General features: G+C 70.2%; 29 protein-coding genes and 1 pseudogene. 17 read left to right on the top strand and 13 right to left on the bottom strand.

From position 1 onward, the window contains the following. From A5712_RS31515 to A5712_RS24525, 14 genes and pseudogenes are all read left to right on the top strand, one after another. Positions 1 to 1,466: hypothetical protein (locus A5712_RS31515; protein WP_197519489.1), on the top strand; the 1,466-nt coding region annotated here is incomplete at its 5' end. Positions 1,467 to 1,600: 134 nt separating this feature from the next. Further along, positions 1,601 to 2,660: pseudogene (argC, locus tag A5712_RS24465) on the top strand (N-acetyl-gamma-glutamyl-phosphate reductase). Further along, entirely contained in the window at positions 2,657 to 3,871 is a 1,215-nt protein-coding gene (gene argJ, locus A5712_RS24470) for a bifunctional glutamate N-acetyltransferase/amino-acid acetyltransferase ArgJ (RefSeq protein WP_068111160.1), read from the top strand. The pseudogene argC and the gene argJ overlap by 4 nt, the downstream one beginning before the upstream one ends. After that, positions 3,868 to 4,755, top strand: a complete 888-nt coding sequence (argB, locus tag A5712_RS24475; protein WP_068111163.1) for an acetylglutamate kinase — start codon at positions 3,868 to 3,870, stop codon at positions 4,753 to 4,755. Before argJ ends, argB begins: the two co-directional genes overlap by 4 nt. Then, positions 4,752 to 5,942, top strand: a complete 1,191-nt coding sequence (locus A5712_RS24480) for an acetylornithine transaminase (RefSeq protein WP_068111166.1) — start codon at positions 4,752 to 4,754, stop codon at positions 5,940 to 5,942. Before argB ends, A5712_RS24480 begins: the two co-directional genes overlap by 4 nt. Then, the gene (gene argF, locus A5712_RS24485; RefSeq protein ID WP_068111169.1) at positions 5,939 to 6,865 is read left to right on the top strand and encodes an ornithine carbamoyltransferase; all 927 of its coding nucleotides are present in this window, start codon (positions 5,939 to 5,941) and stop codon (positions 6,863 to 6,865) included. Before A5712_RS24480 ends, argF begins: the two co-directional genes overlap by 4 nt. Beyond that, on the top strand, positions 6,862 to 7,356 hold the full coding sequence (locus tag A5712_RS24490) for an arginine repressor (RefSeq protein ID WP_068111172.1): 495 nt from the start codon (positions 6,862 to 6,864) through the stop codon (positions 7,354 to 7,356). The genes argF and A5712_RS24490 overlap by 4 nt, the downstream gene beginning before the upstream one ends. Positions 7,357 to 7,368: 12 nt before the next feature. Continuing rightward, on the top strand, positions 7,369 to 8,577 hold the full coding sequence (locus tag A5712_RS24495; protein ID WP_068111174.1) for an argininosuccinate synthase: 1,209 nt from the start codon (positions 7,369 to 7,371) through the stop codon (positions 8,575 to 8,577). Between the two features lie 103 nt (positions 8,578 to 8,680). Further along, on the top strand, positions 8,681 to 10,099 hold the full coding sequence (gene argH / locus A5712_RS24500; RefSeq protein ID WP_068111177.1) for an argininosuccinate lyase: 1,419 nt from the start codon (positions 8,681 to 8,683) through the stop codon (positions 10,097 to 10,099). Positions 10,100 to 10,591: 492 nt separating this feature from the next. After that, positions 10,592 to 11,653: a type III polyketide synthase gene (locus A5712_RS24505; protein ID WP_068111179.1), complete on the top strand. Its 1,062-nt coding sequence runs from the start codon at positions 10,592 to 10,594 to the stop codon at positions 11,651 to 11,653. Positions 11,654 to 11,786: 133 nt separating this feature from the next. Further along, positions 11,787 to 18,119, top strand: coding sequence for a type I polyketide synthase (locus A5712_RS24510; RefSeq protein WP_068111182.1), 6,333 nt, complete (start codon positions 11,787 to 11,789; stop codon positions 18,117 to 18,119). A gap of 15 nt (positions 18,120 to 18,134) precedes the next feature. Then, positions 18,135 to 24,467: a type I polyketide synthase gene (locus A5712_RS24515; protein ID WP_068111185.1), complete on the top strand. Its 6,333-nt coding sequence runs from the start codon at positions 18,135 to 18,137 to the stop codon at positions 24,465 to 24,467. 50 nt (positions 24,468 to 24,517) lie between these two features. Beyond that, on the top strand, positions 24,518 to 27,595 hold the full coding sequence (locus A5712_RS24520; RefSeq protein WP_156766752.1) for a type I polyketide synthase: 3,078 nt from the start codon (positions 24,518 to 24,520) through the stop codon (positions 27,593 to 27,595). Between the two features lie 181 nt (positions 27,596 to 27,776). Further along, positions 27,777 to 28,838 carry a type III polyketide synthase gene (locus A5712_RS24525; RefSeq protein ID WP_068111192.1) on the top strand — a complete coding sequence of 354 codons (1,062 nt, stop codon included), beginning with the start codon at positions 27,777 to 27,779 and terminating at the stop codon, positions 28,836 to 28,838. On the opposite strand, the gene A5712_RS24530 is transcribed toward A5712_RS24525, so the two are convergent. From A5712_RS24530 to A5712_RS24575, 10 genes are all read right to left on the bottom strand, one after another. Next, positions 28,835 to 30,160 (bottom strand): cytochrome P450, encoded by a 1,326-nt coding sequence (locus A5712_RS24530; protein WP_082973642.1) that lies wholly within the window; start codon positions 30,158 to 30,160, stop codon positions 28,835 to 28,837. The genes A5712_RS24525 and A5712_RS24530 overlap by 4 nt on opposite strands. Before the next feature lie 40 nt (positions 30,161 to 30,200). After that, entirely contained in the window at positions 30,201 to 31,973 is a 1,773-nt protein-coding gene (locus A5712_RS24535) for an ABC-F family ATP-binding cassette domain-containing protein (protein WP_068111199.1), read from the bottom strand. A gap of 7 nt (positions 31,974 to 31,980) precedes the next feature. Continuing rightward, the gene (locus A5712_RS24540; protein WP_068111202.1) at positions 31,981 to 32,691 is read right to left on the bottom strand and encodes a PAS and ANTAR domain-containing protein; all 711 of its coding nucleotides are present in this window, start codon (positions 32,689 to 32,691) and stop codon (positions 31,981 to 31,983) included. A gap of 93 nt (positions 32,692 to 32,784) precedes the next feature. Then, positions 32,785 to 33,888, bottom strand: a complete 1,104-nt coding sequence (locus tag A5712_RS24545; protein WP_068111207.1) for an enolase C-terminal domain-like protein — start codon at positions 33,886 to 33,888, stop codon at positions 32,785 to 32,787. A 9-nt stretch (positions 33,889 to 33,897) separates the two neighbouring features. Further along, a complete protein-coding gene (locus A5712_RS24550) occupies positions 33,898 to 34,350 on the bottom strand; it encodes a hypothetical protein (protein WP_068111210.1) in 453 nt (150 codons plus the stop codon). Then, a complete protein-coding gene (locus A5712_RS24555) occupies positions 34,347 to 35,348 on the bottom strand; it encodes an SDR family oxidoreductase (protein ID WP_068111213.1) in 1,002 nt (333 codons plus the stop codon). The genes A5712_RS24550 and A5712_RS24555 overlap by 4 nt, the downstream gene beginning before the upstream one ends. Positions 35,349 to 35,373: 25 nt before the next feature. Next, positions 35,374 to 37,167 (bottom strand): glycoside hydrolase family 15 protein, encoded by a 1,794-nt coding sequence (locus A5712_RS24560; protein WP_068111215.1) that lies wholly within the window; start codon positions 37,165 to 37,167, stop codon positions 35,374 to 35,376. Further along, positions 37,160 to 38,869: a GMC family oxidoreductase gene (locus A5712_RS24565; protein WP_068111218.1), complete on the bottom strand. Its 1,710-nt coding sequence runs from the start codon at positions 38,867 to 38,869 to the stop codon at positions 37,160 to 37,162. Before A5712_RS24565 ends, A5712_RS24560 begins: the two co-directional genes overlap by 8 nt. After that, a complete protein-coding gene (locus A5712_RS24570) occupies positions 38,869 to 39,612 on the bottom strand; it encodes a gluconate 2-dehydrogenase subunit 3 family protein (protein WP_068111222.1) in 744 nt (247 codons plus the stop codon). The genes A5712_RS24565 and A5712_RS24570 overlap by 1 nt, the downstream gene beginning before the upstream one ends. A 25-nt stretch (positions 39,613 to 39,637) precedes the next feature. Next, the gene (locus A5712_RS24575) at positions 39,638 to 40,123 is read right to left on the bottom strand and encodes a hypothetical protein (RefSeq protein ID WP_068111225.1); all 486 of its coding nucleotides are present in this window, start codon (positions 40,121 to 40,123) and stop codon (positions 39,638 to 39,640) included. A gap of 493 nt (positions 40,124 to 40,616) precedes the next feature. Here A5712_RS24575 and A5712_RS24580 point away from each other — a divergent pair, with 493 nt between their 5' ends. The 3 genes from A5712_RS24580 (at position 40,617) to A5712_RS24590 (ending at position 44,288) form a co-directional block, all read left to right on the top strand. Further along, positions 40,617 to 40,988, top strand: a complete 372-nt coding sequence (locus A5712_RS24580; RefSeq protein ID WP_231982229.1) for a hypothetical protein — start codon at positions 40,617 to 40,619, stop codon at positions 40,986 to 40,988. Positions 40,989 to 41,103: 115 nt separating this feature from the next. Then, positions 41,104 to 44,073, top strand: a complete 2,970-nt coding sequence (locus A5712_RS24585) for an acyl-CoA synthetase (RefSeq protein ID WP_068111232.1) — start codon at positions 41,104 to 41,106, stop codon at positions 44,071 to 44,073. Then, positions 44,073 to 44,288 carry a Trm112 family protein gene (locus A5712_RS24590; RefSeq protein WP_068111235.1) on the top strand — a complete coding sequence of 72 codons (216 nt, stop codon included), beginning with the start codon at positions 44,073 to 44,075 and terminating at the stop codon, positions 44,286 to 44,288. The genes A5712_RS24585 and A5712_RS24590 overlap by 1 nt, the downstream gene beginning before the upstream one ends. Here A5712_RS24590 and A5712_RS24595 read toward each other — a convergent pair. From A5712_RS24595 to A5712_RS24605, 3 genes are all read right to left on the bottom strand, one after another. After that, complete coding sequence (locus A5712_RS24595) at positions 44,254 to 44,877, bottom strand: TetR family transcriptional regulator (protein ID WP_068111239.1); 624 nt, start codon at positions 44,875 to 44,877, stop codon at positions 44,254 to 44,256. The two genes, A5712_RS24590 and A5712_RS24595, sit on opposite strands and share 35 nt — an antisense overlap. Before the next feature lies 1 nt (position 44,878). After that, a complete protein-coding gene (locus tag A5712_RS24600) occupies positions 44,879 to 45,697 on the bottom strand; it encodes an ABC transporter permease (RefSeq protein ID WP_156766754.1) in 819 nt (272 codons plus the stop codon). After that, a partial coding sequence (locus A5712_RS24605; RefSeq protein WP_068111241.1) for an ABC transporter ATP-binding protein occupies positions 45,631 to 46,187 on the bottom strand: 557 nt, incomplete at its 5' end. The genes A5712_RS24605 and A5712_RS24600, both read right to left, overlap by 67 nt.

Consider the following 46,187-nt stretch of genomic DNA (forward strand, 5'->3'; position numbering starts at 1 on the left):
TCAACCTGTCGCTGCCGGGCCTGCCGTCCTTCACGTTGCCGCCGTTCCCGGGGTTGCCGGCGATCACGCTGCCCAACCTGGGCGCGGACATCAGCGCGGCCTTGAACGCGGCGTTGAATTTGACGCTGCCGGGGCTGCCGCCGATCAACTTGACGCTGCCGGGGTTGCCGAGCTTCACGTTGCCGCCGTTCCCGGGGTTGCCGGCGATCACGCTGCCCAACATCGGCGCGGACATCAACGCCGCGTTGAACGCGGTGTTGTCCGGGGCGTTGACGTTGCCGCCGATCAACCTGTCGCTGCCGGGGCTGCCGTCCTTCACGTTGCCGCCGTTCCCGGGGTTGCCGGCGATCACGCTGCCCAACATCGGCGCCGACATCAACGCCGCGCTGAACGCGGTGTTGTCCGGGGCGCTGACGCTACCGCCGATCAACCTGTCGCTGCCGGGCCTGCCGTCCTTCACGTTGCCGCCGTTCCCGGGGTTGCCGGCGATCACGCTGCCCAACCTGGGCGCGGACATCAGCGCGGCGCTGAACGCGGCGTTGAATTTGACGCTGCCGGGGCTGCCGCCGATCAACTTGACGTTGCCGGGGTTGCCGAGCTTCACGTTGCCGCCGTTCCCGGGGTTGCCGGCGATCACGCTGCCCAACATCGGGGCGGACATCAACGCCGCGCTGAACGCGGTGTTGTCCGGGGCGCTGACGCTACCGCCGTTCACCTTCCCGGCCTTGCCGCCGATCACGCTGCCTAACCTGGGTGCGCTGGGTCTGGGATTGAGCGCGGCGCTGAACGGGATCGGTGGTTCGATCAGCGCGTCGCTGAATGGGCTGGGAGCGTCGCTGAACGCGATGTTGTCGGGAAGCCTGAACCTGGGCGCCAACCTCAACGCGTTCATCCAGACCGGTGAAACGCTGGCGGCTAACTTCGCCAGCAACATCGGAGCGGGCCTGAACGCGGCGATCCAGACCGGCGAGAACCTGGCCGCCAACTTCGCTGCCGCGTTGTCGACGCTGTCCATTCCCAACTTGGGACTGTCTATCAATGCGGCGCTGTCGGCTAACCTCGGGGCCGCGCTGAACGGCCTGCTACAGGCCACCGGATCCCTGACAGGCGGCCTCACCGGCGGCCTCGCGGGCCTGGTCCACGCGGGCGAAACCCTGGGCGGGAGCCTGGCAACGGGCTTGGCCGGGTTGGCCGGCACGGGTAACGCGTTGGCGAATATCTGGGAGAACACCGCGGCCGAGATCGGTGGCGCGCTCTTCGGTGGTTTCGCGGCGACCCTGGGTGTGGGCACTCCGGGCGTGCTCGGACTCGGCACCGCCCTGGCGGCCGGCCTGTCCGGCGCGGCCAACACGTTGGAGCAGACCGGCGGCTCGCTCGTCGTGTCCATCAACACCGCCCTGACCGACCTCGAGCTCTCGCTGCAGGCGGCCATCGACGCCAGCTTGGGCATCGGGATCGCCGCATAGCCCGGTGGCGCCCAGGAGAGTCGTGTAGGCCTCGCTCTTCCGAAGGGAAGCGACGCCTTGCCCGACGCGACCTCCTGGGCGCACACCGCCTCCGGTTCGACCCGGGGAATGGATTTGCAAACTACTGCATAACCATGCAGAATCGTCGAGATGGCCGACGTATTGAGGGTGGCGGTTGCCGGTGCCACCGGCTACGCAGGCGGAGAAATCCTACGGCTCCTGCTCGGGCACCCGGGCTACGCCGACGGCCGCCTCACGATCGGCGCGCTGACCGCGGCGGCAAGCGCCGGCAGCACACTGGGTGAGCACCATCCGCATCTGATCCCGTTGGCCCAGCGCGTGGTCGAGCCGACGGACGAAAGCGTCCTGAAAGACCACGACGTGGTGTTCTTGGGACTGCCACACGGCAATTCGGCCGCCCTGGCCGAACGGCTCGGCCCGGACACGCTGATCATCGACTGCGGCGCCGACTTCCGGCTCAGCGACGCTGCCGCCTGGGAACGGTTCTACGGAACAAACCACGCCGGCAGCTGGCCCTACGGGCTGCCGGAGCTGCCCGGCGGACGCGAGCGGCTGCGCGGCGCCCGTCGCATCGCGGTTCCCGGCTGCTACCCGACGGCGGCCCTGCTCGCGCTGGTGCCCGCGATGGCCGAGGACCTCATCGAGCCGGCGGTCACGGTCGTCGCCGTCAGCGGCACCTCCGGGGCCGGCCGCGCCGCCAAGACGGACCTGCTCGGCTCGGAGGTCATCGGTTCGGCGCGCGCCTACAACATCGCCGGGGCGCACCGGCACACCCCCGAAATCGCCCAGGGGCTACGGGCGGTCACGGATCGCGACGTTACCGTCTCGTTCACCCCGGTGTTGATCCCGACTTCCCGCGGCATCCTGGCCACCTGCACCGCGCGCACCCGAGCGCCGCTGTCACAGCTGCGGGCCGCCTATGAAAAGGCCTACGACGCCGAGCCTTTCGTCTACCTGATGCCCGACGGGCAGCTGCCCCGCACCGGGGCGGTGATCGGCAGCAACGCGACCCACATCGCCGTCGCGGTCGACGAGGCCGCGGAGACGTTCGTGGCGATCGCCGCGATCGACAACCTGGTCAAGGGCACGGGCGGCGCCGCGGTGCAGTCGATGAACCTGGCGCTGGGTTGGCCTGAGACCGAAGGCCTTTCGGTGGTGGGGGTGGCGCCGTGACGGAACTTGCCGCCACCGCGCGGTTGCTGCGGGAACAGGGTGTCACCGCCCCGGCCGGGTTCCGGGCGGCCGGAATCGCCGCCGGGATCAAGGCATCCGGGGCCCGCGACCTCGCGCTGGTCTTCAACGAGGGGCCCGACTATGCGGCCGCCGGAGTCTTCACCCGCAACAAGGTCAAGGCCGCGCCGGTGTTGTGGACCCAACAGGTGCTGACCACCGGACAGCTGCGGGCGGTGATCCTCAATTCCGGTGGCGCGAACGCCTGCACCGGTCCCGGCGGCTTCCAGGACACCCACGCCACCGCGGAAGCGGTCGCGGCGGCGCTGTCGGACTGGGGCACCGAGACCGGCGCCATCGAGGTCGGTGTCTGTTCCACCGGGCTGATCGGTGATCGGCTGCCGATGGATAAGGTGCTCGCCGGGGTGCGCGAGATCGTGCGCGAGATGGCCGGCGGGCTGACCGGCGGCGAGGACGCCGCCCAAGCCATCATGACCACCGACACCGTGCCCAAACAGGTTGCGCTGCACCATCCCAACAATTGGACGGTCGGCGGGATGGCCAAGGGCGCGGGCATGCTGGCCCCGTCGCTGGCCACCATGCTGTGCGTGCTCACCACCGATGCGGCCGCCGAACCGGAGGCGCTCGACCGGGCGCTGCGGCACGCCACCGCCCGCACCTTCGACCGGCTCGACATCGACGGCTGCTGCTCGACCAACGACACGGTGCTGCTGCTGGCCTCGGGCGCCAGCGAGGTCACCCCGTCCCAGGCCGACCTCGACGAGGCGGTGCTGCGGGTCTGCGACGACCTGTGCGCGCAGCTGCAGGCCGACGCCGAGGGCGTCACCAAACGCGTCACCGTCACCGTGACCGGTGCCGCCTCCGAGGACGACGCGCTGACGGCGGCACGGGCGATCGCCCGCGACAGCCTGGTCAAGACGGCGGTATTCGGGTCCGACCCGAACTGGGGCCGGGTGCTCGCGGCCGTCGGCATGGCGCCGGTCACCCTCGAACCGGACCGGATCAGGGTGTCATTCAACGGTTTTGCGGTGTGCGTCGACGGCGTAGGCGCGCCCGGCGCGCGCGAGGTCGACCTTTCCGGCGCCGACATCGACATCACCGTGGACCTCCGGGTCGGGGACGGGCGGGCCGCCGTGCGGACCACGGACCTGTCGCACGGGTACGTCGAAGAGAATTCGGCCTACAGCTCATGAGCCTCCGCGTCGAAGAATTGCCCACTCAGATCAAAGCGCAGGTGCTCGCCGAAGCCCTGCCCTGGCTCAAGCAGTTGCACGGCAAGATCGTCGTCATCAAGTACGGCGGCAACGCCATGACCGACGACGCGCTGCGCCACGCCTTCGCGGCCGACATGGCGTTCCTGCGCAACTGCGGCATCCACCCCGTCGTCGTGCATGGCGGCGGACCCCAAATCACCGCCATGCTGCGCCGCCTCGGCATCGAAGGCGACTTCAAGGGCGGCTTCCGGGTCACCACCCCCGAAGTGCTCGACGTGGCGCGGATGGTGTTGTTCGGGCAGGTGGGCCGCGAACTGGTGAACCTGATCAACGCGCACGGACCGTACGCCGTCGGCATCACCGGCGAGGACGCGCAACTGTTCACCGCGGTGCGGCGCAGCGTCACGGTCGACGGCGTGGCCACCGACATCGGGCTGGTGGGTGACGTTGAGCTGGTCAACACCGCCGCGGTGCTGGATCTGATTGCGGCACGCCGCATTCCGGTGGTCTCGACGCTGGCGCCCGACGCCGAGGGCGTCGTCCACAACATCAACGCCGACACCGCTGCGGCGGCGTTGGCCGAAGCCCTGGGAGCCGAAAAGCTGTTGATGCTCACCGATGTCGAAGGCCTGTACACCAGCTGGCCGGACCGCGAGTCGTTGGTCACCGAAATCGACACCGTCGCGCTGGCGCGACTGTTGCCCACGCTGGAGACCGGCATGATCCCCAAGGTCGAGGCGTGCTTGCGGGCCGTCACCGGGGGTGTGCCCAGCGCGCACGTCATCGACGGCCGGGTCGAACACTGCGTGCTGGTCGAGCTTTTCACCGATGCGGGCACCGGCACCAAAGTGGTGGCCTCGTGACTAACAGCGACGCGATGCGACAGCGGTGGGACGCCGTGATGATGCACAACTATGGCACCCCGCCGATCGCGCTCGCCAGCGGAGACGGCGCCCTCGTCACCGACGTGGACGGCAAGACCTACGTGGACCTGCTCGGCGGCATCGCGGTCAACGTCCTCGGTCATCGCCACCCGGCGGTCATCGAGGCCGTCACGCACCAGATGGCCACGCTGGGGCACACCTCCAACCTCTATGCCACCGAGCCGGGCATCGCGCTGGCCGAGGAGCTGGTCGCCTTGCTCGGCGCCGACGCGCCGGCGCGGGTGTTCTTTTGCAACTCCGGCACCGAGGCCAACGAGGTGGCGTTCAAGATGTCGCGGCTCACGGGCCGCACCAAACTGGTTGCCGCGCAAGAGGCCTTCCACGGCCGCACGATGGGATCCCTGGCGCTGACGGGCCAGCCGAGCAAGCAAGCGCCGTTCGAACCGCTGCCCGGTTACGTCACCCACGTGCCGTACGGCGACACCGACGCGCTGGCAGCCGCGGTCGGCGACGACACCGCCGCGGTGTTCCTCGAACCGATCATGGGGGAGAGCGGCGTCGTCGTCCCGCCCGAGGGCTACCTGGCCGCCGCGCGGGACATCACGGCACGCCACGGCGCCCTGCTGATCCTCGACGAGGTGCAGACCGGGATGGGCCGCACCGGAGCATTTTTCGCCCACCAGCACGACGGCATCACCCCCGACGTGGTGACCATGGCCAAGGGACTCGGCGGCGGCCTGCCCATCGGGGCGTGCCTGGCCGTCGGGCCGGCCGCCGAGCTGCTCACCCCCGGCCTGCACGGCAGCACCTTCGGTGGCAACCCGATCTGCACCGCGGCGGCGCTGGCGGTGCTGCGGGTGATCGCCACGGAGGATCTGGTCCGGCACGCCGAGGTGCTGGGCAAGTCCGTGCGCGACGGCATCGAACGGCTCGGGCACCCGCTGATCGACCACGTGCGTGGCCGCGGATTGCTTTGGGGCATCGTGCTTTCGGCGACGGCGGCCAAGGCAACCGAGGCCGCGGCGCGGGACGCCGGATTCCTGGTCAACGCGGCGGCTCCCGACGTCATCCGGCTGGCGCCGCCGCTGATCATCGCGGAGGACCAGATCGACGGCTTCATCGCCGCTTTGCCGGGCATCCTCGATACCGCCGAGGCGGCAACGTGATTCGGCACTTCCTGCGCGACGACGACCTGTCACCCGCCGAACAGGCCGAGGTGCTCGACCTGGCGGCCGAACTGAAGAAGGACCCGTTCGCCCGCCGCCCGCTCGACGGGCCGTGCGGGGTCGCGGTCATCTTCGACAAGAACTCGACCCGCACCCGGTTCTCCTTCGAGGTGGGCATCGCGCAGCTCGGCGGGCACGCCGTCGTCGTCGACGCCCGCAGCACCCAAATGGGCCGCGACGAGACGCTGGGTGACACCGCACAGGTGCTGTCCCGCTACGTCGACGCCATCGTCTGGCGGACGTTCGGGCAGGACCGGCTCGAGGCGATGGCGGCGTCCGCGTCGGTGCCCGTGATCAACGCGCTCTCCGACGACTTCCACCCGTGTCAGGTGCTGGCCGACCTGCAGACCATCGCCGAACGCAAGGGATCGCTGAAGGGCTTGCGGCTGACGTACTTTGGCGACGGCGCGAACAACATGGCGCACTCGCTGATCCTCGGTGGGGTCACCGCCGGCATCCACGTCACCGTCGCCGCCCCCGACGGATTCGCGCCCGACCCGGCCCTGGTGGCCGCGGCCGGGCGACGCGCCGAGGCCACCGGCGCGTCGGTCACGGTCACCGCCGACCCCGACGCGGCGGCCAAGGGCGCCGACGTCGTCGTCACCGACACCTGGACGTCGATGGGGCAGGAGAACGACGGGCTGGACCGGGTGGGGCCGTTTCGGCCGTTTCAGCTCAACGCGCGGCTCGTTGGGTTGGCCGACCCGGAAGCCGTTGTGCTGCATTGCCTTCCGGCCCACCGCGGCGAGGAGATCACCGACGAGGTGATGGACGGGCCGGCCAGCGCGGTGTGGGACGAGGCGGAAAACCGTCTGCACGCGCAGAAGGCGCTGCTGGTGTGGCTGCTGGAGCAATCACGATGACCCGCTCGAAGACCAGCCCCGAGACCACCCGCGCCGGCCGGCAGGCCCGCATCGTCGCGATCCTGTCGTCGGAGCCGATCAGCAGCCAAAGCGAACTGGCCGCCCGGCTGGCCGGCGAGGGCATCGAGGTCACCCAGGCCACGCTGTCGCGCGATCTCGAGGAGCTGGGCGCGGTCAAATTGCGCGGCGCCGACGGCGGCGTCGGCGTCTACATCGTTCCCGAGGACGGCAGCCCGGTGCGGGGGGTGGCCGGCGGCACCGACCGGATGTCGCGCCTGCTCGGCGAGTTGCTGGTGTCGACCGATGCGAGCGGTAACCTCGCGGTGCTGCGCACCCCACCGGGCGCGGCGCACTATCTGGCCAGCGCGATCGACCGCGCGGCCCTACCGTACGTAGTCGGCACCGTGGCCGGTGATGACACCATCCTGGTGGTTGCGCGCGAACCGATGACGGGCGCGGAACTCGCCGGGATGCTGGAGAACCTCAAGTAAGGAGACAGGTCCATGTGCAAAGGCGGGTCAGAACGCGTCATCCTGGCGTATTCCGGCGGGCTGGACACCTCGGTGGCGATCAGCTGGATCGGCAAGGAGACCGGCCGCGAGGTGGTTGCGGTCGCGATCGACCTCGGCCAGGGCGGCGAGGACATGGAAGTGGTCCGCCAGCGGGCCCTGGACTGCGGCGCGGTCGAGGCGGTCGTCGTGGACGCCCGCGACGAGTTCGCCGAGGGCTACTGCCTGCCGACGGTGCTCAACAACGCGCTGTACATGGACCGCTACCCGCTGGTGTCGGCGATCAGCCGGCCGCTGATCGTGAAGCACCTGGTCGCGGCGGCCCGTGAGCACGGCGGCACCATCGTCGCGCACGGCTGCACCGGCAAGGGCAACGACCAGGTCCGGTTCGAGGTCGGATTCGGTTCGCTGGCACCGGATTTGGAGGTGCTGGCGCCGGTCCGCGACTACGCCTGGACGCGGGAGAAGGCGATCGCGTTCGCCGAGGAGAACGCCATCCCGATCAACGTCACCAAGCGCTCGCCGTTCTCGATCGACCAGAACGTGTGGGGCCGCGCGGTCGAAACCGGTTTCCTGGAACACCTTTGGAACGCGCCCACCAAGGATGTCTACTCCTACACCGAGGACCCGACGCTGAACTGGAGCACGCCCGACGAGGTGATCGTCGGGTTCGAGCGCGGGGTGCCGGTGTCCATCGACGGCAAACGGGTGTCGATGCTGCAGGCCATCGAGGAACTCAATCGGCGCGCCGGCAGCCAGGGGGTCGGGCGCCTCGACGTCGTCGAGGACCGGCTGGTGGGGATCAAGAGCCGCGAGATCTACGAGGCGCCAGGCGCGATGGTGCTGATCACCGCGCACACCGAACTCGAACACGTGACGCTGGAACGCGAACTGGGCCGGTTCAAGCGCCACACCGACCAGCGCTGGGCCGAGCTGGTGTACGACGGGCTCTGGTACTCGCCGCTGAAGGACGCACTGGAGAGCTTCGTCGCCAAGACCCAGGAGCACGTGACCGGCGAGATCCGAATGGTGTTGCACGGCGGCCACATTGCGGTCAACGGCCGGCGCAGCGCCGAGTCGCTGTACGACTTCAACCTGGCCACTTACGACGAGGGCGACAGCTTCGACCAGTCGGCGGCGAAGGGCTTCGTCTACGTGCACGGGTTGTCGTCGAAGATCGCGTCCCGCCGGGACATGCAGTGACTTCTTCCTGGCCACCAGACGCAAAAGCCCCCGACACGCCGGGCGCAAAGGGGCTTTTGTGTCTGGTGGCCGGGCATGGCCCGGCGAACACCGCTGGACGAAGATGAGCACTCGCGAGGGGTCGCTGTGGGGCGGCCGGTTCGCCGACGGGCCGTCGGACGCGCTGGCCGCGCTGAGCAAGTCCACCCACTTCGACTGGGTATTGGCGCCTTACGACATCGTCGCCTCGCGGGCGCACACGGTGATCCTGTTCCGGGCGGGGCTCCTTGATGAGGAGCAGCGCGACGGGTTGCTGGCCGGCCTGGACAGCCTCGCCGAGGACGTGGCCGACGGCAGCTTCACGCCGTTGGTGACCGACGAGGACGTTCACGCCGCGCTGGAGCGCGGGCTGATCGAGCGGGTCGGGCCCGACCTCGGCGGCCGGTTGCGCGCCGGGCGGTCGCGAAACGACCAGGTGGCCACGCTCTTTCGGATGTGGCTGCGGGACGCGGCCCAGCGGGTGGCCGATGGGGCGCTCGAGGTCGTCGCCGCACTGGCCGCGCAGGCCGCCGCCCACCCGGACGCGATCATGCCCGGCAAGACCCACCTGCAGTCCGCCCAGCCGATCCTGCTGGCCCACCACCTGCTCGCGCACGCGCAGCCGTTGCTGCGCGACGTGGACCGGATCGTCGACTTCGACCGTCGCGCGGCGATCTCCCCGTACGGCTCGGGCGCGCTGGCCGGGTCGTCGCTGGGCCTGGACCCGGACGCGATCGCCGCGGAGCTGGGCTTCGCCGCCGCCGCCGAGAACTCCGTCGACGCGACCGCGGCCCGGGATTTCGCCGCCGAGGCCGCGTTCGTCTTCGCCATGATCGGCGTCGACCTGTCCCGGCTGGCCGAGGACATCATCATCTGGAGCTCGACGGAATTCGGCTACGTCACCCTGCACGATTCGTGGTCCACCGGCAGCTCGATCATGCCGCAGAAGAAGAACCCCGACATCGCCGAGCTGGCCCGCGGCAAGGCCGGGCGGCTGATCGGCAACCTGGCGGGCCTGCTGGCGACTCTGAAGGCGCAGCCGCTGGCCTACAACCGCGACTTGCAGGAAGACAAGGAGCCGGTGTTCGACGCGGTGGCGCAGCTGGAGCTGCTGCTGCCGGCGATGGCCGGACTGGTGGCCAGCCTGACATTCGACGTCGAACGGATGGCGGCCCTGGCCCCGGCGGGCTACACGCTGGCCACCGACATCGCGGAGTGGCTCGTTCGCCAGGGCGTTCCGTTCCGGTCCGCGCACGAAGCGGCCGGGGCGGCCGTGCGCACCGCCGAGGGACGCGGCGTCGGGCTCGACGAGCTGACCGACGACGAACTGGCCGCCATCAGCCCCGAGCTGACCCCGGAGGTTCGCGACGTGCTGACCATCGAGGGGTCGGTGGCCTCGCGGGATTCCAGGGGTGGCACCGCGCCCAACCGGGTCGCCGAACAGCTCGACGCCGTGCTGGCCAGGTGCGCCGAACTCAAGGACCGCCTACGCGCCGAGCGATAGCCGGGAACCGTCGAACGGGCGCGGTCCAATTCCGCAGCCGCTGCCGAAGAATTCGGACCATTGAATACAAATGCCATCGGCTTGTTTGCCCGGCAATACAGCCGGTCGGCTCGCAATGCCGATAAAGCTCTTTCAGGTCGAATGGAAGCCGTGCGTCGTTTTGCTCGTCCGGTTTGGTGGGTTTCGGTCGTTGTTTCCGGGGCTACTCATGGTGGCGGTGCCAGGCAGCCGGTATATTGACGCGGCGGCAAATTATTGCGGCGGGGAATTCGTTGGGACTTTCCCGAGTCGCTCGGCCGGCCTTGCGCCTCCGCGCCGCGCGCGGCGTCGTCGCCCACTTCATGTCGGCTCGTCGCTGAGCGCTCCAGCTAACGTCGCAGGTCCGCGGCACGTTTCTGCCTTGCTTATGAAACCCGGCTAAGCTTTCAGCTCGAAAAGCGATTCTGGCTGAACCTATCGGCCTAGTCACACGTCTCCAAAAGGGTGGGACCAATGAGCGTCATCGCAGGTGTTTTCGGCGCCCTGCCGCCGCACCGCTATTCGCAGCGGGAGCTGACCGAGTTCTTTATCAGCATCCCCGAGTTTGCCGAATACGAGGACCTCGTTCGTCAGCTGCACGCCAGCTCCAAGGTCAACGGCCGCCACCTGGTTTTGCCGCTGGAGAAATACCCGACGCTGACCGACTTCAGCGTGGCCAACCGGGTCTTCATCGAGCACGCGGTGGAGCTGGGCTGCGAGGCGCTGTCGGGCGCTCTCGAGGAGGCGGGGCTGCAGCCGCAGGACCTCGACGTGCTGATCACCACGACCGTCACCGGGATCGCGGTGCCGTCGCTGGACGCCCGCATCGCCGGGCGGCTCGGCCTGCGTCCCGACGTGCGCCGGGTTCCGCTGTTCGGACTGGGTTGCGTGGCCGGCGCCGCGGGGGTTGCCCGCATGAACGACTACCTGCGGGGCGCGCCGGACGGCGTCGCGGCCCTCGTCTCGGTGGAGCTTTGCTCGATGACGTACCCGGGCTACAAGCCGACGGTGGCCGGGCTGGTCGGCAGCGCGCTGTTCGCCGACGGGGCGGGCTCGGTGGTGGCCGTCGGGGAGCGCCGCGCCGAGCAGATCGGTGCGGTGGGTCCCGACATCGTCGACTCGCGCAGTCACCTCTACCCCGACTCGCTGCGCACGATGGGTTACGACGTCGGCGCCACCGGCTTCGAGCTGGTCTTGTCGAAGGATGTGGCCGGCGTCGTCGAGCAGTACCTGTACGACGACGTCACCGGGTTCCTCGGAGCGCACGGCCTGACGACGACGGACGTGGGCGCGTGGGTCAGCCATCCCGGCGGTCCCAAGGTCATCGAGGCGATCGTCAAGACCCTCGACCTGCCGCCGGAGGCGCTGGAGCTGACCTGGCGTTCGCTCGGCGAGATCGGCAACCTCTCGTCCGCGTCGGTGCTGCACGTGCTGCGCGACACCCTGGCCAAGCCGCCGCCCAGCGACAGCCCCGGGCTGATGATCGCGATGGGTCCCGGATTCTGTTCTGAGCTCGTGCTCCTGCGCTGGCATTGAGTCCACGAGTGGCGCGACCCCTGGCGCCCGCAGTTGACGAGATCGGCAGACGGCACGAGCGGCCGTTGAGAGAATATGGCGATGATCGTCGCGCGGCTTGGCGCCGATTGAGTAACCCGAGAGGTCGGGGCTCATGAGCAGCACTCACGAAGAGCTCGTGAGGGCCCTGCGCGCGTCCCTGAAACAAAACGAGCAGCTCAAGCGCGAGAACCGCGAATACCTGGCCCAGGCGACCGAGCCCGTGGCGATCGTCGGGATGGGTTGCCGCTATCCGGGCGGGGTGGATTCGCCCGAGGGTCTGTGGGCGATGGTCGCCGAGGGTCGCGACGTGGTGTCGGACTTCCCGGACGACCGGGGCTGGGACCTGGCGGACCTGTTCGACGCCGACGCCGACGCGGTCGGCAAGTCCTATTCGAGGCAGGGCGGGTTCCTCGCCGACGTCGCCGGTTTCGACGCCGCCTTCTTCGGGATCGCGCCCAGCGAGGCCCTGGCGATGGATCCGCAGCAGCGGTTGTTGCTGGAGATCTCGTGGGAGGCGCTGGAGCGGGCCGGGATCGACCCCCTGGGCTTGCGGGGTTCGGCGACCGGGGTGTTCGCCGGCGTCTTCCATGGTTCGTACGGCGGCGCGGGCCGGGTGCCCGGAGAGCTGGAGCGCTACGGGATGCGCGGCACGACGCTGAGCGTGGCGTCGGGCCGGGTGGCGTATGCGCTGGGGCTGGAGGGCCCGGCGGTGTCGGTGGACACCGCGTGTTCCTCGTCGTTGGTGGCGATGCACCTGGCGGCGCGGTCGCTGCGGTCGGGGGAGTGCGACCTCGCGCTGGTCGGCGGCGTGACCGTGATGGCCACCCCGGCGATGTTCGTCGACTTCAGCCGGCAGCGGGCGCTGTCGGTCGACGGTCGGTGCAAGGCCTACGCGGGCGCCGCCGACGGGACCGGGTTCTCCGAGGGCGCCGGGATGCTGGTGCTGGAGCGGCTGAGCGATGCCCGGCGGTTGGGCCATCCGGTGTTGGCGGTGCTGCGGGGTTCGGCGGTCAACCAGGACGGCGCCTCCAACGGTCTGGCGACACCGAACGGGCCGTCGCAGCAGCGGGTGATCCGCGCGGCGTTGGCCAGCGCGCGCCTCGAGGCGGCCGACGTCGACGTCGTGGAGGGGCACGGCACCGGCACGATGCTGGGGGATCCGATTGAGGCCCAGGCGATTTTGGCGACCTATGGCCAAGACCGCGTCGAACCGCTGTGGTTGGGCTCGATCAAATCGAACATGGGCCACACCTCGGCCGGCGCGGGCGTGGCCGGGGTGATCAAGATGGTCCAGGCGATGCGCCACGGGGTGATGCCCCAGACGCTGCACGTGGATGTGCCGTCGCCGCATGTGGATTGGTCGGCGGGGGCGGTGTCGTTGTTGACCGAGCCGCGGCCCTGGCCCGCGGGGGATCGTCCGCGCCGGGCGGGGGTGTCGTCGTTCGGGATCAGCGGGACCAACGCGCACGTCATCGTCGAGGAGGCACCCGCCGAGCCCGAACCGGTTGTGGCCCAACGCGACGAGCCGCCGTCGGTGCCGTGGGTGGTGTCGGCTCGCTCCGAGCCGGCGCTGGCCGAGCAGGCGGCCCGGCTGGCGGCCTGGGTCGGGCAGCGCGAGGGGCTGAGCGCCGCCGATGTCGGGTGGTCGCTGGCCAGCAGCCGCTCGACGTTCGAGCATCGTGCCGTCGTGGTCGGTCCCGACCGCGAGGCACTGCTCGCCGGCCTGGCCGGGGTGGCGTCCGGTTCGTCCGGCGCAGGCGCGGTGGTGGGCCGGGCCCGTGCGGCGGGCAAGACGGCGTTCGTGTTCCCCGGGCAGGGCTCGCAGTGGGCCGGCATGGGGGCCCAATTACTCGACGAGTCAACAGTATTCGCCGACCACATGCGCCGGTGCGACAAGGCGCTCGGCGAGCACGTCCAGTGGTCGTTGCTCGACGTCATCCGCGCGGCGCCGGGCGCACCGGGGCTGGACCGGGTGGACGTGGTGCAACCGGCGCTGTGGGCGGTCATGGTGTCGCTCGCCGAAATGTGGCGGTCGATGGGCGTCGCCCCCGACGCGGTGATCGGCCACTCGCAGGGCGAGATCGCCGCGGCGTGCGTGGCGGGAGCGCTCTCGCTCGAGGACGGCGCGCGGGTGGTGGCGTTGCGCAGCCTGCTCCTGCTGCAGTTGTCGGGCGAGGGGGGCATGGCCTCGCTGGCGTGCGGCCTACCGCAGGCACAGGAGTTGGCGGCGCGCTGGGGTGATCGGCTGAATATCGCCGCGGTGAACGGTGTTTCGGCGGTCGTCGTGTCCGGCGATGTGGAGGCGCTGGACGGGCTGATCCGGCGCTGCGAGGCCGACAACGTTCGGGCCCGCCGGATCGACGTCGACTACGCGTCACACTCGACGCAGGTGGACGCGATCCGCGAACCCCTGATTCAGGCGCTGGCGGACATCGAGCCACGGTCATCGTCGACTGCGTTCTACTCGACCGTCACCGGTGAGATCATGGACACGGCGGGCCTGGATGCCGAGTACTGGTTCCGAAACATCCGCGAGACGGTGGAATTCGAGCGAGCGGTGCGGGGCGCACGCGAGGCCGGGTACCGGATGTTCGTCGAATGCAGCCCGCACCCGGTGTTGATCGCCGGCATCGAAGAGACGGTCGGCGCGGCGAATTCCGTGGAAGACGCGGTCGTCGTCCCGTCGCTGGGCCGCGACGACGGCGGCCTCGACCGGTTCTGGCTCTCCCTGGGCCAGGCGCACGTGGCCGGGGCCGAGGTCGATTGGCGGGCGGCGTTTGCCGGGGGCGACGCGCGGCGTGTCGAGCTGCCGACGTATGCGTTTCAGCGACAGCGGTTTTGGTTGCCGGCCCAGTTCATGGGTTCGGGCGACATGGGTCGGTTGGGGTTGACCGCGGCCGAGCACGGCTTGTTGGGTGCGGTGGTGCAGCGACCCGATTCGGGCGGGGTGGTGCTGACGGGTCGGCTGTCCGCCGCCGCGCACCCCTGGCTGGCCGACCACCAGGTGACCAGGGTGACGCTGTTCCCGGGAACCGGGTTTGTGGAACTGGCCTCCCGGGCCGGTGACGAGGTCGGCTGCCCGGTGATCGAGGAGCTGACGTTGTCGGCCCCGTTGGTGCTGCCCGCGGACGGCTCGGCGCAGGTTCAGGTGGTCGTCGGCGGTGCGGACGCGGCGGGTTCGCGGCCGGTGGCGGTCTATTCCGCTGGCGCGCAGCCGGATTCGGAGTGGGCGTTGAACGCCGAGGGCCTGCTGGGGGTTCGGGCGGCCGCGCCGGGCGCGGATTTGTCAGCCTGGCCGCCGGTGGGCGCGGAGCCGGTCGACGTGGGCGACGCCTATCGGCGCCTGGCCGCGCGGGGATACGAATACGGCGCGGCCTTTCGGGGATTGCGGGCCATGTGGCGGCGCGGCGACGAGATCTTCGCCGAGGTCGCGGTTTCATCGGAGGCCGGGGTGACGGTTGACGGGTTCGGGATTCATCCCGCCTTGCTGGACGCCGCGCTGCACGCGCTGGGCCTGGCCGATGCGGATGCCCCGACGGTGTTGCCGTTTTCCTGGCAGCGGGTGAGCCTGCACGCGGCGGGGGCATCGCGGGCGCGGGTGCGGATCGCCCCGGCGGGCGCCGGGGCGGTGTCCATCGAGCTGGCCGATGCGATGGGCCTTCCCGTGTTGTCGGTAGGACGCCTCGACCTACGGCCGCTGTCGGCGGGACAGCTGTCGGCGGCGGTCCCAGGCGGCGGCGGGCTGCTCGAGGTCGCCTGGTCACCAACGCCATTGGGTGACAGCGGTGTTGGCGATGGCGTGGTGGTGTGGGAGCCGGGCGCGGGCTCGGATGTGGTGCGGGCAACGCACGAGGCCGTTCACGAGGCGTTGGGGGTGTTGCAGTCCTGGCTGGCCGGCGACGGGCACGGGGTGCTGGTGGTGCAGACCCGCGGCGCCGTCGCGCTGCCCCGTGAGGACGTCACGGATCTGGCCGGTGCTGCGGTGTGGGGGCTGGTCCGCTCCGCCCAGGCCGAGCATCCCGACCGGGTGGTGCTGGTCGATTCGGACGGGTCGCTGGACACGAGCACGGTAATCGGTTGCGGCGAACCACAATTGGCGATTCGGGCCGGGGTCGCGTATGCCGCCCGGCTGGCGCCGGTGCCGTCCGACGCGGCGTTGGCGCTGCCGCAGGGGAATTGGCGGTTGGACGTCGGCGGCGGTGGGACGCTGGAGGACCTGGTCGTGCGGACGAGCCCGCCGGTGGAACTGGCCGCCGGCCAGGTGCGCGTGACGGTGGCCGCCGTCGGGGTGAACTTCCGGGATGTGCTGGTGGCGTTGGGGATGTACCCCGGCGGCGGCCAGCTGGGCGCCGAGGGCGTCGGCGTGATCGCCGAAGTCGGCCCCGGCGTGTCCGGGCTGGCGGTCGGTGACCGCGTGATGGGGCTGCTCGGGGTCGTGGGCTCGGAAGCGGTGGTCGATGCGCGGTTGGTGACCACCGTCCCGGCGCAGTGGTCAATGCTCGAGGCCGCTGGCGTGCCGGTGGTGTTCTTGACGGCGTTGTACGGCCTGTCGGTGCTGGCCGGGCTGCGGGCCGGACAGCGGGTGCTGATCCACGCCGCCACAGGTGGGGTGGGCATGGCCGCGGTCCAGCTGGCGCGGCATTGGGGGGCCGAGGTCTTCGCCACCGCCAGCCGGGGCAAGTGGGAAACGCTGCGCGCGATGGGTTTCGACGACGACCACATCGGCGACTCGCGGACAACCGCGTTCGAGCAACAGTTCCTCGCGGCCACCGGTGGCCGCGGGGTGGACGTCGTGCTGGACTCGCTGGCCGGGGAATTCGTCGACGCCTCGTTGCGGTTGCTGGCCGACGGAGGGCACTTCGTCGAGATGGGCAAGACCGACCTGCGTGACCCCGACGAGGTCGCCGCGCAGCATCCGGGCGTGCGCTATCAGGCCTTCGATCTGACCGAGGTCAGCCCCGATCGCATCGCGGCCATGCTGGCCGAGCTGACGGATCTGTTCAAAGAGGGCGTCCTGAAGCCGCTGCCGACAAGGGCTTTCGACGTGCGCCGCGCCGCCGAGACGTATCGGTTCGTCAGCCAGGCCCGCCACGTCGGCAAGATCGTGCTGACGCTGTCGTCGGGGCTTTCCGGGGGCACCGCGCTGATCACCGGCGGAACCGGGATGGCCGGCTCGGCGCTGGCACGTCATCTCGTCGCCCAGTACGGGGTGGCCCACGTCGTACTGGCCAGCAGAAGCGGCGGCGACGAACGAACAGCCGAGCTGGAGGCCGAGTTACGGTCGGCCGGGGCCGGGGTGTCCGTGCTCTCCTGCGATGTGGCCGACCGGGACGCGGCCGCGGCGCTGTTGGCGCGGGTACCGGCCGAGTATCCGTTGCGCGGGGTGTTTCATGCCGCGGGGACGCTGGACGACGGGTTGATCGCGTCGTTGACGCCCGAGCGGGTGGATGCGGTGTTGCGCGCCAAGGTCGATGGGGCTTGGAACCTGCACGAGCTGACCGCGGGGCTGGATCTGTCCGCGTTCGTGCTGTTTTCGTCGATGGCGGGGATCGTCGGCACCCCCGGTCAGGGCAATTACGCTGCGGCCAACAGCTTCCTGGACGCGCTCGCCGCCCATCGCCGCGCGAATGGTTTGCCCGGCTTGTCGGTGGCCTGGGGCCTGTGGGAGCAGGCTTCGGCGATGACCGCGCACCTGGGCGACACGGACAAGGACCGCATGAGCCGGCTGGGCCTTGCGCCGTTGTCGACCACCGAGGCCCTCCAGCGTCTGGACGCCGCCTTGGTGGGCGAGCGGCCCGTCGTGGTGGCCACGTCCCTGGACCGGATCGCGCTGTCGCACAACGCCGCCGCGCTGCCGCCCCTGCTGCACGGTTTGGCCACCCGTCCCGCGCGCCGCGTCATCGACGACGCCTCCGTGACCGCCTCGACGACGGGGCTGACCGCGCGGCTGCGGGAACTGGCCCCCGACCAGCGCCACCGCGAGCTCGTCGAGTTGGTGCGCAGCAACGCCGCCACGGTGCTGGGACGAACCGACGTGGCGGACATCAACGCCGAACGGGCGTTTCAGGAACTGGGTTTCGACTCGCTGACGGCGGTCGAACTGCGCAACCGGCTGAAAACCGCCACCGGGCTCACCCTTTCGCCCACGATCATTTTCGACCACCCCACGCCGACCGCGCTGGGCGAATACCTGGACGCCCGCCTCGCGGTCGGGACCGAGAAGCCCGACCCGGCGGCCCGCGCCAACGACATCGCCGCAGAGCTGCAAGCGCTCCTGAACCGAACCGACTGGAACCCGGAAGACAAGGCGCACCTGGCCATCCGGCTGCAAAACCTGCTGACCACCCTCACCAGCGCCCACCTCGACGACACCGACGACGCAGACATCCACACCGCGACCGAAAGCCAACTCTTCGCCATCCTCGACGAAGAGCTGGGCTCGTAACTTAAGGAGCACGCGGTGCCGGGCACCGAAAAGCATCTCGATTACCTCAAGCGCCTCACCGCCGATCTCCGGCGGACGCGCCGGCGCGTCCTGGAGTTGGAAGGCAAGCAGTCGGAGCCGGTGGCGGTGGTGAGCATGGCCTGCCGCTACGCCGGCGGGGTGGATTCGCCGGAAGCGTTGTGGGACATGGTGGTCGAAGGCCGCGACGCGGTGTCGGATTTTCCGACCGACCGGGGCTGGGACGTCGACGGGTTGTTCGATCCGGATCCCGATGCCAAGGGCAAGATGTACACGCGCCGCGGCTGCTTCCTGCGCGACGCCGGCGACTTCGACGCGGGATTCTTCGGGATCGGCCCCAGCGAGGCCCTGGCTATGGATCCGCAGCAACGTTTGATGCTGGAGCTCTCCTGGGAGGCGCTGGAGCGGGCGGGGATTGACCCGCTCACGCTGCGCGGCTCGGCCACGGGGGTGTTCGCCGGAGTCATCCACGCCGGCTACGGCGGCGAGGTGAAGGGCGAGCTGGAGGGCTACGGGCTCACCGGCTCGACCCTCAGCGTGACCTCCGGCCGGGTCGCATACGTGCTGGGCCTGGAAGGCCCCGCGGTGTCCGTGGATACCGCGTGCTCGTCGTCGTTGGTGGCCATGCACCTGGCGGCGCAGTCGCTGCGGTCGGGGGAGTCCGAGCTGGCCCTGGCCGGCGGCGTGACGGTGATGGCCACCCCCGCCGCCTTCGTGGAGTTCAGCCGGCAACGGGCGCTGGCGCCCGACGGCCGGTGCAAGGTGTATGCCGGCGCCGCCGACGGCACCGCGTGGTCGGAGGGCGCGGGCATGCTGCTGCTGGAGCGGCTGAGTGACGCCCGCCGCCTGGGGCATCCGGTGCTGGCGGTGCTGCGCGGTTCGGCGGTCAACCAGGACGGCGCCTCGAACGGTTTGACCGCGCCGAATGGTCCGTCACAGCAGCGGGTGATCCGCGCTGCGCTCGCCAACGCCGGCCTGAGCGCCGCCGACGTCGACGTGGTCGAGGGCCACGGGACCGGGACGGTGCTGGGGGATCCGATTGAGGCCCAGGCACTTCTGGCGACCTACGGCCAAGGCCGCGTCGAACCCCTGTGGCTCGGATCGATCAAATCCAATATCGGCCATACCTCCGCCGGCGCCGGCGTGGCCGGGGTGATCAAGATGATCCAGGCGATGCGCCACGGGGTGATGCCCCAGACGCTGCACGTGGATGTGCCTTCCCCGCATGTGGATTGGTCGGCGGGGGCGGTGTCGTTGTTGACCGAGGCACGGCCCTGGCCCGCGGGGGATCGTCCGCGCCGGGCGGGGGTGTCGTCGTTCGGGATCAGCGGGACCAATGCCCATGTGATCGTCGAGGAGCCGCCGGCGCTGGAAGGCGTTGCGGTTGAACGCGATGAGCCCCGCCAGGCGGTCGTGGCGCCGTGGGTGCTGTCGGCTCGTTCGCCCGAGGCGCTGGGCGCGTACGCGAAGCGGCTGCTGGCGCGGGTGAGCGCCGACGAGGGCCTAGACGTCATCGATGTCGGGTGGTCGTTGGCCACGACGCGCTCCGCCTTCGATCATCGGGCCGTGGTGGTGGGCGACGACCGCGTGGCGATGCAACTGAGTTTGGTGCAGCTGGCCGCCGGCGACCCCGGCCCCGACACGGTCGTCGGACGGGCGCGGGCGGCGGGCAAGACGGTGTGGCTGTTCCCCGGCCAGGGGTCGCAGCGGCTGGGGATGGGCGCGGCGCTGCACCGGCGGTTCCCGGAGTTCGCCCGCGCCTTCGACGAGGCCGCGCAGGCCCTGGACGAACACCTGCGGTTGCCGTTGCGCCAGGTGGTGTGGGGAGATGACCCGAACCTGTTGGAAAGCACGGAGTTTGCCCAGCCGGCACTGTTCGCGGTCGAGGTCGCGCTGGCCGCGCTGTGGCGGTCCTGGGGTGTGCAGCCCGATGTGGTGATCGGCCATAGCGTCGGTGAGATCGCGGCCGCCCACGTCGCCGGGGTGCTGTCCCTGGCCGACGCGGCCCAACTGGTGGCCGCGCGGGGTCGCTTGATGGGCGCGCTGCCCGCCGGTGGCGTGATGGTCGCGGTGGCCGCCAGTGAGGCCGAGGTGGCGCCGTTGTTGACCGAGGGCGTCAGCCTGGCGGCGGTCAATGGGCCCGGCGCCGTGGTGATTTCGGGCGAGGCGGCCGCGGTGGACGCGGTGGCCGACCGGTTGGCGACGCAGGGCCGGCGGATACATCGATTGGCGGTCTCGCACGCGTTCCACTCGCCGCTGATGGAACCCATGATCGATCGGTTCGCGGAGGTGGTCGGCCAGATAATCCCCGCCGAGCCGCGGATTGCGTTGATATCCAACGTGACCGGCCAGGTGGCCGGGTCAGGGTACGGCTCGCCGCAATATTGGGTCGAGCATGTCCGCGCACCGGTGCGCTTCGCCGACGGCATCCAACTGGCCGAGACGCTCGGGGCCGGGGTGTTCGTCGAAGTGGGGCCCGGTAAGGCGCTGACGGCCGCGGTGGCGCAGTCGTCGACCACCGAAGCGGTGGTGTCCGTCGCCAAAGACCGGGCCGAGGTCGAGTCGCTCCTCACCGCTGCCGCGCGCCTGTTCGCCGCCGGGGTGGGCGTGGACTGGACCGCGACGTTCGCCGGCCTCGACCCCGAACGCGTCGACCTGCCCACGTATCCCTTTCAGCGGCGCAGGTTTTGGCTGTCGGCGGAGATGGTGGGGTCACGCGATGTCGACGGCCTGGGCCTGACCGGGTCCGACCATCCACTGCTGGGCGCGGTCGTGGAGCGGCCCGATTCGGGAGAGGTGGTGTTAGCGGGCCGGCTCTCGCTCGCGGCGCAACCGTGGCTGGCCGATCACGCGGTGGGCGGGGTGGTGCTGTTTCCCGGGGCCGGCTTCGTGGAGCTGGCGCTGCGCGCCGGTGACGAGGTCGGCTGTTCGGCAATCGAGGAGCTCACGTTGTCCGCGCCGCTGGTGTTGCCGGCAACCGGCGGGGTCCAGGTTCAGGTGCTGGTGGGTGTCGCCAACGACGCGGGCGCTCGGGCCGTGTCGGTGTATTCCTCGGGTGCGCAGTCGGATTCGGGATGGGTGCTGCACGCCGAGGGCGTGTTGACGGCGCGGGCGGTGGCGCCGATTGCGGATTCCTCGGCATGGCCGCCGGTGGGGGCGGTCGCCGTCGACGTCGGCGGCGCCTACGAGGGCATGGCCGGCCGCGGCTACGGCTACGGCCCGGCGTTCCGGGGGCTACGGAGCGTGTGGCGGCGGGGAACGGAGATTTTCGCGGAAGCCGCAGTCCCGCCGGACGCGGGGGTCGCGTTGGGCGGGTTCGGGATTCACCCGGTGTTGCTCGACGCGAGCCTGCACGCTCTGGGGGTGTGCGGCGAGCAGGATCAGATCCTGCTGCCGTTCTCCTGGCAGGGTGTGACGTTGCATGCCGCGGGCGCAGCCCACGTGCGGGTCCGGATTGCGCCGGCGGGGTCGGGGGCGATGTCGCTGGAGATCGCCGATGCGGCGGGGCTGCCGGTGTTGTCGGTGCGGGAGCTGGTGGTTCGCCCGGTGTCGCCCGAACAGCTGGCGGCGGCGGGTCGTCCCGGCGGCGGCCTGCTCGAGGTCAGCTGGTCGCCGATTTCGCTGAGCGGCGATGCGACGGGCGAGCCCGCGGAGGTGTGGGAGTGTCCGGCCGGCGCCGGAAGCCCGGTCGAGTCGGTGCACGCGGCCACCGCGAAGGCGCTGGAACTGTTGCAGTCGTCGCTGGCCGCCGATCGACGCGGTCCGTTGGTGGTGTTGACCCGCGGCGCGGTGGGGTTGGCCGGCGAGGACGTCACGGATCCGGCCGGCGCGGCGGTGTGGGGGCTGGTCCGTTCGGCGCAGGCCGAGCATCCGGGCCGGGTGGTCTTGGTCGATTCCGACGGGTCGCTCGACGCCGAGTCCGTAATCGCTTGTGGCGAACCGCAATTGGTGGTGCGCAAGGGCGTCGCTTACCAGGCGCGGATGACGCCCGTGCAGTCGGGCCCCGCGCTGGAGCTGCCGGCGGGCGACTGGCGACTGGCCGCCGGTAGCGGGGGGACGCTCGAAGATCTGGTGGCCGAGCCGTGCCCCCGGGCGGAATTGGCCGCCGGCCAGGTGCGGGTGGGGGTCGCCGCGGTCGGCGTGAACTTCCGGGATGTGCTGGTGGCGCTCGGGATGTATCCCGGTGCGGCGCAGTTGGGCGCCGAGGGCGCCGGGGTCGTCGTCGAGGTGGGCCCGGAGGTGACGGGCCTGGCTGGCGGTGATGCGGTGATGGGAATCCTGGGTTTGGCGGGCTCCGAGGCCGTCGTCGATCAGCGGTACCTGGTGCGGGTGCCGCAGGGGTGGTCGTTGACCGAGGCCGCGGGTGTGCCGGTGGTGTTCTTGACGGCGCTGTACGGGTTGTCGGTGCTGGCCGGCGTGCGGGCCGGGCAGCGGGTTCTGGTGCACGCCGCGGCCGGCGGGGTCGGCATGGCCGCGGTCCAGCTAGCCCGGCACTGGGGCGCGGAAGTTTTCGTCACCGCGAGCCGCGGCAAGTGGAACACCCTGCGCGCCATGGGTTTTGACGAAGACCACATCGGCGACTCGCGTTCGCTGGAATTCGAGCAGAAGTTCTTGGCCGCCACCGGCGGGGTCGGCGTGGACGTGGTGCTCAACTCGCTGGCCGGGGAGTTCACCGACGCGTCGTTGCGGTTGCTCGCGTCGGGCGGCCGCTTCATCGAGATGGGCAAGACCGATCTGCGTGACCCGCAGGCGATCGCCGCGAGCCACCCCGGTGTGCAGTATCGGGCGTTCGATCTGATGGAGGCCGGACCGCAGCACATCCAGGAGATGTTGGTCGAATTGGTCGGGCTGTTCGAGGCCGGCGTCCTGAAGCCGCTGCCGACAAGGGCTTTCGACGTGCGCCGCGCCGTCGAGGCGTACCGGTTCGTCAGCCAGGCCCGGCACATCGGCAAAGTGGTTCTGACGTTGCCGAACCGGCCCGGCGTCGGGCTGGCCGGCGGCACGGTGTTGATCACCGGCGGCACCGGGATGGTCGGCGGTCTGGTGGCCCGTCACGTGGTTACCCGGCATGGGGTACGGCACGTCGTCCTGGCCAGCCGCCGCGGCCAAACCGCGGACGGCGCCGACGAACTGGTGGCCGAGCTGACGCGGGCGGGCGCCACGGTCCAGGTGATGGCCTGCGACGTGAGCGACCGCGCGACGGCGGCGGAGTTGTTGGCGGGGCTGCCCGAACAGCATCCCCCGTTGAGCGCGGTGATTCACGCCGCCGGGGTGCTCGACGACGCGGTGATCGCCTCGCTGACGCCCGAGCGCCTCGACACGGTGTTGCGGGCCAAAGCCGACGCCGCCTGGAACCTGCACGAGCTGACCCGGGACCTGAATCTCGCCGCATTCGTGGTCTTTTCATCGATGGCCGGCGTGGTCGGCGCACCCGGTCAGGGCAACTACGCGGCGGCCAACAGCTTCCTCGACGCGCTCGCCGTCCACCGGCGCGCGAATGGGCTGCCCGCACTGTCGGTCGCCTGGGGGCTCTGGGAACAGGACTCCGGCATGACGCAGCATCTCGGCGATCGCGACAAGGCCCGGATAAGCCGCGTCGGGCTGGCCCCGCTGTCCGGCGAGCAGGCGCTCGAACTCTTCGATACCGCCCTGCTGAGCGAACCACCCGTCGTCGTGGCCACCCGCCTCGACCGGGACGCACTCGCCCGCAACAGCGCGGCGCTACCCCCGCTGTTGAGCGGCTTGGCCAACCGCCCCGCCCGACGCGTGGTCGACCACGTCGAGATCGCGATGGCGTCGACCGGGTTGCGGGCGCGGCTGGCCGGCCTGACCCCCGAGCAGCGCCACCGCGAACTGGTGGACCTGGTGTGCGGCAACGCCGCCACGGTGCTCGGTCACAGCAGCACGGACGTCGAGGCCGAACAGCCCTTCCAAGATCTCGGCTTCGATTCGCTCACCGCCGTCGAACTGCGCAACCGCCTGAAAAACGCCACCGGGCTCATCCTTTCGCCGACCCTGATCTTCGACTACCCGACACCCGCCGCGCTCGCCGAGCATCTGGACGGCCAGCTCGCCGCGGGCCCGGGCACCGAAAAGCCCGACCCCATGGCCCGTTTCAACGACGTCGTCCGTGAACTCCAGACGCTGATCGACCAGCCCGGCTTGGACCCCGACGACAAGAAGCGCATGACGGCCCGCATCGAGATGCTGCTGACCCTGAGCACCGCACAATCCGATCCCGCCGCCCACGACGAGCTTTTCAACGACGACATCAAAAACGCCACCGAGAGCGAGCTGTTCGCCATCCTCGACGAAGAATCCGGACCCTGACCGACGCCGCACACGGGATCGTGTTGCACCACACTGATATGGAGGACGGCGTGCGCCCGGCAGACGTAGCGATCATCGGGATCGCCTGCAGGTTCCCGGGCGCCGCCAACCCCGCCGAATTCTGGCGCGTGCTTCGCGACGGAAAAGAAGTCACTCGTGTCGCCGAGGGGAAGACCCGCCGAGAAGGGCTGCTGGACAACGTCGCCGACTTCGACGCGGACTTCTTCAACCTCTCGCCGCGCGAGGCCGGCGCGATGGATCCCCGCCAGCGGCTGGCGCTGGAGCTTGCCTGGGAGCTTCTCGAGGACGCGTTCCTGGTGCCGGAGGGCCTGCGCGGAGAACAGGTCGCCGTCTACCTCGGTGCGATGAGCGACGACTACGCGGTGCTCACGCTCGACAGCGCGGAACACGTCGACCATCACTCCTTCGCCGGAATCAGCCGGGCGATGATCGCGAACAGGATTTCCTACGCCTTGGGCCTCTACGGGCCGAGCATGACGATCGATGCCGGCCAGTCATCGTCGTTGGTGTCCGTCCACGCCGCGGCGCAAAGCCTGCGCTCGGGCGAATCGAGGCTGGCCATCGCGGGCGGTGTCCACCTCAACCTCGCGAGCGAGACATCCCTGCTGGAAAGGGAATTCGGAGCGCTGTCGGAATCGGGCCACACCTACGCCTTCGACGCCCGCGCCGACGGCTACGTGCGCAGCGAGGGCGGCGGGCTGGTGCTGCTGAAGCCGTTGCGCGCCGCCCTCGAGGACGGAGACCGCATCCGCGCGGTCATCCGCGGCAGCGCGGTCGGCAACGCCGGGCACGCCGCCGCCGGGCAGACCGCTCCCTCGGTCGCGGGACAGGCCGACGTCATCCGCCGCGCCCTGGGCGACGCGGGCCTCCAACCGGGCGAGTTGGAGTATGTCGAGGCGCACGGCACCGGCACCCCGGTCGGCGACCCGGTGGAGGCGAACGCGCTGGGGGAGGCGATCGGCAAGCTCCGACAGCGCCCGCTGACCGTGGGATCGGTGAAGACCAACATCGGCCACGCGGGCGGCGCCGCGGGCATCGCGGGTTTGCTCAAAGCCGCGCTGTCGATCGAGAATGGTGCCATTCCCGCGAGCCTCAACTACGCCGCTCCCACAATGGATCTGGACGGCCTCGGGCTGCACGTCAGCACCGAACTGACCCCCTGGCCGGCGGGGGAGGGCCCGCGACGGGCAGGGGTGTCTTCGTTCGGCATGGGCGGCACCAACGCCCACGTGATCGTCGAGCAGGCGCCCGCACGCCCGGAAACGCCCGTGACCGAACGCGAGAACGGGCCGACCGTGTGGGTGCTGTCCGGCCGCTCGCGGCGCGCGTTGGCCAATCAGGCCGCGCGGCTGCACGCGCGGGTGGCCGGCGACCCGGGGCTGGACGCGAACGACGTGGCGTGGTCGTTGGCGACGACGCGCTCGGTGTTCGAGCACCGCGCGGCGCTGGTCGGTGCTGATCGCGGGACCCTGACCGAGGCGCTGGCGGGTGTGGCAGGCGGCGAGCCGAGAACCGACGCCCTCGTCGGCCGGGCGCAGGCGCCGGGCACCACGGCGTTCGTCTTTCCCGGGCAGGGCGCGCAGTCGCTCGGGATGGGGGCCGAGCTGTACGGCCGCTTCCCGGTGTTCGCCGAGGCTTTCGACGAGGCCGCCGCCGCGCTGGACGACAGGCTGCGCGGCGTGATGTGGGGCCGCGACCCGAACCTGTTGGATAACACCGAGTTTGCGCAGCAGGCGTTGTTCGCCGTCCAAGTGGGGCTGGCGGCGCTGCTGCGGCACTGGGGGGTGGTCCCCGACGTAGTGATGGGGCATTCGGTGGGCGAGATCACCGCCGCCCACGTCGCGGGCGTGTTGTCGCTGTCCGACGCGGCCAAGGTGGTCGCGGCGCGGGGCCGGTTGATGGCGGGGTTGCCCGCCGGCGGCGCGATGGTTGCGGTCGGCGCAGGCGAGGGCGAGGTGGCGCCGCTGCTCACCGACGGGCTGGCCATTGCGGCGATCAACGGCCCGGAAGCGGTGGTGATCTCCGGCGCGGAAGCCGCCGTCGGCGCCATCACCCAAACCCTGGCGGACCGGGGCAGGCGCTTCCATCGGTTGGCGGTCTCGCACGCGTTCCACTCGCCGCTGATGGAGTCCATGATCGAAACCTTCGAAGCCGCGGTGTCCGACATCTCGCCAGAAGAGCCGCGAATACCGTTGGTGTCCAACGTATCTGGGAAGTTTGCGGGACCCGGGTACGGATCCGCGCGGTATTGGGCCGAGCACGTGCGCCGTCCGGTGCGGTTCGCCGACGGAGTGCGGGCCGCCGAGGCGTCCGGGGCCGGCGTGTTCGTCGAAGTCGGTCCCGGCGGCGGGCTCAGCGCCGCGGCGGAGCAATCCCTGGTGACCGAGCATCCCGTTGCGACGGTCACGCTGGCCAAGGATCGCCCGGAGGTGGAGTCGCTGCTCATGGCGGCCGCTCGGTTGTTCACCACCGGCGTGGCGGTCGACTGGAGCGCGGTCCTGCGGCCCGGCCGGCGGATCGAGTTGCCGACGTATGGCTTTGTGCGCCAGAGGTTTTGGCTGGGCAGCGGTGCAGATGCGCCGACACCGGACGCCCCGCACGAGACGGCCGAGCGCCTACGCCAACTGCCGCCCCGCGAGCGGCGCCGCCGCCTGACCGAGCTGGTCTGCGCCCACGCCGCGGCGGTGTTGGGACATCCGGACAGCCACGCCGTCGACCCGGAGCGCGCCTTCCAGGATCTCGGGTTCGACTCCCTGACCGGGGTGGAATTGCGCAACCGGCTCAAAGCCGATACCGGGCTGGCCCTGTCGCGCACGCTCATCTTCGACTATCCCAATCCCGCGGCGCTGGCCGATTATCTCGGCCAACAACTGCTGAGCGGCGAATCCGAAGAGTCCGACGAAGAAAAGGTCTGGTCGGTGCTGAGAAAGATTCCGCTTCAGGAACTTCGCAGAACCGGATTGCTCGACAAGTTATTACTGTTGGCCGGCGACCCGGAAAAGTCGCTCGACGATTCAACGGTCACCGAGGACGCCATCGACTCCTTGAGCCCCGACGCGCTAATTGCGCTTGCCCTTGACGCGGCAGAAGGCGAAGACGTTCAATAGTCAAACTGCCGCTGGCGGAATTGATTACGCGTCGCGTGCCCACCGTAATTTGACATACGTTGAATATCAACTGGATTGCGATGCGGTGCGAAAACTCTTAAACTTCGCACGTTACGGAGTGGTTCACAGCCTCGGGTGAAAGTCTTTGCTTTCGTCCGCCCATAACCCAAAAGGTGGGCGCATGAGCGTTATTGCGGGCGTGTTCGGTGCGCTGCCACCGCATCGGTATAGCCAGAGCGAGATCACCGACCAATTCGTCGAGTTTCCCGGGCTGAAGGAACACGAGGAAATCGTGCGGCGCCTGCACGCCGCCGCGCGGGTCAACAGCCGCCACTTCGTCCTGCCGTTGGAGCGCTACCCCACGCTGACCGACTTCGGGGAGGCCAACGCGATCTTCATCGACGCCGCCGTCGACCTTGGCTGCGAGGCGCTGTCGGGCGCGCTCGACGAGGCCGGCCTGCAGCCGAAAGACATCGACATGATTGCGACCACCACGGTCACCGGGATCGCGGTGCCGTCGCTGGACGCCCGCATCGCCGGGCGGCTCGGGCTGCGTCCCGACGTGCGCCGGGTTCCGCTGTTCGGATTGGGTTGCGTGGCCGGCGCCGCGGGGGTGGCCCGGTTGAACGATTACCTGCGCGGCGAGCCCGACGGCGTCGCGGTTCTGGTTGCGGTCGAGCTGTGTTCGCTCACCTACCCGGCCGTCAAACCGACGGTGTCCGGGCTGGTGGGCAGCGCGCTGTTCGGTGACGGCGCGGCCGCGGTGGTGGCGGTCGGCGACCGTCGCGCCGACCAGGTTCGCGCGAGCGGGCCCGACATCCTCGATTCGCGCAGCCGCCTCTACCCCGACTCGCTGCAGATCATGGGCTGGAATGTCAGCTCCTCGGGGCTTCAACTCGTGCTGTCGCCGGACCTGACGACGTTGATCGATCGCTACCTGGCCGACGACGTCAACGGCTTCCTCGCCACCCACGGGCTGGGCAGGGACGACATCGGCGCGTGGGTCAGCCACCCGGGTGGCCCCAAGGTGATCGACGCGATCTCCAGGGCGCTGGACCTCGCCCCCGACGCGCTCGAGCTGACATGGCGCTCGCTCGGCGAAATCGCCAACCTCTCGTCGGCCTCGGTGCTGCACATCTTGCGCGACACCATCGCCAAGCCGCCGCCCAGCGGTAGCCCCGGGCTGATGCTCGCGATGGGTCCCGGCTTCTGTTCCGAACTGGTGCTACTGCGCTGGCACTAGGTCGATGGTGGCGACCCGCTTCGCCCGGCTACGCCGCGCTTGCGATCGCCACGAGAATCAACCACCTCGACGGTAAGTCCCGGCTTGGGCGACAGCGCCGCGAGGTTGTGCGCGCGGATGCGCTGCGGAGGCAGCCGCAGCGTGGTCCGGGCCACGAGTCGGGCGAGCATGACGGTCATCTCGGTGGTGGCCATGACCGCGCCGATGCACCGGTGCAGGCCCCCGCTGAACGGAATGAATTCGTGCGGAGCCGGCTTGCGGTAGCCCGGCGCGCCGGCGTCCCAGCGCGACGGCCGGAATTCCGTTGGCTGCGGCCATAGTTCGGGCAGGCGGTGGGTGACGTACGGGCTGAAGATCAGCAGCCGGCCCGTCGGGATGCGATGCCCGTCGAACGTGAGGTCGCGCATCACCTTGCGAGCCGAGATGACCCCGGGCGGGTACAGCCGCAGCGTCTCGTGCACGACGCCGTTGAGGTAGACCAGCGCATCGAGGTCGGCGGCGGCGGGCGGCCGATCGCCGAGCACCCGGCCCACCTCGTCAACGGCGGTGTCCCACGCGCCCGGCAAGGACAGCAGCGAATAGATGGCCCAGGCCAACGCGCCGCTGGTCGTCTCGTAGCCGGCGGTGATCAACGAAATCACCGCATCCCGGATCTCGTCGTCGCTCAACGCGTAGCCCTCATCGCCGCGCCCGTTGATCAGCATCGTCAGCATGTGGTCGTCGGGCCTGGGATCCGCACGGGCGGCGGTGATCTGGGCGTCGACGAGGTCGTCGATGCGTTTCCGCGCCGCCTCCGCCCGCCGCCAGCCCGGCGCCCGGAACCGTCGCTGCAAAGCCACCGCCTGCGGAAGCATGTGCGTCAGGTCCAGCAGGGGCTGCAGTTGTTCGCCGAGGAAGTCCGAGTGCACGGCCATGCGCTGGCCGAACAGGCTTTCGGCGGTGCTGCGCCGCACCGCCGAGCGGCACTGGCGATAGATGTCCAGCCGCTGCCCTGGCCGCCATTCGTCGATGACCGCGTCGACGTTGGCGACCATGGTCTGCACGTAGTCCTGGACCTGCAGGTGTCGCAGACCGGGCGCGACGACGCTGCGCCGGCGCCGGTGGTCGTCGCCGTCGCTGACGATCAACGCGGTGGGTCCGTCGACGATGGCGAGGTTCTCAAACGTCTCCCGCCAGCTGAACGCGTCGGCGTTGGCGAACACGAACTTGTTTGCCTCCGGGCCCAGCAGGTAGGTGTAGCCGTGGCGACCGACGCCGGAACTGATCACCGGACCCCGCCACCGGTACAGCGCCAGCAACGCCTCGCCGGGCGGGTAGCGCACCGGCCGATAGGTCTCGAGCCCGACTTCAACCATGACCCGATTATTCGAGTAGCTCCGATAGCTCCAGCCAGCGGCTCTCCGTCGCGGCGACCTCGCCTTCCAAGCCGCGCAACTCGCCCGTCAGCCGCGCCAGGCCGACGTGATCGGACTGGTCGTGCTCGGCGAGCTCGTGATGCTTGGCCGCGATCCGCTCGGCGAGGCGCGCGAGCTGACGGTCCGCCGCGGCCAGCTCCTTCTCGGCGGTGCGGCGCTCCGCGCCCGACATCCCCGAAACCGAAGCGGGCGCCGCCGAGGTCGACGCCGCAGCCGGCCGGTGCGCCGAAAGCCGCAGATACTCGTCGATGCCGCCGGGCAGATGCCGCAGCCGGCCGTCGAGGATCGCGTACTGCTGATCGGTGACCCGCTCGAGCAGGTACCGGTCGTGCGACACGACGATCAGGGTGCCCGGCCAGGAGTCGAGCAGATCCTCGACCGCGGTGAGCATGTCGGTGTCGACGTCGTTGGTGGGCTCGTCGAGCAGCAACACGTTCGGTTCACTCAGCAGCGTCAGCATCAGCTGCAGCCGCCGTCGCTGGCCGCCGGACAGGTCGCCGACCCGCGCGGACAGCTGCCCGCGGCCGAAGCCGAGCCGCTCCAGCAGCTGGGCCGGGGTGACCTCCCTGCCCTCCACCTCGTAGCCGCCGCGCAGGCCGCCCAGCACGTCGGCGATCCGGTCGCCGGCCAGTGCGTCCAGCTCCTCGCCCCGCTGATCCAGCACGGCGAGCCGCACGGTCTTGCCGCGCTTGACGCGCCCGCTGTCCGGTGACACCGTGCCGGCGATCAATCCCAGCAGCGTCGACTTCCCGGCTCCGTTGGCCCCGACGATGCCGGTGCGCTCGCCGGGCGCGATCCGCCATTCGACGTCGCGCAGCACCGGCCGCCCCGCATACGACACCGACACGTCGAGCAGGTCGACGACGACCTTGCCCAGCCGCGCGGTCGCCAGCTTGGCCAGCTCGACGGTGTTGCGCAGCGGTGGCACGTCGGCGATCAGCTGGTTGGCGGCCTCGATCCGAAACTTGGGCTTGCTCGTCCGCGCCGGCGGGCCGCGCCGCAACCACGCCAGCTCCTTGCGCATCAGGTTCTGTCGCTTGGCCTCGGCGGCGGCGGCCAGCCGGTCGCGTTCGACGCGCTGCAGCACGTAGGCGGCGTAGCCGCCCTCGAACGGCTCGACGATCCCGTCGTGCACCTCCCACGTCGCGGTGGCGACTTCGTCGAGGAACCAGCGGTCGTGGGTGACCACCAGCAGTCCGCCGTTGTTGCGCGCCCAGCGCTCTTGCAGATGGGCGGCCAGCCAGGTGATGCCCTCGATGTCCAGGTGGTTGGTGGGCTCGTCGAGGGCGATCACGTCCCACTCGCCGATCAGCAGCCGCGCCAGCTGCACCCGCCGTCGTTGCCCGCCGCTGAGCGTGGAAACCGTTGCATCCCAGGCGATATCGGACACCAGCCCGCCGACCACGTCGCGCACCCGGGCGTCGCCGGCCCACTGATGCTCCGGTTGCTCGCCGACCAAGGTCCAGCCCACCGTGCGGTCCGCGTCCAGGGTGTCGGCCTGGCTCAGCTCGCCCACCCGCAGCCCGCTGCGGCGGGTGACGCGCCCGGCGTCGGGCCGCAGCCGGCCGGTCAGCAGGCCCAGCAGGCTGGACTTGCCGTCGCCGTTTCGTCCGACGATGCCGATGCGCGCGCCGTCGTTGACCCCCAGCGTCACCGACTCGAACACGACCTGAGTCGGATATTCCAGACGTATGCCCTCGGCTCCCAGTAGGTGCGCCACCGGGCAATTATTCGAGGGTCAGCAGCGCGTGGTCGATGTGGGTCCGGGTGTCGGGCGACGCCTTGCCGGCGACGGCCTCCAGGAAGCGGGCGGCAAGGTCGCGGACCTTGAGGTTGGTTTCCTGGGACCGCCAGGCCAGGATGTCGAAGGCCCGCTCCGCGGAGATGCCGTAGGCGCTCATCAGCACGCCCTTGGCCTGCTCGATCCGGGCGCGCGCGTCGGCCACCGCCTCCAGCACGTTGGTGATGTCGGAGTGCAACGAGTCGGTGACGTCGACGTAGAACCCCGACGTGCCGATCAGGGCGCCGGTGTCGTCGAGCATCCGGTCGCCCGCCACGACGACGCAGCGGGTGTGCCCGGCGGTGTCGATGATGCGGTGCCTGCTGCTGAACGGCTTGCCGTTGACCACGCGGTCCAGCACGGCGGCCACGCGCTCGCGGTCCTCGGGGTGCTTGTGTTGCAGCAACAGCTCGGTGGTGGGCTCGACCTGTCCCGGCTCGTAGCCGTGCATGCGCGCGACGGTGTCCGACCATTCCCAACGCTGGCCGTCCAGGAAGAACCGGAACCTGCCCACCCGCTGCGGCTCGCCCAGGCCCAGCACCAGGTCGAGCGCGCCCAGCTCGCCCTCGTGCACCACGTCGGACATCACCGCCTCCGGCGGCGAGCCGCCGGCCCGCCCATTGCGACGTTGACCGGTGTCATCCTCGTTCACAGTCATCGCCCGTCTCTCCCGGAATGCTTTCGTTTTTGCCTTATCAATGCCCGTTTTCGGGCACGTTCAAGCACGCCGGGGCCGCGCGAAATCCCTCGATCAGCTCACCCGGTACTGCTCGGCGTCGGCGCGCTTGAATTCCAGCCCCAGCCCCGGCCGGTGCTGATCCGGCCGCAAGGACCCGCCGTCGGGCGGCAGGGCACCGTCGAACAGCATGTGCTCGATGCGGTGGTGGTCGTGGAAGTACTCCAGGTGCCGCAGGTTGGGAATCGCGGCGGCGACGTGGGAGTGCAGGTTCGGTGCGCAGTGTCCGGACACGTCGACGTGGTAGGCGGCGGCGACGGCCGCGGCCCGCTGGAAGTCGGTGATGCCGCCGCAGCGGGTGACGTCGATTTGCAGGCAGTCGACCGCGTCAGCCGCCAGCATCCGGCGGAAGTAGGTGAGGTCGTAGCCGTACTCGCCGGCGGTGACGTCCGGCGTCACCTGGTCGCGCACCTCCCGAAGCCCGGCGAGGTCGTCTGAGGAGACGGGTTCCTCGAACCAGGTGACGTCGTGCTCGGCCATGGCGTGGGCGACCCGGATCGCCTGCTTGCGTCGATAACCCCCGTTGGCGTCCACATACAGTTCGACGTCGGGCCCGATCACCTTGCGCGCGAGCGCGATTCGGTCCAGGTCGCGGCGCTCGTCGGAACCCGAAGACTCGCCGATCTTGATCTTCACGCGGGGGATTTTCCAGTTGTCGACCCAGCGCTCGAGCTGCGCGCGGGTGGCGGTGTCGTCGTAGGTGGTGAAGCCGCCGCTACCGTAGATCGGCACCTCGGGATGCACGACGCCGAGCAGCCGGCACACCGGCAGATCGAGCAGCTTGCCCTTGAGGTCCCACAGCGCGGTGTCGACCGCCGAGATCGCGCAGGACACCAGGCCCGGGCGCCCGCTGTTGCGGACCGCCCTGACCATTGACTCCCAGGCGTCGTCGACATCGAGGGCGCTGTGTCCCTTGACCGCGCTGGCGAGCGGCCCGGTGATCAGCTCGCGGCACGCGCCGGCGGCGTACGTGTAGCCGAGCCCGCGCCGGCCGCCCCCGACCACCTCGGCCAGGATCAGCGTGGTCGACGACCAGGCGAAGGTGCCGTCGGCTTCCGGCGCGTCGGTCGGGATTTCGTAGGCCTGCGCGGTGACCTCGTCGATGCAGGCGTCCAGCATGCGGTCCTCCTAAGTCCTGAGGGCGGCTCGAACGTCGCCCGGCAGGGTGTACCCAGCAACCGTTTCGGCGATCCGGTGGCGCAGCCGGACGAGCGTGGCCAGCGCGTCGCCGGTCGGCGCGTCCGCCACCGCCGGCGTCCGCCGGGCCTGGGCGGCGCCGGCGACGGCGAACAGGCCGGCGGTCGCGGCGCTCAGCAGCGTGAGCCGCCGGGCGCCGCGGTCCACGGCCGCCCAGCCGAGCATCGTGATCGCGTGCACGAAGTCGACCTCGGCACCCAGCGCGACGCTCACCGCGTCGGGCCTGATGTCGGTCGCCGCCGCCTGCGTCAGCAGCCGCGCCCCCAGGATGCGGGTGACCGCGCGCTCCCGACGGGTCGCCGGCTTGCCGGACGCCAGCCGCAGCAGCGAACTCGGCGCGGCGAGGAGCACCAAGCCGTAAACGATTCGCGCCCAGGCCGTCATCGCGCCCGCCGCAGCGCCAGCAGCGCACCCAGCCCGAGCCCCAGCGCACCGGTGCCGCCGACGAGCGGATGCTGGGACAACCACACCTGCGGGCTGTGGGTGTGGGCCTTGTCGTCGAACTCGCCGTGGGCGCCGTGGTCGCTCCCGGACTCGCCATCGACGGGCTCCCACAGGTTGTGCGGCCGTCCTCCGTTCACGCGTTCGTCGGTCTGCTGCGAGTCGTATCCGGTGCGACCGAGGTAGCGGTCCAGCAACGGCGCGACGAACTTCTGGGCGAGCAGGGTGACCGCGGTGCTGTCGCCGACCCAATACTGTTTGCGCCCTGGATGATCCGCGGCGTAGGCGACGCCGCGCGCGGCGACCTCCGGCTGGTAGATCGGCGGCACCGGTTGGGGATGCCGGGGCAGGCGGGACAACACCCAGGAGAACTGCGGGGTGTTGACCGCGGGCATCTGCACGACGGTGATCCGCACGTTCGAGCCCTCGTGCAGCAGCTCGCAGCGCACCGATTCGGTGAACCCGTTGGTGGCGTGCTTGGCGCCGCAGTAGGCCGACTGCAGGGGGATGGACCGCTCGCTGAGCGCCGAGCCGACCTGCACGATGGTGCCGCGATCGCGCGGCCTCATCTTCGCCAGCGCCACCATGGTGCCGTGCACGTAGCCGAGGTAGGTCACCTCGGTCACCCGTTTGAACTCGTCGGGCTTGATCTCGTGGAACGGTGCGAACACGGACGTGAACGCGACGTTGATCCAGGTGTCGATGGGGCCGAACGTCAATTCGACCTCGTCGGCGGCGGCCGCGACGGCCGAGTAGTCGGCCACATCCGTCGGGATTGCGAGCGCCTTTCCTCCGCCGGCCTCGACGTCGCGCGCCGCGCCCTCCAGGCCGGCGGCGCCGCGCGCCAGCAGAGCGACATTGGCGCCGCGGCGCCCGAACAGCTGCGCGGTGGCGCGGCCGATGCCGGCGCTGGCCCCGGTGATCACTACGGTTTGTGTCATAGCGTCTGCCTTTCGTCTTGTCCGGTCAGTCGTGATGGACGGCGTCCTCGGCGAGGGTGGCCGTGCATTCCAGCAGCAGGGCGTGCGCGAATGCCTGCGGCAGATTGCCGCGCAGCTGTCGCTGCCTGACGTCGTACTCCTCGCAGAAGAGTCCGGGCGGCCCGCAGGCGGCGCGGTTGCGTTCGAACCAGCGCATTGCGCAGTGGGCATGGCCCAGTTGGTGTTCCGCCAGGGCCATCATGAATCCGCAGAGCAGGAAGGCTCCCTCGGCATCGCCGAGGTCGCGCTGGTCGTGCCGGAAGCGGTAGACGAACCCGTCATGGGTGAGTTGTGCGCGGACGGCGTCCAGTGTGGCGCGGGTGCGCGGGTCGTCGGCCGGCAGCGCGCCGCGTACCGGGGCCAGCAGTAGCGACGCATCGACCCCCGAAATCCTTGGGCTGCGTTGCCAGTAGCCGTCCTGTGGGTGCAGGCTCTTGCCCGCCGTGTCGGCGAGGATGGCGTCGGCCAGCGAGGCGGAGGAGGAAACCTCCGCGCCACCGCCGGCCACCTTGGCGATGGCGCGCAGCCCGGCCACACATGCCAGGCGCGACTGCGTCCAGTACTCGTCTTCGAGCTCCCAGATTCCCGCATCCGGCTCGCCCCAACGCTTTTCGATCGCGGCGATCGCCGTCTGGGCGGCGCGCCAGCCGTCCGCATCGAGCCGATCGGCGGCGGCGGCTCTGGCCAGCAGCTGCAGCGACTCGCCGAAGACGTCGAGCTGGAACTGTTGGTTGACCCAATTGCCGACCTTGTCCGTGCCGCCCGGGTAACCCGGCAGGTCGAGCGCTTGTTCGCTGGGAACGGGGGCGCCGCTGACGGTGTAGGCGGGCTTGAGCTTCGGGCCGTCGTCGAGCAGCCGGCCACCGACGAACTCGACCGCCCGGTCGAGCAGCTCGGTTGCGCCGACGGCCGCCGCGGCCATGCCGGCGTACACCTGGTCGCGGACCCAGGCGTAGCGGTAGTCGTAGTTCTGGTTGGTGTGCGCACGTTCGGGCAGGCTCATCGTTGCGGCCGCGACCATGCCGCCACCGCTGCTGGTCAGACCGCGCAGCACCGCATAGGAATGCCGCCCGTCGCGCGGGGCGATGGTGCAGCCGAGCTCTGGCATGCTGCGCTGCCAGGCGGCCGCGGTGGCGTCCCAGGTGGTGTCGGGGTCGGGCGGCCGGTCGGGCAGTTCCTGTTCGGACAACTCGAGCACTAGGTCCTGGTGCTGGCCCTCGCCGATGGTGATCTCGCAGGTAAGTAGCTCGTTGCGGTCACGCGAGGAACGCCCCGCGCGCGCGTCAGCGCCGCCCGACCACCGCCAGCGCAGCCGTCCCGATCGGCCGCTCCATACCCCCTCGTGGAGGCTGAGCTTCCCCGTGCCGTGCCGACCGAATTCCGCGCTCGGCCGCAACAGCACGCGCACGCGCGCGGTCCCCTGGCAGCCCATCAGCCGACGCAGCAGCACCACCCGATCGGGGTCGCCCGGAAAGGCCAGCGCCTCACGGCATTCCACGATGCTGTCTCGGGTGATCCAGCGGTTGCGCCAGATCAGGCTGCCCGGTTCGTAGTAGCCGCCCCACACGTGCCGCGGATCGGTCGGGGTGATCGCGTATACCCCGTCGCCGCCGATGAGGTCGGAGAAGACGGCGTCAGAGTCCCAGCGTGGCGCGCACATCCACGCCACGTCGCCCTGCGGGCCGATCAGCGCGCCGCGCTCGCCGTCGGCGAGCAGCGCATACTCGCGCAGCACCCGCGGCGCGTACGCCGCGTCGATGTCGATCGTCTGCTCAGCCACGCGCCGACACCTTCGACCGCCCACCGACGGCACCGGCCGCGCCGGCGGGAATCTTGCCTCCAGCCATCCGCTCGGCCAGCCGCGAGGCCAACGCCATGATGGTGAGCGCCGGGTTCGCCGAGCCCTGCGTCGGGCAGACCGACCCGTCGGCGAGGAACAGGTTCGGCACGCCCCACACGCGGTGATCGGAGTCGACGACCGAATTCTCCGGACTGGTCCCCATGCGGGCGCCGCCGATCAGGTGCGCGAAGCGCTCGATGGTGAGCTTGTCCTGGGCGCCGGCAGCATCGAGGATGTCACCGATCACCTTGGTGGAGTGGGCCATGTTGGCCTTGTCGTTGTCACAGAGGCTGTAGTCGAACCGGGCCACCGGAAGGCCGTACGGGTCCGTCTCGTCGGCGAGGGTGACCCGGTTGTCCGGCCGGGGCAACAGCTCGTTGAGGACGCCGATGGTCGCCCAGTGGTTGTAGTCACGCATGTACTCGCGCAGCGCGCGGCCCCAATGCCCCTCGGCCATCACGTGTTCGGCCCAGCCGATGGGCATGGGCGACACGGTCTGGATGGAAAAGCCGCGGGCGAATCCCCGCGCGGGGTCCGTCTCGTAGAACTGTTCGGAGGACACCTCTGGCGGAGGCGCCTTGTACATCCGGACCTCCTCGGACCACCGGCCCGCCGACTGCGTGGCGCCCTGCACCATCACGTAGCGCCCGACCTGATCGTCGTTGTTGCCCAACCCGTTCGGGAATCGGTCGCTGACGGAGTTCAGCAGCAGCCGGGGCGTTTCGATGGAATAGCCCGCGACGGCAACGACTCTGGCGCGTTGCAGGCGTTCGGTGCCGCCCGCCTCGTCGTAGTACACCACCCCACGCGCGGCGCCGTTCTCGTCGAGTTCGACGCGGGCGGCCATGCAGTTGGCGCGGATCTCCACTGCGTGGGCCAACGCGTCCGGCAGGTGTGTGACGTACGGGCTGGCCTTGGCGTTGACCTTGCAGCCCTGCAGGCAATAACCGCGGTAGATGCAGTGCGGGCGATTGCCGAAGGTACCGTTGACGATGCCGACGGGCCCGACGCGCATCTCGATGCCGAGTTCCATCGCGCCTCGCCACAATTTGGCGGCCGCCCCCGAAATGGGATGGGGGGCAAAGGAATAGCGGTGCTTGTGGCCCCATGGCCAGTCCTGGCCCGCGACCGGCAACTCGAGTTCGACGCGCTCGTAGTGCGGGCGGATGTCTTCGTAGCCGATGGGCCAGTCGGCCCCGACCCCGTCGAGGGTGCGGGTGGCGAAGTCGCTGGGGTGGAACCGCGGGCAGTAGCCGGCGTAGTGCACCATCGAGCCGCCGACCCCACGCCCGGAGTTGTTCTTGCCCAGCTCGATCGGGTCGTCGCCGCCGATGATGCGCTTCTGGGTCCAGTACAGGTCGTGCGAGCCGGCCTCGTCGGAGACCCAGTCCTCGTCGGGATGCCAGAATGGTCCGGCCTCGAGGATCACCACCCGCCACCCCGCGCGGGCCAGCCGCTGCGCGAGCACCGAGCCGCCCGCGCCGGCGCCGACCACCACCAGGTCGACCTCGTCGTCGTCGCGATAGCGACACATGGTCTTCTCGCCGGGCAGGTCGCGGGAATGGACGTCGAGCAGGAAGCGGGAGTCGTTGTCCTTGGGCCCCACCGCTCCCTTGAGCACACCACGCAGGAAGTCGCCCATCACAGCTCACCGCTTTTCACGATCGGCACGGGATCCTCGTCGGTGGCGCCACGGGTCTCGAAGGGCTCGCGCGCCGCGGCCGGGCCGCTGGCGCCGCCGAGACGCATGAACCCGCGCGGGTAGGCGGGCCCGCCGAAGCCGATCTCGTTCCAGGCCCAGGGGTGGGAGTAGAAGCCCGACAACGTCATTCGCATGCACACCGACCAGGCGCGCTTGACGTTCAGGCGCTCCCAGACCCCGCCCTCGAGCTCGCCCTGGGAGAACTGCTCGATGATCGCTTCGCGGGCGGCGGGCTCGGCTTCGGCGAACGTCTTGCCGTAGCGGCGGACGGCCGTCTCGTCGAGCGCGCGCAGCACCAGTCGCCAGGTGTCGCGGTCGTCGGGCATGTCGGCGTACTGGTAGCCGTCGAGGCGTCCGCCGGCAAGCTTGGAGTCGACCGACTCGGCCACCGGCACCCGCGGCTCACTGTCCTGCGCCAGCACGGTGTCACAGAACGCGCGCAGGCAGGGTTCCTGCTCGGCGGTGAAGAACCGCAGGGGACCGGGCGGTTCCAGCCGCGCCAGGACCACCTTGCGGGTGGCGTCGTCCCACGTGTCGGCGGTCTGAAGAACGTCGAAATCGGGGTAGCGCCCGATCATTTGGGGCGTGGTGCCGCGGCGTTGCGTCGGAAGCCACGACGGGTGCGGCGGCTGGCGGTCGGGGCGCAGGTTGGGCAGGTGGTCGGGGAGAGAGGTGTCGGCCATCGTGAAAGTCCCTCGCAATCCGGCGTTATCGCCGGAACCGTTCGCGGCGCAGGATCGAGGCCAGCAGGCCCATCCCGCCGACCATGCACATCAGCCCGGGCGCCGCGATCGGCGGGCCCATCGGCACGTTGTAGGACGCGTTCTTCCACCCGCCCGGTTTGCGGGCGACGCCGCGGGCGTGCAGGTATTCACCCATCAGCCCGTTGGCCGTGTAGACGCCCGCGGTGATCGGCAGCCAGATTTTGGCCCAGCGGCGCGAGAACACCCCGCCGATTCCGGCGACGACCACCGGCGGGGTGACGACGATCGGGCTCCACATCCATTTGTTGCCGAAACTGGCCTTGTAGTGCTCGAAATAGATTTCCGCGGTGGTGACGACGGCCGCGATTGCCGTCAGCCCCGACAGGGAGCGTTCGAAGCGACCGTGCGCGACGTCGTACAGCGCGCGCTCGGTCACCTGCCCTGCACCGCCGCCGCCCCGGCGCCGTCCGGCGTTGTCCAGCAACATCATTTGAATCCCTCTTCCTAGGGTCGGCCGGGCCTGCGACCCGGACTGAACGCGTCGTGAGCTGTTTGGTGGCGAACGCGGGTGAAGCGTCCTGAACCGGTGAATCGTGTCGACGTTCCGCGCCAAGGGACGCTCGTGGTGGAAGCCCGCCGCCTGCCCATCGGGGCACCTCACTCCCGCAGGAAACACGTTCGGACGGCCACCCCAACGACACCGCTCGCGGAATCGAGTCGAGGTGGCTGCCCACAGGACCGGTTAAGCGCCCAGCTGCGTGTTTCAACCGAGGTGGTCGTGACGGCATGCAGGCATGCGTCGCAAACCTTGCGCTCGGGTTAAATACCCGGATTCGCGGGGGCTAACCATTGAATTCCCTGTCAGGCCGCCGGTGGCGCTAAGCCATGGGGGGCAACGCAAGTCATCCTTCGCCGATTCGTCGGTGCGGATCGGTTTCAGCCGCGACAACCGGGCAATCCTGCGCTCGAGAGAGGACCGGATGATGGTCAATACACACAACGGATTCCAGGCCGAATCTGGTCCCGGGGCGTGGGGCGCCGAGGACGCGTTGCGCGCCGGCCGGCGGGCCGAGCAGGCGCGGCGGCTGGCCAGGGCGGCGCAGCGATCGGCGGCGAGCAGCCTGGACATTTCGGCGGACAGTCACGACCGAACCGCGAACGCGTATGACGAGGCGGCCTGGCGCGATGATCGCCGCGCGGATGAGTGGCGGGGACACGCGATTCGGCACCGCGAGTACGCGGCGGAGGATCGCCGGATGGCGCAGCGGTTGCGGCGCATGGCCGACAGCGACCCGTGGGGATTCGGCACCGGTGAAGAGGCGCGGAGCGGCCGAAGAATTTACGGGCTCGACTAATTCGATACTCCCGTCGAGCCGCGCTGGGGGTGTGCGCGGGCAAACGGCCTGACCAGAACCGCCGGGGGCACCGGTGTGCCATGATGGCGGAGCTGTCAAGAGTCAGGGAGCAGCGGTGGATCTCAATTTTTCGATGGTCACGCGTCCGGTCGAACGGCTGGTCGCCACGGCACAGAACGGGTTGGAGGTCTTGCGGCTGGGGGGCTTGGAAACCGGCACGGTGCCGTCGCCATCCCAGATCGTCGAGAGCGTCCCGATGTACAAGCTGCGCCGGTATTTCCCCCCGGACAGCCGGCCCGGGCAGCCGTCGGTGGGACCGCCCGTCCTGATGGTCCACCCGATGATGATGTCGGCCGACATGTGGGACGTCACGAAGGAGGACGGCGCGGTCGGAATCCTGCACGCCGGGGGGCTGGATCCCTGGGTCATCGACTTCGGTTCGCCGGACAAGGTCGAGGGCGGCATGCGCCGCAATCTGGCCGACCACATCGTCGCGCTCAGCCAGGCCGTCGACACCGTCAAGGACGTCACCGGCAGTGATGTGCATCTGGTTGGCTATTCGCAGGGCGGGATGTGGTGCTATCAGGCCGCGGCGTACCGGCGTTCGAAGAACATCGCCAGCATCGTCGCGTTCGGGTCGCCGGTGGACACGCTGGCGGCCCTGCCCATGGGCATCCCGGCAAACTTCGCCGCGCCGGCCGCGAACTTCATGGCCGACCACGTCTTCAGCCGGATGGCCATCCCAAGTTGGATGGCGCGCGCCGGTTTTCAGATGATGGACCCGCTCAAGACGGCCAAGGCCCGGGTGGACTTCGTGCGCCAGCTGCACGACCGCGAGGCGCTGCTGCCGCGTGAACAACAGCGCCGATTCCTCGAGCGCGAAGGCTGGATCGCGTGGTCGGGCCCGGCGATCTCCGAGCTGCTCAAGCAGTTCATCGCGCACAACCGCATGATGACCGGTGGCTTCGCGATCAACGGCCAGATGGTCACGCTCACCGACATCACCTGCCCGGTGCTGGCCTTCGTCGGCGAGGTGGACGACATCGGGCAGCCGGCCTCGGTGCGCGGCATCCGCCGGGCGGCGCCCAACGCCGAGGTCTACGAACGCCTCATCCGCACAGGGCATTTCGGTCTTGTGGTCGGCTCGCGGGCGGCGCGCGAGAGCTGGCCCACGGTGGCCGAATGGGTGCGCTGGCTGTCGACGGGCGGGGATAAGCCGAGCGGCATCGACCTGATGGCCGATCAGCCGGTCGAGCACACCGACAGCGGCGTCGCGATGAGTTCGAGGATCACCCACGGCATCGGCGAGGTGTCCGAGGCGGCGATCGGGGCGGTGCGCGGAGCGGCCAGCACGGTCGTCGCGGCCAACAAGTCGATGCGCACGCTGGCCGTCGAGACCATCCGCACGCTGCCCCGGCTGGTCCGGCTCGGGCAGATCAACGACCACACCCGGATCTCGCTGGGCCGCATCATCGAGGAGCAGGCGCGCGACGCCCCCCAGGGTGAGTTCCTGTTGTTCGACGGGCGCGTGCACACCTACGAGGCGGTCAACCGGCGCATCAACAACGTCGTCCGCGGCCTGATCGAGGTGGGCGTGCGCCAGGGCGACCGGGTCGGCGTGCTGATGGAGACCCGCCCCAGCGCCCTCGTTGCCATCGCCGCGCTGTCGCGGCTGGGCGCCGTCGCCGTGGTGATGCGGCCCGACGCCGACCTGGCCGCGTCGGTGCGGCTCGGGGGAGTCAGCGAGATCCTCACCGACCCGACCAACCTCGACGACGCGCGCGACCTGCCGGGTCAGATCCTGGTGCTCGGTGGCGGCGAGTCGCGCGATCTGCACCTGCCCCACGACAGCGACGTCATCGACATGGAACAGATCGACCCGGACGCGGTGACGCTGCCGGCGTGGTACCGGCCCAACCCGGGATTGGCGCGCGACCTGGCGTTCATCGCGTTCACCGCCGCCGGCGGCGAGCTGGTGGCCAAGCAGATCACCAACTACCGGTGGGCGCTGTCGGCGTTCGGGACCGCGTCGACGGCCGCCCTGGACCGCCGCGACACCGTGTACTGCCTCACGCCGCTGCACCACGAGTCGGCCCTGCTGGTCAGCCTGGGCGGCGCGGTCGTCGGCGGCACCCGCATCGCGCTGTCACGCGGGCTGGACCCGAAGCGCTTCGTCCAGGAGATCCGCCAGTACGGCGTGACGGTGGTGTCCTACACCTGGGCGATGCTGCGCGACGTCGTCGACGATCCGGCGTTCGTGCTGCACGGCAACCATCCGGTGCGGCTGTTCATCGGCTCGGGCATGCCGACCGGTTTGTGGCAGCGGGTGCTCGACGCGTTCACGCCCGCCAACGTCGTCGAATTCTTCGCCACGACCGACGGGCAGGCGGTGCTGGCCAACGTGTCCGGCGCCAAGATCGGCAGCAAGGGACGCCCGCTGCCCGGCGTGGGGCGCGTCGAGCTCGCGGCCTACGACGCGGAGCACGACCTGATCCTGGAGGACGACCGCGGCTTCGTGCAGCGTGCCGAGCCCCTGCAGGTGGGGGTGCTGCTCGCCCAGTCCCGCGGGCCGATCGATCCCAGCGCGTCGGTCAAGCGGGGGGTGTTCGCCCCCGCCGACACCTGGATCTCCACCGAGTACCTGTTCTACCGCGACGGCGACGGCGACTACTGGCTGGCGGGCCGGCGCGGCTCGGTCGTGCACACCGCGCGCGGGCTGGTGTTCGCCGAGCCGGTCACCGACGCGCTGAGCTGCATCAACGGCGTCGACCTCGCGGTGACCTACAACGTCCCGGTGGGCGACCGCCAGTTGGCGGTCGCGGCCGTGACGCTGTTGCCCGGGGCCGGCATCACCGCGGCGGACCTGACCGAGGCCGTCGGCGACCTGCCCATCGGGGTGGGGCCGGACATCGTGCAGGTGTGTCCCGAGCTGACGCTCAGCGCCACCTACCGTCCGACCGTCAGCGCGCTGCGCGCGGCCGGGATCCCGAAGGCGGGGCGCCAGGCGTGGTACTTCGACGCGACCAGCGAGCAGTTCCGCAAGCTGACGCCGGCCGCGCGGTCCGAACTGAGCGGTGGGCAGTGATGCTCGACGATGCCCTGCTCGCCATCCTGGTGTGTCCGGCCGATCGGGGCCCATTGGTGCTCATCGGGGATGAGCTGCTCTACAACCCGCGGCTGCGGCGTGCCTACCGCATCGAGGACGGCATCCCGGTGCTGCTGATCGACGAGGCGCGCGACGTCGACGACGACGAGCACGAACGGCTCATGGCACGAGCCCATCCGGCAGATCCCCGGTGAGGTAGCGCTGCAGGTTCGGCGCCACGGTCCGCGCGATCACATCGGCGGGCAGCGACTTAAACGGCTCCAATTCCAGGATGTAGCGCGCCATCACCACCCCCACCAACTGCGACGCGACGAACTGGACGCGGACGACGCCGCTGCCTGGCGGGTCGTCGACACGCGGACCCACCTCGACCGCGATCACATCCTGGATGAAGGACCGAAACAGGTTGACCTCAGAACCGGCCAGGATCGAGCGCAGCGCGGCGACGAACGCGACACCGATCTCGGAGTCCCACAGCGGCAACAACATTGACGGCAGGGTGTGGCCGAGCTCCTCGACGGGCACCTCGCGCAATGCGCCGATGACCTCCATCGGGTCGATCGGGATGTGCACAGCGGCGGCGAACAGCTTTTCCTTGGTGCCGAAGTAGTGATGCACCAGCGCCGAATCGACGCCGGCCGCCGCGGCCACCGCGCGAATCGACGTGTTACGGATGCCGTTGCGGGCAAACAGCTCTCGGGCACTGGTCAGGATCCGCTCTCGGGTATCCGAGCTGCCCGCCGGTCGCCCGGGCCGCCGGCGCCCGGTATTCGTCGTCGTCACGCTAGGGCGTCCGCCGGCGCAGCGTCGCCGCCGCCAGGCACAGCGCCGCGAGCGCGAACCCCATCACGACGACGATGTCGCGCACCGCGACGTAGGTGAGTTCGCTGTGCGTGCCCACCTGCTGCAGGGCCTCCAGCGCGTAGCTCGCCGGCAGCACGTTGCTGATCCACTGCAGCCAGTGCGCCATCAATGCCCGGGGCACGATGATGCCGGCCAGCAGCAACTGGGGGACCATCACCAACGGGATGAACTGCACGGCCTGAAACTCGGTGCGCGCGAAGGCGCTACACAGCAGGCCCAGCCCGACGCCCAGCACGGCGTTGACGATGGCGATCACGAACACCCATACCGGGCTGCCCGCGGTGTCGAAGCCCAGCAACCAGAATGACACGATGCAGGCCAGGATCGCCTGCGCCGCAGCGGCTATGGAGAATGCGGTGCCGTAGGCGATGAGCAGGTCCAGCCGGCGCAGCGGCGTGGTCAGGATGCGCTCCAGCGTCCCGGAGGCCCGCTCGCGCTGCATGGTGATCGACGTGATGATGAACATCACGAAGAGCGGGAACAGTCCCAGCAGGATCAGGCAGGCGTTGTTGAACGGGGTTGGCGTGCCGGGTCGGTGTGGGGCGTTCTCGAACATGAAGTACATCAGCGTGATCACCAGGATCGGCACGAGCAGGATCAGCGCGACGCTGCGGTGGTCGGCCGCCAGCTGCCGCAGGATGCGCGTCGTGGTGGCCGCGTAGGCCTTCAGCCCTAACCGGCCTGGAGCCTCGTGCTGCGCTTGATGATGGACAGAAACGCGTCCTCCAGTGACGGACATCCGGTGTCCTCTCGTAGTCGGGTCGGGGTGGTGTGGGCGACGAGGTGGCCCTCGCGCATCAGCAACAGGTCGCCGCAGTGGTCGGCCTCGTCCATCACGTGGCTGGAGACCAGCAGGGTGGTGCCGCCGCGGGCGAGCTCGGTGAACTGCTCCCACAGGTCGACCCGCAGCACGGGGTCCAGGCCCACGGTCGGCTCGTCGAGCACGAGCAGCTCGGGCCGGCAGACCAGCGCGCACGCCAACGACGCCCGGGTGCGCTGACCGCCGGACAGGTTGCCGCAGAAGGCGGTTCGATGGTCGGTCAACCCGACCCGCTCGATGGCCGCATCGGCGGCGCAGTTGTCGAAGCCGTACAGCGAGGCGAAGTAGCGGACGTTGTCCACGATCCGCAGGTCGTTGTAGATCGTCGGGTCCTGCGGCATGTATCCGACGCGGCGGCGCAGCGCCGGGCTTCCGGCCGGCCGGCCCAGCACGGTGACGGTGCCCGACT

Source organism: Mycobacterium sp. E2327 (assembly GCF_001672675.1).
Classification (GTDB): domain Bacteria; phylum Actinomycetota; class Actinomycetes; order Mycobacteriales; family Mycobacteriaceae; genus Mycobacterium.

Coding starts and splice junctions, on each gene's coding strand:
- argB (WP_068111163.1), top strand. CDS start 3,868: ATGAGCCTCCGCGTCGAAGAATTGCCCACTCAGATCAAAGCGCAGGTG.
- argH (WP_068111177.1), top strand. CDS start 8,681: ATGAGCACTCGCGAGGGGTCGCTGTGGGGCGGCCGGTTCGCCGACGGG.
- A5712_RS24575 (WP_068111225.1), bottom strand. CDS start 40,123: ATGATGTTGCTGGACAACGCCGGACGGCGCCGGGGCGGCGGCGGTGCA.
- A5712_RS24550 (WP_068111210.1), bottom strand. CDS start 34,350: ATGACGGCCTGGGCGCGAATCGTTTACGGCTTGGTGCTCCTCGCCGCG.
- A5712_RS24600 (WP_156766754.1), bottom strand. CDS start 45,697: ATGTCCGTCACTGGAGGACGCGTTTCTGTCCATCATCAAGCGCAGCAC.
- A5712_RS24490 (WP_068111172.1), top strand. CDS start 6,862: ATGACCCGCTCGAAGACCAGCCCCGAGACCACCCGCGCCGGCCGGCAG.
- A5712_RS24525 (WP_068111192.1), top strand. CDS start 27,777: ATGAGCGTTATTGCGGGCGTGTTCGGTGCGCTGCCACCGCATCGGTAT.
- A5712_RS24590 (WP_068111235.1), top strand. CDS start 44,073: ATGCTCGACGATGCCCTGCTCGCCATCCTGGTGTGTCCGGCCGATCGG.
- A5712_RS24510 (WP_068111182.1), top strand. CDS start 11,787: ATGAGCAGCACTCACGAAGAGCTCGTGAGGGCCCTGCGCGCGTCCCTG.
- A5712_RS24495 (WP_068111174.1), top strand. CDS start 7,369: ATGTGCAAAGGCGGGTCAGAACGCGTCATCCTGGCGTATTCCGGCGGG.
- A5712_RS24570 (WP_068111222.1), bottom strand. CDS start 39,612: ATGGCCGACACCTCTCTCCCCGACCACCTGCCCAACCTGCGCCCCGAC.
- A5712_RS24545 (WP_068111207.1), bottom strand. CDS start 33,888: ATGCTGGACGCCTGCATCGACGAGGTCACCGCGCAGGCCTACGAAATC.
- A5712_RS24540 (WP_068111202.1), bottom strand. CDS start 32,691: ATGACTGTGAACGAGGATGACACCGGTCAACGTCGCAATGGGCGGGCC.
- A5712_RS24565 (WP_068111218.1), bottom strand. CDS start 38,869: ATGGGCGACTTCCTGCGTGGTGTGCTCAAGGGAGCGGTGGGGCCCAAG.
- A5712_RS24555 (WP_068111213.1), bottom strand. CDS start 35,348: ATGACACAAACCGTAGTGATCACCGGGGCCAGCGCCGGCATCGGCCGC.
- A5712_RS24580 (WP_231982229.1), top strand. CDS start 40,617: ATGGTCAATACACACAACGGATTCCAGGCCGAATCTGGTCCCGGGGCG.
- A5712_RS24505 (WP_068111179.1), top strand. CDS start 10,592: ATGAGCGTCATCGCAGGTGTTTTCGGCGCCCTGCCGCCGCACCGCTAT.